The sequence below is a fragment of the Salinibacillus aidingensis genome (assembly GCF_039522525.1).
GTDB lineage: Bacteria > Bacillota > Bacilli > Bacillales > Alkalibacillaceae > Salinibacillus > Salinibacillus aidingensis.
In genome coordinates, this window is record NZ_BAAADO010000003.1 from 1 (window position 1) to 57671 (window position 57671).

52 protein-coding genes, 15 tRNA genes, 2 rRNA genes, 3 pseudogenes and 1 riboswitch (1 of these 73 running past the window's edge) are annotated in these 57671 nt (G+C 39.5%); of the genes and pseudogenes, 55 read left to right on the plus strand and 17 right to left on the minus strand.

The features are described from left to right. The 16 genes from ABD006_RS06650 to ABD006_RS06725 form a co-directional block, all read left to right on the plus strand. Positions 1 to 86: ribosomal RNA gene (locus ABD006_RS06650) — 23S ribosomal RNA — on the plus strand; the annotation flags it as partial. A 270-nt stretch (positions 87 to 356) separates the two neighbouring features. After that, a 5S ribosomal RNA gene (gene rrf, locus ABD006_RS06655) occupies positions 357 to 472 on the plus strand. Positions 473 to 531: 59 nt separating this feature from the next. Next, positions 532 to 606, plus strand: a tRNA-Asn gene (locus ABD006_RS06660). Between the two features lie 2 nt (positions 607 to 608). Beyond that, positions 609 to 700, plus strand: a tRNA-Ser gene (locus ABD006_RS06665). Between the two features lie 12 nt (positions 701 to 712). Beyond that, positions 713 to 787 (plus strand) — tRNA-Glu (locus ABD006_RS06670). Positions 788 to 794: 7 nt separating this feature from the next. Beyond that, positions 795 to 870 (plus strand) — tRNA-Val (locus tag ABD006_RS06675). A gap of 48 nt (positions 871 to 918) precedes the next feature. Next, positions 919 to 995 (plus strand) — tRNA-Met (locus tag ABD006_RS06680). A gap of 2 nt (positions 996 to 997) precedes the next feature. Then, a tRNA-Asp gene (locus tag ABD006_RS06685) sits at positions 998 to 1074 on the plus strand. Between the two features lie 54 nt (positions 1075 to 1128). After that, a tRNA-Phe gene (locus ABD006_RS06690) sits at positions 1129 to 1204 on the plus strand. Positions 1205 to 1282: 78 nt separating this feature from the next. Continuing rightward, positions 1283 to 1369: transfer RNA gene (locus ABD006_RS06695), tRNA-Tyr, on the plus strand. Positions 1370 to 1387: 18 nt separating this feature from the next. Next, positions 1388 to 1461 (plus strand) — tRNA-Trp (locus ABD006_RS06700). A 25-nt stretch (positions 1462 to 1486) separates the two neighbouring features. Then, positions 1487 to 1559 (plus strand) — tRNA-His (locus ABD006_RS06705). A 14-nt stretch (positions 1560 to 1573) separates the two neighbouring features. Beyond that, a tRNA-Gln gene (locus ABD006_RS06710) sits at positions 1574 to 1648 on the plus strand. A gap of 5 nt (positions 1649 to 1653) precedes the next feature. Then, positions 1654 to 1728: transfer RNA gene (locus tag ABD006_RS06715), tRNA-Gly, on the plus strand. A gap of 9 nt (positions 1729 to 1737) precedes the next feature. Further along, positions 1738 to 1811, plus strand: a tRNA-Cys gene (locus ABD006_RS06720). A gap of 8 nt (positions 1812 to 1819) precedes the next feature. Then, a tRNA-Leu gene (locus tag ABD006_RS06725) sits at positions 1820 to 1901 on the plus strand. Between the two features lie 507 nt (positions 1902 to 2408). On the opposite strand, the gene ABD006_RS06730 is transcribed toward ABD006_RS06725, so the two are convergent. The 6 genes and pseudogenes from ABD006_RS06730 to ABD006_RS06755 all read right to left on the minus strand — a co-directional run. After that, positions 2409 to 3230 carry a halocarboxylic acid dehydrogenase DehI family protein gene (locus ABD006_RS06730; RefSeq protein WP_343839057.1) on the minus strand — a complete coding sequence of 274 codons (822 nt, stop codon included), beginning with the start codon at positions 3228 to 3230 and terminating at the stop codon, positions 2409 to 2411. 68 nt (positions 3231 to 3298) lie between these two features. Continuing rightward, a complete protein-coding gene (locus ABD006_RS06735; RefSeq protein ID WP_343839059.1) occupies positions 3299 to 5746 on the minus strand; it encodes a molybdopterin oxidoreductase family protein in 2448 nt (815 codons plus the stop codon). A gap of 17 nt (positions 5747 to 5763) precedes the next feature. Continuing rightward, positions 5764 to 6186, minus strand: a complete 423-nt coding sequence (locus ABD006_RS06740; protein ID WP_343839061.1) for a hypothetical protein — start codon at positions 6184 to 6186, stop codon at positions 5764 to 5766. Positions 6187 to 6795: 609 nt separating this feature from the next. Then, positions 6796 to 7488: a flavodoxin domain-containing protein gene (locus ABD006_RS06745; protein ID WP_343839063.1), complete on the minus strand. Its 693-nt coding sequence runs from the start codon at positions 7486 to 7488 to the stop codon at positions 6796 to 6798. Continuing rightward, positions 7428 to 8059, minus strand: a pseudogene (locus tag ABD006_RS06750) (DMT family transporter); the annotation flags it as partial. The pseudogene ABD006_RS06750 and the gene ABD006_RS06745, both read right to left, overlap by 61 nt. A gap of 5 nt (positions 8060 to 8064) precedes the next feature. Then, positions 8065 to 8897, minus strand: a pseudogene (locus ABD006_RS06755) (IS110 family transposase); the annotation flags it as partial. Positions 8898 to 8916: 19 nt separating this feature from the next. On the opposite strand from ABD006_RS06755, the gene ABD006_RS06760 reads away from it, so the two are divergent. Continuing rightward, positions 8917 to 9696: a CehA/McbA family metallohydrolase domain-containing protein gene (locus ABD006_RS06760; protein WP_343839065.1), complete on the plus strand. Its 780-nt coding sequence runs from the start codon at positions 8917 to 8919 to the stop codon at positions 9694 to 9696. Between the two features lie 72 nt (positions 9697 to 9768). On the opposite strand, the gene ABD006_RS06765 is transcribed toward ABD006_RS06760, so the two are convergent. Then, entirely contained in the window at positions 9769 to 10359 is a 591-nt protein-coding gene (locus ABD006_RS06765) for a phospholipase D-like domain-containing protein (RefSeq protein ID WP_343839067.1), read from the minus strand. A gap of 287 nt (positions 10360 to 10646) precedes the next feature. On the opposite strand from ABD006_RS06765, the gene ABD006_RS06770 reads away from it, so the two are divergent. The 3 genes from ABD006_RS06770 (at position 10647) to ABD006_RS06780 (ending at position 13679) form a co-directional block, all read left to right on the plus strand. Next, positions 10647 to 11357 carry a polyphosphate polymerase domain-containing protein gene (locus ABD006_RS06770; RefSeq protein WP_343839069.1) on the plus strand — a complete coding sequence of 237 codons (711 nt, stop codon included), beginning with the start codon at positions 10647 to 10649 and terminating at the stop codon, positions 11355 to 11357. Continuing rightward, positions 11358 to 12050, plus strand: coding sequence for a DUF4956 domain-containing protein (locus ABD006_RS06775; RefSeq protein WP_343839071.1), 693 nt, complete (start codon positions 11358 to 11360; stop codon positions 12048 to 12050). It begins immediately after the preceding gene. Between the two features lie 63 nt (positions 12051 to 12113). Then, positions 12114 to 13679, plus strand: a complete 1566-nt coding sequence (locus ABD006_RS06780) for a CotH kinase family protein (protein WP_343839073.1) — start codon at positions 12114 to 12116, stop codon at positions 13677 to 13679. A gap of 473 nt (positions 13680 to 14152) precedes the next feature. Here the strand turns inward: ABD006_RS06780 and ABD006_RS06785 are convergent, their stop codons facing one another. The 4 genes and pseudogenes from ABD006_RS06785 to ABD006_RS06800 form a co-directional block, all read right to left on the minus strand. After that, positions 14153 to 14527, minus strand: coding sequence for an ATP-binding protein (locus tag ABD006_RS06785; RefSeq protein ID WP_343840242.1), 375 nt, complete (start codon positions 14525 to 14527; stop codon positions 14153 to 14155). Between the two features lie 65 nt (positions 14528 to 14592). Continuing rightward, positions 14593 to 14874: pseudogene (locus ABD006_RS06790) on the minus strand (winged helix-turn-helix domain-containing protein); the annotation flags it as partial. Between the two features lie 334 nt (positions 14875 to 15208). After that, on the minus strand, positions 15209 to 15469 hold the full coding sequence (locus ABD006_RS06795; RefSeq protein ID WP_425542206.1) for a peptidylprolyl isomerase: 261 nt from the start codon (positions 15467 to 15469) through the stop codon (positions 15209 to 15211). Positions 15470 to 15716: 247 nt separating this feature from the next. Beyond that, a complete protein-coding gene (locus ABD006_RS06800) occupies positions 15717 to 16589 on the minus strand; it encodes a S1C family serine protease (RefSeq protein ID WP_425542207.1) in 873 nt (290 codons plus the stop codon). A gap of 248 nt (positions 16590 to 16837) precedes the next feature. On the opposite strand from ABD006_RS06800, the gene ABD006_RS06805 reads away from it, so the two are divergent. The 9 genes from ABD006_RS06805 (at position 16838) to ABD006_RS06845 (ending at position 26062) form a co-directional block, all read left to right on the plus strand. Further along, positions 16838 to 17284 (plus strand): hypothetical protein, encoded by a 447-nt coding sequence (locus ABD006_RS06805; RefSeq protein ID WP_343839077.1) that lies wholly within the window; start codon positions 16838 to 16840, stop codon positions 17282 to 17284. Between the two features lie 104 nt (positions 17285 to 17388). Continuing rightward, entirely contained in the window at positions 17389 to 17571 is a 183-nt protein-coding gene (locus ABD006_RS06810) for a hypothetical protein (RefSeq protein WP_343839079.1), read from the plus strand. A gap of 299 nt (positions 17572 to 17870) precedes the next feature. Beyond that, a tRNA-Leu gene (locus tag ABD006_RS06815) sits at positions 17871 to 17954 on the plus strand. A gap of 410 nt (positions 17955 to 18364) precedes the next feature. After that, positions 18365 to 19732, plus strand: coding sequence for an alkaline phosphatase (locus ABD006_RS06820; protein ID WP_343839081.1), 1368 nt, complete (start codon positions 18365 to 18367; stop codon positions 19730 to 19732). 83 nt (positions 19733 to 19815) lie between these two features. Further along, positions 19816 to 20484 (plus strand): DUF4352 domain-containing protein, encoded by a 669-nt coding sequence (locus tag ABD006_RS06825; RefSeq protein ID WP_343839083.1) that lies wholly within the window; start codon positions 19816 to 19818, stop codon positions 20482 to 20484. 302 nt (positions 20485 to 20786) lie between these two features. Next, positions 20787 to 20888: riboswitch (purine riboswitch) on the plus strand. Between the two features lie 369 nt (positions 20889 to 21257). After that, a complete protein-coding gene (locus ABD006_RS06830; RefSeq protein ID WP_343839085.1) occupies positions 21258 to 22376 on the plus strand; it encodes a BMP family lipoprotein in 1119 nt (372 codons plus the stop codon). Between the two features lie 154 nt (positions 22377 to 22530). After that, complete coding sequence (locus ABD006_RS06835) at positions 22531 to 24072, plus strand: ABC transporter ATP-binding protein (protein WP_343839087.1); 1542 nt, start codon at positions 22531 to 22533, stop codon at positions 24070 to 24072. Then, a complete protein-coding gene (locus tag ABD006_RS06840; RefSeq protein WP_343839089.1) occupies positions 24059 to 25108 on the plus strand; it encodes an ABC transporter permease in 1050 nt (349 codons plus the stop codon). Before ABD006_RS06835 ends, ABD006_RS06840 begins: the two co-directional genes overlap by 14 nt. Beyond that, positions 25109 to 26062, plus strand: coding sequence for an ABC transporter permease (locus ABD006_RS06845; RefSeq protein ID WP_343839091.1), 954 nt, complete (start codon positions 25109 to 25111; stop codon positions 26060 to 26062). A 340-nt stretch (positions 26063 to 26402) separates the two neighbouring features. On the opposite strand, the gene ABD006_RS06850 is transcribed toward ABD006_RS06845, so the two are convergent. Further along, complete coding sequence (locus ABD006_RS06850; RefSeq protein WP_343839093.1) at positions 26403 to 26735, minus strand: helix-turn-helix domain-containing protein; 333 nt, start codon at positions 26733 to 26735, stop codon at positions 26403 to 26405. 269 nt (positions 26736 to 27004) lie between these two features. Here ABD006_RS06850 and tapA point away from each other — a divergent pair, with 269 nt between their 5' ends. From tapA to ABD006_RS06880, 6 genes are all read left to right on the plus strand, one after another. After that, positions 27005 to 27931, plus strand: coding sequence for an amyloid fiber anchoring/assembly protein TapA (gene tapA, locus ABD006_RS06855; RefSeq protein WP_343839095.1), 927 nt, complete (start codon positions 27005 to 27007; stop codon positions 27929 to 27931). A 46-nt stretch (positions 27932 to 27977) separates the two neighbouring features. Then, positions 27978 to 28607 (plus strand): signal peptidase I SipW, encoded by a 630-nt coding sequence (gene sipW / locus ABD006_RS06860; RefSeq protein WP_343839097.1) that lies wholly within the window; start codon positions 27978 to 27980, stop codon positions 28605 to 28607. A gap of 93 nt (positions 28608 to 28700) precedes the next feature. Next, the gene (locus tag ABD006_RS06865; protein ID WP_343839099.1) at positions 28701 to 29348 is read left to right on the plus strand and encodes a TasA family protein; all 648 of its coding nucleotides are present in this window, start codon (positions 28701 to 28703) and stop codon (positions 29346 to 29348) included. Between the two features lie 52 nt (positions 29349 to 29400). Beyond that, on the plus strand, positions 29401 to 30348 hold the full coding sequence (locus tag ABD006_RS06870; RefSeq protein WP_343839101.1) for a TasA family protein: 948 nt from the start codon (positions 29401 to 29403) through the stop codon (positions 30346 to 30348). A gap of 63 nt (positions 30349 to 30411) precedes the next feature. After that, complete coding sequence (locus tag ABD006_RS06875) at positions 30412 to 31245, plus strand: TasA family protein (protein WP_343839103.1); 834 nt, start codon at positions 30412 to 30414, stop codon at positions 31243 to 31245. A gap of 52 nt (positions 31246 to 31297) precedes the next feature. Then, positions 31298 to 31903 (plus strand): LPXTG cell wall anchor domain-containing protein, encoded by a 606-nt coding sequence (locus ABD006_RS06880; RefSeq protein ID WP_343839105.1) that lies wholly within the window; start codon positions 31298 to 31300, stop codon positions 31901 to 31903. A gap of 51 nt (positions 31904 to 31954) precedes the next feature. Here ABD006_RS06880 and ABD006_RS06885 read toward each other — a convergent pair whose 3' ends face one another. Further along, on the minus strand, positions 31955 to 32878 hold the full coding sequence (locus tag ABD006_RS06885; RefSeq protein ID WP_343839107.1) for a threonine ammonia-lyase: 924 nt from the start codon (positions 32876 to 32878) through the stop codon (positions 31955 to 31957). A 172-nt stretch (positions 32879 to 33050) separates the two neighbouring features. Between ABD006_RS06885 and ABD006_RS06890 the strand changes: the two genes are divergently transcribed. From ABD006_RS06890 to ABD006_RS06910, 5 genes are all read left to right on the plus strand, one after another. Continuing rightward, the gene (locus tag ABD006_RS06890) at positions 33051 to 33413 is read left to right on the plus strand and encodes an SRPBCC family protein (RefSeq protein ID WP_343839109.1); all 363 of its coding nucleotides are present in this window, start codon (positions 33051 to 33053) and stop codon (positions 33411 to 33413) included. Positions 33414 to 33641: 228 nt separating this feature from the next. Next, entirely contained in the window at positions 33642 to 34247 is a 606-nt protein-coding gene (locus ABD006_RS06895) for a sensor histidine kinase (RefSeq protein WP_343840244.1), read from the plus strand. Further along, on the plus strand, positions 34244 to 34930 hold the full coding sequence (locus tag ABD006_RS06900) for a response regulator transcription factor (protein WP_343839111.1): 687 nt from the start codon (positions 34244 to 34246) through the stop codon (positions 34928 to 34930). The genes ABD006_RS06895 and ABD006_RS06900 overlap by 4 nt, the downstream gene beginning before the upstream one ends. Before the next feature lie 164 nt (positions 34931 to 35094). After that, entirely contained in the window at positions 35095 to 35676 is a 582-nt protein-coding gene (locus ABD006_RS06905) for a DUF4256 domain-containing protein (protein ID WP_343839113.1), read from the plus strand. A gap of 421 nt (positions 35677 to 36097) precedes the next feature. Continuing rightward, positions 36098 to 36994: a fructose bisphosphate aldolase gene (locus ABD006_RS06910; protein ID WP_343839115.1), complete on the plus strand. Its 897-nt coding sequence runs from the start codon at positions 36098 to 36100 to the stop codon at positions 36992 to 36994. Positions 36995 to 37041: 47 nt separating this feature from the next. Here ABD006_RS06910 and ABD006_RS06915 read toward each other — a convergent pair whose 3' ends face one another. Then, positions 37042 to 37263, minus strand: coding sequence for a hypothetical protein (locus ABD006_RS06915; protein ID WP_343839117.1), 222 nt, complete (start codon positions 37261 to 37263; stop codon positions 37042 to 37044). 272 nt (positions 37264 to 37535) lie between these two features. Between ABD006_RS06915 and ABD006_RS06920 the strand changes: the two genes are divergently transcribed. Together ABD006_RS06920 and ABD006_RS06925 are read left to right on the plus strand one after the other, a co-directional pair. Then, positions 37536 to 38942: a vWA domain-containing protein gene (locus ABD006_RS06920; RefSeq protein ID WP_343839119.1), complete on the plus strand. Its 1407-nt coding sequence runs from the start codon at positions 37536 to 37538 to the stop codon at positions 38940 to 38942. Positions 38943 to 38991: 49 nt separating this feature from the next. Then, positions 38992 to 40182: a DUF4317 domain-containing protein gene (locus tag ABD006_RS06925; RefSeq protein WP_343839121.1), complete on the plus strand. Its 1191-nt coding sequence runs from the start codon at positions 38992 to 38994 to the stop codon at positions 40180 to 40182. A 518-nt stretch (positions 40183 to 40700) separates the two neighbouring features. On the opposite strand, the gene ABD006_RS06930 is transcribed toward ABD006_RS06925, so the two are convergent. After that, complete coding sequence (locus ABD006_RS06930) at positions 40701 to 41876, minus strand: GNAT family N-acetyltransferase (RefSeq protein ID WP_343839123.1); 1176 nt, start codon at positions 41874 to 41876, stop codon at positions 40701 to 40703. A gap of 51 nt (positions 41877 to 41927) precedes the next feature. Beyond that, entirely contained in the window at positions 41928 to 42140 is a 213-nt protein-coding gene (locus ABD006_RS06935; protein WP_343839125.1) for a hypothetical protein, read from the minus strand. A 415-nt stretch (positions 42141 to 42555) separates the two neighbouring features. Here ABD006_RS06935 and ltaS point away from each other — a divergent pair, with 415 nt between their 5' ends. The 8 genes from ltaS to ABD006_RS06975 all read left to right on the plus strand — a co-directional run bounded on the left by ltaS (position 42556) and on the right by ABD006_RS06975 (position 51452). Further along, on the plus strand, positions 42556 to 44646 hold the full coding sequence (gene ltaS / locus ABD006_RS06940; RefSeq protein ID WP_343839127.1) for a lipoteichoic acid synthase: 2091 nt from the start codon (positions 42556 to 42558) through the stop codon (positions 44644 to 44646). A 337-nt stretch (positions 44647 to 44983) separates the two neighbouring features. Beyond that, complete coding sequence (locus tag ABD006_RS06945; protein WP_343839129.1) at positions 44984 to 45502, plus strand: CBO0543 family protein; 519 nt, start codon at positions 44984 to 44986, stop codon at positions 45500 to 45502. Positions 45503 to 45689: 187 nt separating this feature from the next. Further along, entirely contained in the window at positions 45690 to 46067 is a 378-nt protein-coding gene (locus tag ABD006_RS06950; protein ID WP_343839131.1) for a GntR family transcriptional regulator, read from the plus strand. Between the two features lie 2 nt (positions 46068 to 46069). Continuing rightward, a complete protein-coding gene (locus ABD006_RS06955) occupies positions 46070 to 46759 on the plus strand; it encodes an ATP-binding cassette domain-containing protein (protein WP_343839133.1) in 690 nt (229 codons plus the stop codon). After that, a complete protein-coding gene (locus ABD006_RS06960; protein ID WP_343839135.1) occupies positions 46756 to 47589 on the plus strand; it encodes a hypothetical protein in 834 nt (277 codons plus the stop codon). The genes ABD006_RS06955 and ABD006_RS06960 overlap by 4 nt, the downstream gene beginning before the upstream one ends. Positions 47590 to 47602: 13 nt before the next feature. Then, positions 47603 to 48835, plus strand: a complete 1233-nt coding sequence (locus ABD006_RS06965; RefSeq protein WP_343839137.1) for a hypothetical protein — start codon at positions 47603 to 47605, stop codon at positions 48833 to 48835. A 31-nt stretch (positions 48836 to 48866) separates the two neighbouring features. After that, positions 48867 to 49436 carry an RNA polymerase sigma factor gene (locus ABD006_RS06970; RefSeq protein WP_343839139.1) on the plus strand — a complete coding sequence of 190 codons (570 nt, stop codon included), beginning with the start codon at positions 48867 to 48869 and terminating at the stop codon, positions 49434 to 49436. A gap of 84 nt (positions 49437 to 49520) precedes the next feature. Beyond that, a complete protein-coding gene (locus tag ABD006_RS06975) occupies positions 49521 to 51452 on the plus strand; it encodes a fructose-1,6-bisphosphatase (RefSeq protein ID WP_343839141.1) in 1932 nt (643 codons plus the stop codon). A 46-nt stretch (positions 51453 to 51498) separates the two neighbouring features. Here the strand turns inward: ABD006_RS06975 and ABD006_RS06980 are convergent, their stop codons facing one another. Further along, positions 51499 to 51747 (minus strand): hypothetical protein, encoded by a 249-nt coding sequence (locus ABD006_RS06980; protein WP_343839143.1) that lies wholly within the window; start codon positions 51745 to 51747, stop codon positions 51499 to 51501. Between the two features lie 75 nt (positions 51748 to 51822). Between ABD006_RS06980 and ABD006_RS06985 the strand changes: the two genes are divergently transcribed. The 5 genes from ABD006_RS06985 to ABD006_RS07005 all read left to right on the plus strand — a co-directional run. Then, positions 51823 to 53100, plus strand: coding sequence for an L-lactate MFS transporter (locus ABD006_RS06985; RefSeq protein ID WP_343839145.1), 1278 nt, complete (start codon positions 51823 to 51825; stop codon positions 53098 to 53100). A 190-nt stretch (positions 53101 to 53290) separates the two neighbouring features. Further along, positions 53291 to 55642 carry an FdhF/YdeP family oxidoreductase gene (locus ABD006_RS06990; protein ID WP_343839147.1) on the plus strand — a complete coding sequence of 784 codons (2352 nt, stop codon included), beginning with the start codon at positions 53291 to 53293 and terminating at the stop codon, positions 55640 to 55642. Positions 55643 to 55801: 159 nt separating this feature from the next. After that, a complete protein-coding gene (fdhD, locus tag ABD006_RS06995; RefSeq protein WP_343840246.1) occupies positions 55802 to 56608 on the plus strand; it encodes a formate dehydrogenase accessory sulfurtransferase FdhD in 807 nt (268 codons plus the stop codon). Between the two features lie 119 nt (positions 56609 to 56727). Further along, positions 56728 to 57378, plus strand: coding sequence for an SDR family oxidoreductase (locus ABD006_RS07000; protein WP_343839149.1), 651 nt, complete (start codon positions 56728 to 56730; stop codon positions 57376 to 57378). A gap of 179 nt (positions 57379 to 57557) precedes the next feature. After that, positions 57558 to 57671 carry the beginning of a ParA family protein gene (locus ABD006_RS07005; RefSeq protein WP_343839151.1) on the plus strand. Its footprint extends 828 nt past the window's final position, so only the first 114 of its 942 coding nucleotides appear in the window; it begins with the start codon at positions 57558 to 57560; its stop codon lies off the right edge, out of view.

Sequence of the window (57671 nt, forward strand, 5' to 3'; positions counted from 1 at the left end):
CAGAGACGATGAGGTAGATAGGTCCGAGGTGGAAGCGTGGTGACACGTGCAGCTGACGGATACTAATCAATCGAGGACTTAACTTATACGAAAAGCGCAGGCGACTGTTCAGGTCATGCGGGATAAGACGAAGACATAGAGTGGCATGGTTTTGCCCACGGAATGGCTTTGGCTTATATCCGCCTTGACCTAGGAGCCGGAGCTAGACAACATGAAAAGCGCAGGCGGATCTATAGACCAATGTCTACTCACATGATTGACTTTCTTATCTAGTTTTGAGGGTGTTTTTAAAATTACCCCTTGATTTTTTGTGAAAACAAGATATAATATTTGTTGTCACTGAAAATGATAATTTGTCTGGTGACGAGGGCGGAGAGGTCACACCTGTTCCCATTCCGAACACAGTAGTTAAGCTCTCCAGCGCCGATGGTAGTTGGGGTTCTTCCCCTGCGAGAGTAGGACGTCGCCAGGCGGTATAAAAATACCACTCTAGCTCAGTTTGAATGGTATGAAAGTAAAAGTTGATAACATTCCACCGTAGCTCAGAGGTAGAGCAATCGGCTGTTAACCGATCGGTCGCAGGTTCGAATCCTGCCGGTGGAGCCATTGGAGAGCTGTCCGAGTGGTCGAAGGAGCACGATTGGAAATCGTGTAGGCCGCTACCGCGGTCTCGAGGGTTCGAATCCCTCGCTCTCCGCCATTATACATATGTGGCCCGTTGGTCAAGTGGTTAAGACATCGCCCTTTCACGGCGGTATCACGGGTTCGAATCCCGTACGGGTCACCATTATATTGGAGGATTAGCTCAGCTGGGAGAGCACCTGCCTTACAAGCAGGGGGTCGGTGGTTCGAGCCCGCCATCCTCCACCATGAAAATTAAATTAGAAATCGCAAAGGCTAAAACAGCTTTTGTAACATCGCGGGGTGGAGCAGTCTGGTAGCTCGTCGGGCTCATAACCCGAAGGTCGCAAGTTCAAATCTTGCCCCCGCAACCAATGGTCCGGTAGTTCAGCTGGTTAGAATGCCTGCCTGTCACGCAGGAGGTCGCGGGTTCGAGTCCCGTCCGGACCGCCATTAAATACATAGGATATTTGTTTAGGAACTTATATCATAATGAAATTACATAGTGGCTCGGTAGCTCAGTCGGTAGAGCAACGGACTGAAAATCCGTGTGTCGGCGGTTCGATTCCGTCCCGAGCCACCATTTTCAAGTTATATTTTTGACTTGAAACCAGTAAGATATAGTAGTAATATTCTAGCTGGGACTCTAATTAATTTAATTGGAGGGGTAGCGAAGTCTGGCTAAACGCGGCGGACTGTAAATCCGCTCCCTTTGGGTTCACAGGTTCGAATCCTGTCCCCTCCACCATTTATTTAATAGTAACGTAGGGGTATAGTTTAATGGTAAAACGAAGGTCTCCAAAACCTTTGATGTGGGTTCGATTCCTACTACCCCTGCCATTTTCATTTTAAAGGAAAATATATGGCGGTTGTGGCGAAGTGGTTAACGCACCGGATTGTGGCTCCGGCATTCGTGGGTTCGATTCCCACCAATCGCCCTTTTGGTATACATTGGGCCATAGCCAAGCGGTAAGGCAACGGGTTTTGATCTCGTGATGCGCTGGTTCGAATCCAGCTGGCCCAGCCATTCATGCGGAAGTAGTTCAGTGGTAGAACACCACCTTGCCAAGGTGGGGGTCGCGGGTTCGAATCCCGTCTTCCGCTCCATTAAAAGTTGGCGGCATAGCCAAGTGGTAAGGCAGAGGTCTGCAAAACCTTTATCACCGGTTCGAATCCGGTTGCCGCCTCCAGAATACATGCCGGTGTGGCGGAATTGGCAGACGCGCACGACTCAAAATCGTGTTCCTTCTGGAGTGTCGGTTCGACCCCGACCACCGGTATCTTCTAGTATTTCTTAAACACGTTAAGTTATTTTATAAACCCTATAAACGTTGATATTTCAGCGTTTATAGGGTTTTCTATTTTTATCGAATACGATTGGAAACGATAGGTTTGAATTTTAAATTACACAATTTTGCACATTAGATGTTGTTTTTTACACATAATTTTTCACATTATGTATTAAGTTTAAAAAATTATTGATCTTCTAAGTAGTCTTCATTTAACCAATCCCGGGAACTTTGATTACAACAACAAAAATGCAGGTCAACATGTTTACCAAGAGAAAAACTTTAATGATCTTGAACTAGAAAATCATTTCTCCATATTTTACTTACGAATTAAGCTTATGTTCTTCCATAATCGCACCAGATTGTGAAAGAGCATTTTCTATTGTACAGTATATTTGTACTGCGCAGCAGTTGTTCTTCCTTTATAACCAACCGTTTGCTTTAATAAGAAATTAAATTGGATTAAAAAAAGATAAATGGTGCTTTAAACTCTAATTACTAAATAATCATCCTCCTCATAAATTCATTCTCGATTATTAAGCCAGGTAAAAACTGATGAAAAAAAGAAACTACCCCCATGATTCCAGCAATTTGATCTGGGGAATAGATGCTAGCTAAGTAATTTTTGTCTATCCATACTGAACACGGCATCTCCTCCCGAGAAACATTTACAGCTCGATTTAACATAGCTGATTTTAGAATTGTATATTCATCGGAACTTATATATGGCTTTAGGTGAGACCAAGTAACATGTAAAAATTTCGGATAGTTTGCTAGTGCTCGATAATCACTTGCTACATCGAAAGAATTGTGAGTTTTGGCGACATCAGATAAAAGTGTTCTAAGGGAAATCGGAGCCTGTGGAATATGAACTAGATCAATATGGGGCATTTGACTGTATATACCTGGCTGGATGTGTCCTTTAATCTGTTTTTGTGTAGTAATGGGACGGTCTGCTAAACTTTCTATCAACAAACTCGCAATCAATAGCAATTTCGGGTTTACATATTGAAAAGTAGAGATAATATTATGAATATGATTAAGCGTTTGATGATGATGATCTTTACTAAAATCATACTGAGGTACTGTTGTTAGGGCTGGAAATCGTAATTTATTCGCAGCAGTCTCCATGTTGATGGTCAACATGTTAGGTCTAACCTGTTGCCAAGCCATTGTTAAAAATTCGGGATAATTTGCTAATGCACGAAAGATAAAATTAACCATTGGGACTTTAAGAACGTATTTAATATCCTCAAACACTTCTTTCACAATCCCACGTGCATCCGACTCAAACACTTCAGGAAACCCATACTGCATCATTTCTTTACCACCTTTCTTAGAAAAATTTTTCTACCCGTACTGAAAGAGTAGGAAAAGTTCCCCTGTCCCTACTCTTTCTTATAAGGTAATTCTGGTTGGGAGAAATGCGGGAATTTTTGAATATTTCGGTATGGCATATAAGGAGGAATTTTTACATTTGCGCAAGAAAGTGGTACTTCAATTTGATCTCCAATATCTGCACGATAGGGTGGCATCATTTGATTGATTTTAGCCAATTCCTCCAATGACAATCCATTGATTTCTGCAATATCCTCAAAGGTTTGGTTTTCAGAAATCATGATTTTATTACGTACTGGTTTAATTTTGCAGGAGCACTGCTTAAAAGTCGGTTGCTTTGATAACGGGTCTGTAAAATCAATAGTAAGTTCATTGGCAGATTGATTATTTTCCCACGTTCCATAATGGAAAGGAACGAAAATAAGTCCAGGTTGAACCGTGTCAACCACTCGAGCTGGAACTTTAATTGAACCTCTTGGGGAGGAAACTTTGACTAGTTCCCCTGGAATTATGCCTAAATTTTCTGCGTCTACAATATTTATCTCCGCATAGCCTTCGGGAGCTATCATTTGTAAATAAGGAGATCTACCCGTTTTCGTTCTTGTATGCCAATGCCAAACGAGTCTCCCGGTAGTTAGCCAAAATGGATATTCTTCTCTTGGTTGCTCCACCGGCGGTACGTAATGGGTGCCATAAAGAATGGCTCTTCCGTTTGCTTGCATTGATTCAAACTCTTCTTTCGTCCTAGGTCTACCAGTAAATAAATCCTTCCCATAGCTCTGCGCATCATCGGGGAAGGTATGGAATTTAAAATCAGAATATAGCCTTGGAGTACCAAGCGGGTACTTTTCATCAATTGGCCAACGTAGTCCATTATATTTTTTCAGCTTTTCATAAGTGGCAGCACTCATATCACTCGGCCTTCCTTTAGAGACTTTTTTCCATTCCTCGAAGCATTGTTCTGGGGTTTCGTAAGTAATTAGTGGTTTACCATCTTTGTCCTTAAAACCCATTCGTTTTGCAAAATCTAGTAAAATACCAAAATCACTTTTTATACCATTTGGTGGATCGACCGCCTTCGTTAGTAGATTAATTGTTCGATCTGCATTTTCCATCGTTCCTTCTTTTTCTCCCCAAATAGCTGGAGGAAGAACAATATCTGCCACTTCGGTTGTTTCGGTTAAAAAGGGATCCTGAACAACAACAAAGGTATTTTCAAATGCTTTTTTTGCTCTTTGTCGATTTGGTAAAGATGCCATTGGATTTGTATTGATGTTCCAAAACAAGCCAATTTTTCCTTTTTCCATTAGATGAACTATCTCTTCAATACCCTTTTCTGGTCCAACTTCTAAGTCTGACGTGTTCACATTCCAAAGCTCTGCCATTTCCTTAATATGTTTCGGATTACCCGGGTTCCTGTTCCCTGGATAGGTACCAACGCCACCAACAGTCCGGTTCCCAGAAGAACTAGGCTGCCCAGCCATATGTAACGGCCCACTACCTGGCTTGCCGATTAATCCTCTTATTAAATGAATGTTATTAATAGCCACACAAGTACTAGTGGCATCCGCTGTTTGGTAAGCACCTTGAAGTGTGGTACATACCAAAGAGTTTGTTTTCCCTATAACTTGAGCAGCCATCTCAATGATATGCCCTGGTATTCCAGTTACTTTTTCTGCCATGGAAGGTGTCCAGGCTTCGGTAGCCCAATGAATACGTTCAAAACCAACCGTGTGTTTTCCGATAAAATCTTTGTCTACCCAACCGTTTTTTAACAGTAGATGGACGATTCCATTCAATAACGCCAAATTGGTTCCAGGCTTTAACTGCAAAAACAAGTCAGCTTCTTTAGCTGTCAGTGTTTTTCTAACATCAACGACAATGATATACGGCTTTCCTGTACGGCGTTTTCGCTCCATAATTCGTTCGAAAAATACCGTGCCAGTTTCTGCTGGATTATGACCAAAAAGCATGATTGTATCGGTTAAATCAACATCTTCAAACGAAGCAGGAACACCATCTGAACCAAACGATTGAAACAAGCACCACTCGGTCGTTGCGGTACACAATCTTGTATTCGCATCTAATAAATGAGAGCGTAAACCAGCTCTACCAATCTTAGCAATCGTATAGTAGGTTTCTAGTGTACCTTGACCAGTAGAGTAAAACGCTATCCCATCGGAACCAATCGTCCGAAGCGTTTCTTTTGTCCTCGTAACAATAAGGTTCATCGCCTCATCCCAAGAAGCAGGCTGCAAGGTACCATCTTTTCTAATTAATGGCGTTGTTAAACGGTCTTGGCTCTTGTTGGCGTACCATTGGTTCTCCCCTTTCGGATCGAGTCGTCCTCGATTTATATCATGATCTTCATTCCCTTTTATCCCAACGATTTTGTTATCTTTTACTCCGATATAACAGCCACAACCAATGGAACAAATGTTACATGTACTATACACCCATTTATCTACATCTCCTTGGCTGTATAAATTAATATCCACTCTTGATTTCTCCCAATTCAATAGTCAGCACCTACTTCCTTTCGATATAACGGCGGAACAATATATCTAGTATCTTCTTCCCCATAAATACCTTTAATGTAAGGAACCAATCGCTCTAAGTCTTTCTGAATACTTTGATACAAATCTAACCGATGTTGAACAACGTTAGATGGCGTGATTTCCATCCAGATGGAAGCTCTTCCCCATGCCCGGACAAGTGGATCGAGAGCCTCGTCATCTCGGTAAAGAATAGAAAATAATTGTTTTAATTGATAAAGGTTCGGTTGGGGTTGATGTAGGATAAGATGAATCTGATAAAGGACATGATTCGATTCATATAAGAGTGGTCTAATTCGAAATTCTAATGGGTTATTATTGATAGGAAAATTCGCGAGGAGGTATTGGAAAGTTTGATATATTCGATCAATAGTATGGTACATTTTAGCCCCCCTTAATAGATATTTGTTAAAAACACAAATATACAGTATAGGTATATGTGATGAATAGGCTTTTATGATACGATAATGTAAGTTTATATAGTTAGTAACTGTTTTTTTTAGAGAAACTAACTTTCGTGGACATACATAGTAATTCCTTATCCCGTCATTTAAAATATAGATAGTAACGAAAAGATTAGTATTTCTACCAACCATCTAACATGTATTATGTAAGTAGAAATGTGCTTTAGGAGACATTGACCTTTAAGGACTTTTCTTGTGTAAAAGTGTGTAAAGTAATCTCAAAACCTACTTTTTTTACAGTTTCCAGTTATCCCTCAAATATTACAACTTGTAATACCCCATAAACAAAAAACTAACTAAACATTTTCTTTAAATCATAAAAAAAGAAACCAAAACAGTCTTCCATATTCAAATTTGTATTCATTTAGGGGCTTACTCATATACCTGTCCTTTCATTCAGCAAAACATGAAGAATCCTATAAACGATAAGCCGTATTGATAATAACCAACTCATAATCAAAATGAAAGATCCTGGCACTCATTTTATAGAGTGCCAGGATCTTCTATAAAACATTTTTTATAGTTATGTTATTGGTGGAGTTTCAGTGCAGCAGTTGCTACTAACTTTCCATATTCTCTTGCAATTTGCATTTCTGTATCATTTGGCTTATTCATTGGAGCTTCTTGAGATGTTTCCACCGGTATAACTGCAGTTGCTCCATAAGGATTACCGTACTGTGCCCGATCCGCATTAACTGGCCCAGCATTAGAAACAAGCACCATACCATGATGTTGCATAGGTGTTTGTAATGCTCGACAAATGTTTTCAACTCCACCATGTTGAGTTGAAGTTGTAGCAAAAACCCCTCCAACTTTCCCTTGAAGGGCTCCGGTAAACCATAGTTGTCCTAATTTAGAAAAGAAAGTTGCCATTTTTGGATTTGGCTCTCCAAAGATACCTGATGAACCCCAAATAATACCTACAGCATCTTTTAACTCATCCGGTTCAACTTCCTCTACCGATTTATAAATCACTTCACAGCCATCAACTTGCTTAGCACCATCTGCAATGGCATTCCCTAGAACTTCTGTATGACCAAACATACTTCCATGTAAAACAAAGATTTTCACACAAATACCCCTTTCAAAGTTGTTCACTATATTTTTCCCAGTTAATGAGTAAATATGTTGAAATCTCAAACAATATAGAAAGGAAAATATCACTTTGAAATTTTGCTTGAATCTATCTTCTGTGGTCTGTTCACAAAATAGATACCACATAGTATTAATCCACCACCTATTAGTGTTGAAAAATGCAATAACTCACCCAGTAGTATCCATCCAAAAACAACCCCAAATAAAGGAGCAAGAAATAAATAGGCACTTACTTTTCCAGGGTCTTCTTTCTGTAAAGAAAGAACCAAATTGCAAATTGTACAATGGAAGCCATGATTGCTAACCATAGGATTATTAAAATCGATACCGACGTAATTTCTATTTCAACTTTTTCAAATAGAGCACTTCCTACCAATAATAAGAGACCACCAGATAACATTTGATAGGCAGTCAATACCCATGTATCGAATGTTGAGCCCCGCTTTTTTAACAACAATGTTGCAATAGACCATGAGACCGCACTTAAGAAACCCAAAAGGGTACCAGATTGTTGCATATCTAAACTTGCCCCTAGTGTAATAAACACACCTAAAAATCCAATTAAGACTCCTAACCACTGAATCCAGCGATATTTTGTTCCCACAAAAATTGTTCCGAAAATAACAACAAGCAAAGGGTTGGTAAAAGTTAAAATGGACGATTCACCAGGAGTTATGGTACGCAGACTTAAAAAGATAGACACTTACCTGAACTAGCATCAACTAGATGCAATCCTGCATGTCGTAATAAAGAATTACCATGTGCAAAACCACTTAAGTCTCCTGCTTCTCCTAAAATGCGGCAAGTGTAATTTTACTAATTCCTTTCATGGCCAGCATTTCTCTGGCAAAAGTAATTTCATCAAGAGCTTTCGTAACTTCCATTTCAACTCGCTCCAGTTGAGCTGTTGCCAGCTCAAACTCTGCAAGCAATTGTTCCAAATGTAACTTATAAGCATCAAGTGCCAGATGAGTACCAACTGATTGTTTAAATAATTCAATGAGTGCTTGAGCTTTTTTAAGCCCAGCGTGACATTTCATTTTTGTTTTCCAGGCTTCAACAATATCCTCAGCCTTCATAGATCGAATTTCTATAGGTGTAGGGAATAGGCGAAGTGTAGCGATGGCTCCTTTTCCTTTTACATCTTTGAATACTTGACGAAGCTCAGGGAAACCACATCAACCCAGCGATTAAGCGATTAATTTGGTTAACGGAACTTACAAGACGTTTAACAACCATGTCACGGTTAGACATTAATACTCGCAGCTTTTCGAAAGATTCTGAGGTAGGACGTATAAAGGAATAGTATCCATTCTTCACCATATCAGCAATAACCAGAGCATCTTTTTTATCACTTTTAGATTGGGTATTATCACGGTTTTCTTTATACTTTTTAACTTAGGTGAGGGTTCACAGTTACTACTTCAATATCGTGATCATACAGCCACTTAGAAAGGTTGACCCAATACCTCGTTATTTTCAAAAGAAAGAGGTTCACCGACAATAATTCCTCGGAAGTTAACAGCACGAGCAACGCCTACGATATCCATTGGGATGGAGGGGGCTCCTGGTCACCAGGCTTCATCTATCAATAAAGATGGGACATTATATACTAATGGGACCCGCGGTTATTATGGCAACGCTCCAACAATGGGTGGATTTGATCAGATGACTGCTACTGTAGGAGGGTTGTGGGATTCTATGTTAGGTGAAGGAAGACATTGGTGGATAACCTCAACGTCCGACTCGCATGTTAACTGGAGAGATGGCGGAACAGATTTTTGGCCTGGTGAGTATTCCAAAACCTATGTAAAGGCTGAAAAAAATTACGAGGATATCATGGAGAGTATTCGTGCAGGTAAGATATTTGTTACGACAGGTGATCTCATTTCTGAACTAGATATAAACGTTCAGACCGGAGGGAGTTCGGTTACGTTTGGTGAAACGCTAACTATCTCAATCAAAGAATCCGATGATGTAACAGTTACGATTCGTCTAAAAGATCCAAGCGTAGATAATGCCAATGGCGATAACCCAGCAGTAAAGCGCGTCGATTTAATTATAGGTGACATAATCGGAAAAGCAGAGGATCGTACAGCATATTCATACCCTACTACCAAAGTGCTAGCACGTTTTACAGCAAAGGATTGGAAACAAAAGGGCGATTATATCGAAATTTCTTATACATTAAAAAACCTTGATAAAAACAGCTATATTCGATTACGAGGCACGAATACAGATCAATTAGAACCTGCTGTAGATCCTAAGGGAGAAGATCCATGGACAGATTTCTGGTTCTATTCAAACCCAGTGTTTATCAAGTTATCTAATTAAAAAGAAGCGGCAACTAACGTTTATATCTTAGCTGCCGCTTTCTTTACTTAAAATGTGCCTGCGTTTATCACTTTAAATAATACTAATCATGCCATTTTTCATAATCCTACTTCCCCATAGCTCGTCATATATGTCAGTCCATTGTCTTGAAATCTCCTCATTAATGAGTGTAAGAAGTTGTTCTTGGTTTTCATAGGCTGACTCTTCGGTGAAATTATAAGAGCCCGTAACGACTTGTTCGTTGTCGATAATGACCATTTTTAAGTGCATTTTTTGGGCGGTATTGACTTTTGCCTCAATACCGTTTTTGGTAAATGCATCTAGAATAGCGGCATTGTTATCTGTTTTTGCTTTGTCTTCATCTGTGAAAAGTCTGACGGTGACTCCTCGATCTTTTGCTTCAAGAATAGCTTCCGCGATATCTGTATCTTCGAAATTGTACATAGCAATGTCCAATGTCTCTTCTGCTTTATTTATAGTGTCAAGAAGAAGCGTTTTTGGATTATTTTCCATACCACTGAAAGCAAAATCAATTCCAATATCATCTTCATCAACAATAAATGAAGTAGAATTACTAGTTAAAAAATGGTTAATAAGTAGTAAATTAAGAAGAAGGGAGACAATACTCCAAAAATATAATAATGTTCTTGAATTGAATGACAATTAAAGACCTCCTAAATAGATTATTATCAGTCTAATTATAATAATTTAGTAAGTCGAGAAGATGTCTATTTTATCATTATCTAACCTCAACATAATCCATTAGACAAGTTAAAGGGCATCGTGCAAACAAAAATAGGTTGATGTGATTTTTTTATTATGATTTATCCATACTCTTGTAAAATTAGTTATAAGAAATTATAAAGTTTTTGTAAATAAGTTCTCGTTTTGACATATACCCGACACATTACTCTAGTAAAGTTCATAGCAGGTGAAAGGAGGGTTAGTAAGTGAAGAAATTAAAATTTCGTCATGAATTAAAATATTATGTTAATTATCATCAGTACTATTTAATCCGTCAGCGGTTACGTTTTTTTCTCAAACAGGATCAGCATGCAAACGAGAAAGGCGAATATCATATTCGGAGTGTTTATTTTGATGATATTGAGAATAAGGCCTTGCAGGAAAAACAAGCAGGTATTCAAGACCGACATAAATATAGAATACGAGTGTATAACAAAAGCGATTCTATTATCCATTTCGAGAAGAAAATTAAACGAAATACACTTATTGCCAAAGAAAAAGAAGCCATTTCAAGACAAACTCTAAATCGATTATTAGCTAATGATTATACCGTACTTGAACAGGAGGAATCTCCACTGTTACGAGAAATTCATTATGAAATGAAAAATAGAATGTTGCGACCGAAAGTAATCGTAGACTATGTAAGAGAGGCGTATATCGCTAGAACAGGAAATGTCCGGATTACGTTTGATAAAGACTTACGGACAGGATTGTATAAAATAGATCCCTTTGATTTAGAACTATATCCTATTAAGACTATAGATGAACCCGTATATATCCTTGAAGTAAAGTATGATGAATATATTCCAAATTATATTCGGGATGCATTACAGTTAAGCGGTTTACAACGACAAGCGGCTTCAAAATATACAATATGTAGAAAATTCACAAAATCAAATTCTTGGGAGGATCAATAAATGCAAGATACTAATACAAATACTTTTTCAGACCTTTTAAATACGGAAGTGCTTTCAAATTTCACTTCCGATATTTCCCTTCTGCAAACTGGGATAACAATGTCAATCTCTTTTTTATTAGGACTTTTTATTTATACACTGTACAAGCGTATTTTTAGCGGGGTACTTTATTCAAAGAATTTTAACATTTCCCTTATTGGACTTTCAATGATTACATCACTAGTTATTATGGCAATAGGCTCGAATCTTATCTTATCACTAGGTATGGTAGGTGCGTTGTCAATCGTTCGTTTTAGAACACCAATTAAAGACCCAACGGATTTAATCTTTTTATTCTGGGCACTAGCTGCTGGTATTATAACAGGTGCTGGATTCTATTCACTAGCAATCTTAGGTTCTGTAATTATCGGAATTGTGATGTTTATTTTTATGAAAAAATCTAGTTTTGAAACACCATATTTATTTGTTGTTAATTTTAAAGGGGAAGAAACAGAAAAAGTAATTTATAAAAAATTAAAACAAGTAGTAAACCGTTTTGAAGTGAAGCAAAAAAATGTGTCAGCTGAAGATGTTGAAGTCACATTCGAGGTTCGTTTAAAAGGTAAGGAACCAAGTTTTGTAAATGGTGTATCAGCGATTGAAGGCGTTGAAAATGCTGTACTAATCAGTTACAACGGGGATTACGTTCAATAAAAGCTTTTGGGGGGACTTCTCACAGTGAGGGTGGATGCTCCCTTTTATTCAAAAAAGTAGGTGATGGATTTGCAATTTCATAGTAAAAGACTACGAAGCGTGATATTGGGTGTCATGCTCTCAGTATTTATGTTTTCTTTTAACGAACATATTACAAATGCCGAAGAGAATACTACGTACACAGATGACTCTATTTTCAAAAAGGATGAAATCAGCACGGTAAATATTGAGATAGACAAAGCCGATTTTCAGGATATGTTGGATAATCCGACTGCAGAAGAATATAAGGAGGCTACGATTACTTATAATGGTAAAACGATTAGGTATGCAGGGGTACGATTTAAAGGCAACTCCTCGTTAAGTTCAGTGGCAGGATCTGAATCAGAACGCTACAGTTTTAAATTGAAATTCGATGAATATATTGATCAGAATTTAGAAGGCTATACGAAAATCAATTTAAACAATAACTGGTCTGACCCATCCTATATGAGGGAGTTTCTTACCTATGAGTTAATGGACCAAATGGGAATTGCAACGCCAAAGTACTCGTATGTTAGAGTTATGGTAAATGGCGAGCTGTATGGACTCTATTTAGCCGTTGAAAATATTGAAGCTCCTTATTTAGAGCGGAATTTCAGTTCAATTTCCGGGAACCTATTTAAAGCAGACATGGGAGCCACTCTAAGCTGGGAAGAAGGCATGTCTATTGCGAATACAGGCTTAGAACAAAAAATAGGTTTTGAGACTAATTCTAACCTTCTCAGTTTTATTGAAGCTCTAGACAATCAAGAAAATGTCGAGGAGTATTTCGATGTAGACTCGTATCTCCGTTATTTAGCTGCTACTACTGTTTTGGCAAGTATGGACAGTTACCAGGGGCGGATGAACCATAATTATTATCTCTATGAACAAAATGGAAAATTTACATTTCTTACATGGGATCAAAATTTGTCTATTGGTGGAATGATGGGAAATGCGGATGCACAAAAAGAAATGCTTATTGATGAACCTACTTCGGGAGCGGTAGAAAACTATCCTCTTGTTGATTATGTACTTTCAAATGGGGAATACAAAGAAACGTATCATACGTATGTGCAAGAAGCAGTTGACTTACTCGATGGGTTGGAAGAAAGAGTAGAAGAATTGAAGACATTAATTGGAGATGCAGTAAAGAATGACCCGACTGCATTTTACACATATGAAGAATTCCTCGCAAACACTGGCGATGAAACAGTTGATAATAAACCTGGAATTGTTGGGTTTATGCAAGCCCGGATAGAGCACGTGCAAAAACAGTTAAATGGAGAAATCCCAAGCTATGAAAATGGAGAAGGAATAGGAGGCGGTATGGGTAGAGGTGGAATGCCTGAAGGAGGATTGCCAGGCGGTATGTCTGAGGGTGCACCTGAGGGTATGCCAGTAGCAGGAATGCAAGAAGGTGGAGGTGAAGAAAGACGGGGAGCCATGTTTGGCGGTGGAGATCGAGGAGGAATGCCCGGGTTTGGGGGAGGAAATCAAGCTAGTAATCCTCAAGGTCAACTGAAGGACCTAATCACTGTCATTGTTTTAATTGTTCTCCTGTTAGGTACCTTGATTTTTATTAATCGTTTCAAAAGGTATCGCGCATAAGAACTCAGAACGTCTAGGTCGCTTAGTTGTAGAGGACAATGACCTATTAACTTACTCTTATAAATAGATATAACATTAAAGATAAACTAAACAACCTTACTTCGATAATATCTGAAGTAAGGTTGTTTTATATAAAATAAATCTATCGTTTATAAATTTGGCCTTTTGTAGTAGATTGGGGTGAGAAAAATTCAAGCTACTGTTTCTTCTACAATTGAAGTGTTGAGTAATCAAGATAGGAATGACTACACCATAAAAAAAATCACTATTTTATTACAGCTCTCCTACTGTATCTAAATCACTCAATATGTCGGGAGACGTTTTGTATCAAAATGTGCAGATAAAAATATAGCTATTAACCAAAATGATTAGTACATAATAAACGATGGAAAGGTATGGCACTTCTAAAACCTTTATCCATTGTTTAATATCTATATAATATTTATCTATTTTACATCAGGCATGTAGGATAATTATTCACCGATTATTTCTGATTTTGGCAAAATAATTCGGAATGTTGTTCCTTTTGATGAGCTACTTAATAGTATTAGATCACCACCGAGTGCTTGGGCAATCATTTTACTAAAAGGTAAACCTAAACCCAGTCCACTAACTTTATATTTTTTGTTTTCTCCGCGGTAAAAACGTTCAAAAATGAAAGTTTGCTCCTTTTTCTGAATACCTATACCGGTATTGCTAATATCAATCATAACGTCTTCTTTATCTGCTGTTATCTTTGCTTCAATCTTGCGTGAATCATCCGTCGCTTGTTTCGCGTTATTCAGTAAATTAGTAATAATTTGCTGCAGGCGAATTGGGTCTACACTAACTTCTATTCGTTCATCCAGGTAGAATAACGAGAGTTAGTAAGTAACGAGTTGTCCAGTAACGCTGTATTGGTATCTTTTTTTTGTTAGTTTTCATAAACACTGAACTGATACCCCAATCCCCGAAGAGTTCTGATTTCGCCTTCTGATTCTGGCCAATCTCTTAATGTTTTTCTTATTCGTTTTATCGATAAATCCACAGCCCTATCACTGCCGTCATAATCCCATCCCCATACACGTTCAATCAACTGATCTCTAGTAAACGTCTGATTCGGATGTTCTGATAAAAATAAAAGTAAGGATAAGTCTCTAGGGAATAATGCAATTTCTTCACTATTGATCTTCACGCGATGTGCTTGCAGGTCCATTTTCTGCAAGACCTTCATGTGCTAAAGATTCACTTGGTATGGATGTCACTTCGTGGAATATGGGTTATACTCATTGGAAAAAATTATTGTACAGATTGAATATGTCGAGAAAATGTCGATGAATATTTAGGTGGAATAAAGTGATAGTTTGTATATAGTTTTATACTTATTACCATGCGTAGTGGCCAAATACAAAAAAGACCTACTCCGTTAATAATTTTCATAACTGATATAGGTCTTTTTTTCTTTATTATTTAAGGTGAGTAAGGTATTGAGTACTTATTATTAAACTCCAACAAGTACTCAATTTCGTATTCAGCTGTTTTTCTTCTAACTAAACATAATATTCTTCCTGCACTTTTGAACCAAAGAGAATTGATTCTATTTCGTCTTTAGCATCCTCATAATTTGCTTCCTTAGCAACCACTTTATCAACAAATTTTATAACATGAAATCCATCTTCTGTTCTTACTGGACCTATGATCTCTGCAGCCTCCGATGTGAATGCTGCATCTTCAAATTCCTGGTTCATTTCTCCTCTACCAAAGTAACCAAGGTCACCCCTATTGAATTTGTTGATTAATCGGTCGAATATTCTTGGACAAGTTCACTAAAATCTGTGCCCGTTTCAAGTGTATCAATCACTTCATAAGCAGTTGCTTCATCTTCATTTGAAATGTGACTCTAACCTTTACTTCTTCTTGTTGGGCAGAAGTAGCTTTATTTTCTTAAAATAGGTTGCATTTCTTCTTCCGTAATCGTAATCCGGTTAACTACCATTAACACTTGCGACATATTCTCCCTTTGTTTTTATTTAGATTGCTTTTTAATTAATTATTAATTTATTGTGTACTTGTTAAAATAACATCGACCGTTTGCAATGTACCATTACGATAAAATTTAATTGTTGCTTTATCCCCACTTTCTAATTGGGTATATAAATATCTACGAAGATCTTCTTCTCCTTCTATTGGTTGATCATTAATTGAAGTAATAATGTCTTTCTGCTGTAATCCTGCAAGCCCCGCCGCAGAATTTTGGTCCACAGAAATAACAATGGCACCTTCAGTTATGCCTTCAGGAAGATTTTGTGCATAAAAAGGATTAATTTCGTTAAGATTAGCTAATCCTACTCCTAAATAAGGTCGTACAACTTGTCCATGTTCCATGATTTCGTCAATAATAGTAACAACTTCATTACTTGGAATTGCAAACCCTAATCCTTCTACACCACTATCGGATATTTTCAGACTGTTAATTCCTATTAATTTCCCAGATGAATTAATGAGCGCACCACCGCTATTCCCTGGGTTGATTGCAGCATCAGTTTGAATAACCTCTAGGTTCCAGTCTCCAACAGAAGTTGACACTGTAATTGTCCTATCAACTGCACTGACGATTCCTTGTGTTACTGTTCTTGATAGCTCTAGGCCAAGTGGGTTACCAATTGCAATTACTTCCTGGCCAGTTCTTAATGCATCTGAATCCCCAAATTCTAGAGGATTAATATCATAGTTCCCAGCAATTTTTAATACAGCAATATCAGTTAATGAATCCGTTCCTACTAATTTAGCTGTAACGACATCCCCATTGTATAGAGATACTTCTATTTCAGATGCTCCTTCAATAACATGATTGTTCGTTACAATATACGCTGCGTCATTCGTTACGTTATAGATAACACCAGATCCAGTTCCACTTAAAAACCATTGAATTTCCTAATCCAATGTATTTTTTCAATAGACTTGTTAAATTTAGTGGTGTTACTAAAGACAGTTATCGGATTATTCACGCATGAACGATTGGGCTGGCAAAGTTCCCGAATTTCTATTTCATTTTTCTCGGGTTTTCTCTTACAAAATACACCAGGTGCCTTCTTATATCATACATTCATGCGTATGAATGCCCACACAGTGTTATAATAATAAATGACTCTCATAAATTCTTGTTATTGGAGGAACACATGCTTACATTTGAAGAAAAGCTAAAAATTATTGAATCCTTACCAGAGTTACGACGAAAAGATGTGTCACTTGGTCGTGTTAATTTCCATTATAAGGAAAGCGTCCAGGATAAAACGACAGTTGTGTATCATCTCCATCCGAATGGGAACGGATTTGTTTACGCGGGACTGATCGAAAATAACAAATACTTAACTGACCATAAAGGCATGGTTAATATACGGGATTTCACTGAACAACAGATTCGCAGCATTATTAAGGAGTCAATTGAATCGCTATCTGAGTCTACGTTTGAAGAGACTTGGGTGAATCATGAGAAACAAGAGCTGAGACTTGTATATGATTTTGACCTGTGGAACATATATGCAGATGAGATGTTGGACGGAACATTTCCTACATATAATGGAGCGGCCAATTATTTAGAGCAAGAAGGGTTTTCGCGCAAGTAATGGCATAGTTTATTAGATAGCCCTCTTCGCAATATGAAAAAGTCAAACAAAACCGTGAAAAAAGGGTCAGCCCCCAAAGTGCTAAAATTTTAAAATGTAAAGTGATGGGGACTGTCTCTTTTCCTACTATGCTGATTAAAGAAAAAGTTGAGTCCGTGGGCAAATTGAGAGCTTTTGTGCCACTAATGGACATCTCTCCTGATTTTACAGGTACAGTTGTTGCCATGGAGGACCATCGATTTTATCAGGCATTAACTGGCCGTAATACCCCCACTTCAAGACTTTGAGCGTACCCCAACAAGACTAAGTGGGGGATAAACGGCAAGTAAATTCCTGATAAGTTCAACTAGATGGAAAACCCCCCCCACTGATGGAAGTTTCACTTTATGAGCATGGGGCCTTTGAATTCATTTCTCTTCTAGGTGACAGTATCTCATAGTGACACATCGTTACCAAATATTATTCCACAATTAAAATTCAGAATTATTATTCTCAGTTTTTTAAGTCTCCACCCTTGTACTATTTAGTGAAAAAGGTGTATAATTCATATCGTAATAAAGTTTTCCGTTAATACATTTCATACACTGCGGATGTGGCGGAACCGGCAGACGCGCTAGATTCAGGGTCTAGTGGTGGAAACACCGTGGGGGTTCGAATCCCTTCATCCGCATCGCTAATTGGAAAAATGAGCCCATAAACCTTTATATTTTAAAGGATTTATGGGCTTTTTTGTTTGGAAAATGATAAACTAGGTCTTCTTCGGCCAAACGGAACTTTCAATTATGCCCGCAAAAGTTTTTAGACTAGACAACTTAGTAGAAAATTCCTACACCATAAAAACGCTATCCGAACACAAATATATTTCCTATCTAAACCTCGATTAATTAATAACAAAGGTTTGATGACAGCAAATAACTCTTCCTTGACTGTTATCGCATAACCCTGGCTGCTTCTTCCTGCCTAAGTATTCTGTACCTTTTATTTTTACGGTAATTTTATATCCTGTTTATAGAAGATTAATAGAGTCCTGGTAGGATTCTAATTGAAAGAGAATTTCATCGTTAAAAGGGAGGAATTGTTTTGTTTAAGAAGCCTGGGAAAAAACTATTACCCATTGCCATGGTGTCTGCACTTGCTGTTGGAACATTGGTAAGTGGAACTCCAAGTATTGATGCAAAGGTGAGTCCAAATCAAGGAAAGATTAAAAACGTTATTTTTATGATTGGAGATGGAATGGGGCCTGCTTACAACACTGCTTACCGATCTCTTAAAGATGATCCATCTACACCTTATATGGAGAATACAGCTTTTGATGAGTATCTGGTTGGTATGCAGGAAACTTATCCATGGGATGAAGAGGAGAACATCACAGATTCAGCAGCTGCAGCTACTTCCATGGCAGCTGGAATCAAAACGTATAATGGTGCCATTTCTGTGGATGTAAATAAGAATGAAGTTGAAACGGTATTGGAACAAGCCAAGGAAGATGGCAAAGCAACAGGACTTGTTGCGACTTCTCAAGTTAACCATGCAACACCAGCATCATTTGGAGCACATGATGAATCTCGCCATAATTACAATGAAATTGCCGATGACTATATTGATGAAAAAGTAAATGGAGAACCCAAAATTGATGTTATCCTTGGTGGGGGAACTTCCTATTTTGAACGTACGAATCGTGATCTTACTGAGGAATTTCAGAAAGAAGGATTCAGTTATGTTACGACAAAAGAAGAATTGATGAATAATGCCAATGAACAGGTGCTGGGTTTATTTGCCCCAGTAGGATTGGATAAAGCTATTGATCGCCCGGAAGAACAACCAACTCTTGCTCAAATGACTGATGCGGCTTTAGATCGATTAAGTAAGGATAAGGATGGCTTTTTCCTAATGGTAGAGGGAAGCCAAATTGACTGGGCTGGACATGACAATGATATCGTATCTGCAATGAGTGAAATGGAGGATTTTGAGCAGTCCTTTAAAAAGGCCATTGATTTTGCAAAAGAGGATGGTCAAACTCTTGTTATCACTACGGCCGATCACTCAACAGGCGGATTTGCCATGGGGATTAACGGTGAATACAAATGGGATCCAGCTCCATTAAAAGCTGCTAAGCGCACTCCTGATTTCATGGCCTCTGAAATTGCCGGTGGTGCAGCGGCTGAGGAAGTATTAGAACAATACATTGATCTGGAATTAACAGATGAAGAAATTCAATCTGTTGCAGATGCAGCAGAGACCAATGATGTAACAACCATTGACAATGCTATTGAAAAAATCTTTGATATTCGCTCCGGTACTGGCTGGACAACAGGTGGACATGATGGTGTAGACGTGAATGTATATGCATACGGCCCACAGGCAGATAAATTCGTAGGTCTCCACGACAACCATGAAGTTGGTCAAATGGTAAAGGATGTCTTAAACAATAAAAGGAATAAAAAATAGCAGAAAACTGTCTGCCCTTGTAAAGAATAATCCTGCCGCTTTTTGGCGGTAGGATTCATCTCTTTTATGCAGGAGGAAATTCTATGAAAAAGGCATTATTAATTGTAATGACAGCATTTACTCTTTCAGGATGCATGAATTCCAATGAAGAATCTTCTGATGAACAGGTACAGCAAAAGTCACAATCGGGAAATGTTCATGCAGAATCTAATGATAAAAAGGAAACATATTCGAATAATCCGCAGGCCCCAGATACTCGCTCTTTAAAGGAAGTTGGCGAGGAATTCAGGGATGAAGACGGAAAAGTTATTCTAAAAGCAATTTCAGATTATCATGAAACGCACATGATTGGACCCATAGAGCTTACCATTTCTAATGTGAAAGTTATGGACTACATCCCCGCCTATCATTTAATTGATTTCTTTCATGGTTATACACATAACGAAACGAATTTTACGTATGTTAAATTCCATGTCACACTGAATAATACATCTGAAGAAAGCGTGAATTTTGCTCCGATTTCTGTTTTAGAAACAAATGAAGGAGAGATCAAAGACTTCGAGGACGATTTTTACCTTCAGAATTTAAATGGAACGCTTTCCGCAAATGAAAGAAAGTCAGGAGAATTAGCCTTTATACTTGACAAAACGGCTCCTGATAAATTGACTGAAATCACGGTAACAACGAGTGACGTGTTTGATAAAAACAATGAGTCCATTCAGAAAGGAAGCAAAATTGAGATTGCATTTTAAGGTCATAGATGGAACGATACATTAATTTGAATGATAGGTAAGAAAGTAAAAATATCGGCAGTTAGTAAAAGCAGTCCTCGCATTTTTAACAAACCATCTATGTGCTTCGACTAAGAAATACGAATAATAATAATATTCTGTTAATAATGATTCGGTAAACTTTCCAATGACTTCAAACGGAAAACTTTTATGAGATGAATGAAAAGATAATAGTGATAGGTTTTTACAGAGCTTTACTACATCCTGAATGTTAATTATACTGAAAAAATATTTGCAATCTTAGAAATGAATGATATACTAAAACCGAACTTAATAAGATTTTTCATATAATCGCGGGGATATGGCCTGCAAGTTTCTACCAGTTTACCGTAAATAAACTGACTATGGAAAGCGAGTCCGGATAACATCTATTTTATACTATCTAAGTGTAGAAGATAGTAAGATGAAAGCATCGATTGTCGCCGGAATGGGCAGCAAGTCGTGTTTTTAAATAGATGATTATCTTATTTCGGTCTAATAGGCTCGAAATACATGCTTTTACATAGTAGGCATGTGTTTCGGGCCTTTTTTTACGATTATATGAAAAATAGAGAATTCATCCAATGGAGTGGGAGGTGTTTTACCAGTTTAAGTTATAACAAACGCAAACGGTAATATTTCATTCGTTTCATGTTTAAAAGGAATAAACGCAATGCGAAATCGTTACAGGACATGCAGTAAGTAGATCTTTTCACTATCTGCATTCTAATTAATAGAAATCGGAGGGGAAATCAATGAGAAATCGTATCTATTTGCTTTTGGTTTTATTTTTATCAGCAGGCTTACTTCTGGTGGCATGTGGCGGAACAGAGAATCCGGGAGAAGAGAAGGCAGGAACCGAGGAAAATGGAGATGCTGCGTCTGGAAATGGTGAGGCTTCTTCAGATTATAAAGTTGCTATGGTTACAGATGAAGGTGGAGTAGACGATAAATCTTTTAATCAATCAGCCTGGGAAGGTATCCAGGCTTGGGGAGAAGAGAATGGATTCTCAAAAGGTGAAAACTATGATTATGCCCAGTCCAATGAGCAAGCAGAATATATGCCTAACATCACTCGATTTGTTCGTGACCAGTATAATCTAGTATTTGGTGTTGGATTTAAATTAAAAGAAGACATTCAAACAGCGGCAGAGCAATTTCCAGATGCGAATTTTGCCATCATTGATGAAGAGGTCGATGCACCAAATGCTGCCAGTGTCAGGTTTAAAGAGCATCAAGGTTCATTCTTAGCTGGCGTAGCTGCTGCCATGAAGACGAAAACAAATAAAGTAGGATTTGTTGGTGGAATTGAATCCCCATTAATAAAGAAATTTCAATCCGGCTTTATCGCAGGTGTAAAATCAGTGAATCCTGATATTAAAGTGGATGTGCAGTATGCTGAATCTTTCACCGACCCTGCAAAAGGGAAATTAATCGCCACCAACATGTATGACAGTGGCGTAGATGTCATTTATCATTCATCTGGCGGGACAGGGAATGGTGTATTTAACCAAGCCAAAGATATTAAGAAAAATGATCCTGAACGTGAAATCTGGGTCATTGGTGTAGACCGTGATCAGCACGATGAAGGTCAAATTGGAGAGCATAATGTAACATTAACTTCCATGATTAAACGTGTCGACGTAGCGGTTCAGGATGTTATCAACAGAGGAATGAAGGGTGAATTCCCTGGAGGAGAATTATTGGAATACGGCTTAGATGAAAATGGGATAGCTGTTGCTGTAACAAATAAAGAAGCTATGACAGAAGAAATCATTACGGCAATTGAAGATTGGAAAGAACAAATTCTTAACGGTGAAGTGAAAGTGCCACAAACGATCGAGGAATTAGAGACATACCTTAATTCATTATAAATGGAAGCGGGGAAGGTATATGAATCCTTCCCACTTAATGGATCGTCTATCTGAAATCTTCAACGAAAGAGGGGTGAATGAAAGCCTTCTTTCGTTGATTTTCATTTTAAAAGCCTGGTAACTTGAACGAGAGCTTCATAAGGAGTGAACAAACTTGGAATATGCGATTGAAATGTTAAATATAAGGAAAGAGTTTCCCGGCATTGTTGCAAATGATAACATTACAATCCAATTAAAGAAAGGCGAAATCCATGCTTTATTGGGTGAGAATGGTGCAGGAAAATCAACACTGATGAATGTATTATTTGGTTTATATCAACCTGAAAAAGGCGAAATTCGTGTCAAAGATAAAAATGTAAAAATAACGAATCCAAACATTGCAAATGAGTTAGGAATTGGGATGGTGCATCAGCACTTTATGCTGGTGGAACCATTTACTGTTACGCAAAACATCGTGTTAGGGAAGGAGCCGACCAATAAATTTGGCAGGATTGATATTGCAAAGGCAAGAGATGAGATTCAGGAACTATCTGATCGATATGGATTAAAAGTAAATCCTGATTCAAAGATTCGTGATATTTCTGTAGGGATGCAGCAGCGTGTCGAAATCCTGAAAACACTCTATCGGGGTGCTGAAGTTTTAATTTTCGACGAACCAACGGCTGTCCTGACCCCTCAGGAGATTCGTGAATTGATGGAAATCATGCGTTCCCTTGTTAAAGAGGGGAAATCTATCATTCTAATCACACACAAATTAAAGGAAATTATGGACGTTTGTGATCGGTGTACGGTTATTCGTAAAGGCAAGGGGATTGGCACGGTAAATGTTTCAGAAACCAATGCTACTGAACTTGCATCGTGGATGGTTGGTCGTGAGGTTCATTTTAAAACAGAGAAAAAAGAAGCTAAGCCAGGAGATCATGTTCTTCAGATTGAGAATTTAGTTGTAAGAGATACCAGAAAAGTGGACATCATTAAAGGCTTGAATTTAGACGTTCGTGCTGGCGAAATCGTTGGTATAGCTGGTGTTGATGGCAACGGTCAATCGGAACTCATTGAGGCCATAACTGGGTTGACAAAAATCAGGTCGGGGTCTATTAAGATAAATGACAGAGAAATTTCCAATCTTTCTCCCAGGAAAATAACAGAAAGTGGTGTCGGGCACATTCCTCAGGACCGCCATAAATATGGCCTTGTTTTAGACTACTCAATCGGCGAAAACATTGTATTGCAAACATACTATAAAAAGCCTTACTCCAGAGCAAAAGTATTAAATTATAAAGAAATCTTCAGTAAAGCTCAACGTTTAATAAAAGAATATGATGTCCGTACGCCAAGTGCATATACGAAAGCGCGGGCTCTGTCCGGTGGCAATCAGCAGAAGGCGATCATTGGACGAGAAATTAATCGTTCACCTGATTTACTTATTGCTGCTCAGCCAACGCGAGGTCTTGATGTTGGAGCCGTGGAATTTATTCATCAAAAGTTAATTGAAGAACGTGATAAAGGAAAAGCCATTCTCCTGGTATCCTTTGAACTTGATGAAATCATGAATGTCAGTGACAGGATAGCTGTGATGTTTGATGGAAGGATTGTCGCTAATTTAAAACCTGATGAAACAAACGAACAGGAGCTTGGCCTGTTAATGGCCGGCAGTCAGGGGAAGGCAGGTGAGAGTAATCATGACATCCAATAGAAAAATGTTTGGAATTATTGTACCTATCATTTCGGTACTTCTTGGACTGATTGCTGGTGCAGTGATTATGATTAGCTCTGGCCATAATCCGATTAAGGGCTATGCTGCCTTATGGAACGGTGCTTTTGGTGATGCTTATACCCTGGGAGAGACGATCAGGAGAACGGCCCCATTAATTTTAACAGGACTTGCGGTTGCATTTGCCTTTAAAACGGGTCTTTTTAATATTGGTGCAGAAGGACAAGTTATTGTTGGCTGGCTCGCTTCCGTATGGGTTGGATTGGCTATTGATGCCCCGATGATTATCCATCTTCCCCTGGCTGTACTTGCAGGAGCAATTGCTGGCGGCCTATGGGGATTTTTGCCTGGTTTACTGAAAGCAAAACTTGGGGTTCATGAAGTCATTGTAACAATTATGATGAACTACATTGCCTTGCACGTGACAAATGAGATTATAAGAAGCGTCTTAACTGACCAAAAAACAACGACTGAAGCCATACCGGAAACGGCGTCATTAGCATCATCCTGGTTACAAAGTATTACATTCTACTCCAGAGTTCACTATGGAATCTTAATTGCTCTGCTCGCTGTATTCATTATGTGGTTTCTTATCGAACGAACCACCTATGGATATGAATTTAAGGCAGTAGGTTTCAATCAGCATGCCTCTCACTATTCAGGGATGAACGTTAGTAAAAATATCATTTGGTCAATGGTGATAGCAGGTGGATTTGCGGGTCTTGCCGGTGCAATGGAAGGACTTGGTACGTATGGGTCCATTTCTGTCATGTCAGGATTCACCAACCTTGGATTTGATGGTATTGCCGTGGCGCTGCTTGGATCAAATCATGCCTTTGGTATTGTCTTAGCTGCCTTATTATTTGGAGCATTAAAAGAAGGTGCCGGGGAAATGCCGACCACAGCAGGGGTACCTACTGAGCTCGTTGATATCATCATTGCCCTCATTATCTTTTTCGTTGCTTCCAGTTACATTATTCGCTGGGCAATACTTCGCTTTAAAAAGGAGGAGAAATAGATGCTTGATACTTTACAGTCCATTATTCCTACTGTTCTGTTCTATTCCGCACCTCTTATTTTAACAGCTTTAGGCGGAGTATTCAGTGAAAGATCCGGGGTTGTAAATATTGGGTTGGAAGGCCTCATGGTGATGGGTGCTTTTATAGGTATTGTTTTTAACCTTACCTTTTCAGATGTTTTAGGTTCATGGACCCCTTGGATATCTATAGTTGTGGCAGCAGTCATTGGAGCCATCTTTTCCATTATTCATGCAGTAGCTTCTGTATCCTTTAACGCTAATCAGGTTGTTAGTGGTGTTGCAATTAATATGCTTGCTTTAGGGATCGGGGTTTATTTAACAAAAGTTCTGTATGATAAAGGACAGACAGATATGGTTGATGAACCCTTCTATACGACAAATATTCCCGTGTTATCTGATATTCCAATCATCGGTCCTTTATTCTTTGAGGGAAACTATATGACTTCTTATATTGCAATATTATTAGCTTTTGTTTCATGGTATGTATTGTACAGAACTCCATTTGGTTTACGTCTGAGAGCGGTTGGGGAGCATCCATTGGCAGCCGACACGAATGGAATTAAAGTTGCCAGAATGCGTTATATAGCTGTTATACTTTCAGGAGCATTCGGTGGATTAGGAGGATCCGTATTTGCTCTTACCATTGTATCTAATTTTTCCCATTCAACCATTGCTGGACAGGGGTTTATTTCTTTAGCGGCTGTAATTTTTGGGAAATGGCATCCCCTTGGAGCGATGGGGGCTGCCTTGTTTTTCGGGCTGGCTCAAAGCCTGAGTGTTATCAGTGCGGGAGTCCCTCTGCTGGAGAATATCCCACAGGTGTTCCTGTTAATCGCACCTTATGTTTTAACTATTCTAGCTTTAGCAGGCTTTATTGGCCGTGCCGAGGCTCCACAGGCAAACGGAGAACCTTATATTAAAGGAAGCAGATAAAGAATAAATAAAGGTACCTGATACTTCAAATTGACACATGTCTATTGGAGTACCGGGTACCTTTTTTACTAATAGAAAAGCGGAGGCGACCGATTAGGCCCGACGGCATAAGCAGAATATCCGGGAGTGGCCGCTTTTTGGCCATGGAGGGTATTCTGCTTATGACCGCTTGGGCCTGGGAGCCGCAGCTGGACAGAGAAAAGCGGAGGCGACTGTTCAGGTCATGCGGGATAAGACGAAGACATGGAGTGGCATGGTTTTGGCCACGAAATGGCTTTGGCTTATATCCGCCTTGACCTAGGAGCCGCAGCTGGACAAACGGGCGCTTTTGCCTTTGTTCCTATGGACGGTTCTCAATCCATTTTCTGTACTTCACAAATTTCTGAAACTCTGCAAAATCTCTTTTGGTCACTCCTGAGTCTATAGCGGTTTTTAAAAGATCAATCCACTCTTCATCGAGCTCAGCCAGTTCCTCAGATTCTATGCCTAATAAAAATTCCACAGATGTGTCCAGAGGCTGAGCGATTTTAGCCAGAATCTGTAAAGAAGGATTCTGCTGGAGGTTCCTTTCAATATTGCTTATGTAGGATTTGGATACTCCTGAGTGTTTCGCAAGCTCAGTCATTGAGTACCCCTTTGACTCTCTCAGACTTCTAATTCGCTCTCCAATCATATTTTTCTCCTTTTTAGGTATATTTTTAGTTTATCAGGTTTATAATGTTGGTGAGTTCATTATATAAAACAAAACATTCTTTATAAAATTACAAAATAATACGAAAAAAGGAGTTAAAAAGAGGAAAATAGGCCTTTAGTGTTCTTAATAAAGAAATTTAGCAGGTTTTAATGTTTTTATAAACGAACACCATATACTATACTCTACTCATGGTTCGTTACAAAGAACAAAGCGAACATAAATGATCGTGCTGAAGGGAGGAAATAGGTGTGAGATCGAGGTTGAAGAATATTCATAATCGGCAGCAGAGAAAGTTTATGAAAAAACAAAAGAAACTCGCATCTTCCTTTAAATTCTTAGGATTCTGGAGCGCAATGATTATTATTGCAACGATGCTAACGACAGGAACCGGAGCACTTGTAAATGATACTGAAAAGACACAAGGATCGATTCACGTAGCCTGGGATGACAACGGTGCGTGGGATAAGAGTTCTCTCGAATTTATCGGAGAAACTGGCAGCTGTAAGGCCCTACAGGCAACCGTAAGTAATGGAAAAGATTCAGAACCAATGGACGGTCCGGTAGATTTTGAAGTCTATTATGTTGAAAAAGGCCCCATTAAAAAAGGGGGGAAAATTATTGGTGAGAACATTTTCACTGGTAAAATTCCTGCCTTGGGAACTGGAGAAAAAACAGTGATTGAGGCTAACCCAAGTGAAGGTGACGGTAAATACATGTTTAAGGCATTTCAAAGGCCTGGACATCCAGGTAAAGGTGAACTGTGGAGTGATGAAATTGAACTAAACAATTGTGAACAGCAGGAACAAGATGATTCAGAAAACCAGTCAGGGCAAAACGATTCTGAAGAGAGTAATTCAAATCCCGAAAACAACGGAAATAATGGCAGTAATGGAAACCAGAACAAAAGTGACAATGGGAAAAAGAATGGCAAGCAAAATCCCCGTAATGAAGACAACGTAGAGAAGGGAAAGGATCAGCCAGAGGACGGCAAAACGGAGGATACAGATAAAACTGCTGTTAAAAAAGCAGATAAGAGTAAAGAGAACAGCCAAGAAGACACAAATGGCGAAACAAGTGACAGTGCAGAAGGTGATCATCCTGATAAAAGCAGTCAGACAGAGGATACAGCTGGAACATCACAAAAAGCAGGCAAAAGCACTGAAACAGAAAACTGAAACCTAACTTCTCTTTTTATATAACAAACACAAAGGAGGTTGAATCATGGAGACGCCAAAAAGAACGGAAACAAATTCTAAACGCAAGGTCAATTTTCCGACAAAATCAGTATTCAAGGTTATTAAAAACACACTTTATCTATTGGTCTGTGCGACTCTTCTATTAATGACGATTATCGTCCTTTCATCGAGAGCATCAGGTGGGGAACCGCAAATATTCGGATATCAATTTAAAACCGTTTTATCCGGTTCCATGGAGCCTACTTTTGAAACCGGATCCATTATTGTTGTGAAAGAAGTTGAAAATCCTGCGAGTTTACAAAAAGACGACATCATAACCTTCCAGGCCAACGAAAATGCATTAGTCACCCATAGAATCATAGAGAAGTTTACACAAGGAGATAACACGTTTTACCGCACACAGGGAGATAACAATGATGGACCTGACACGCAGCCGGTACTAAGTGACAATGTGGTCGCGAAATATAGCGGAGTCACAATTCCACTGATTGGCTATTTCTTGAACTTTGCAAGCTCACCAATGGGGACAGCAATTCTATTAATTGGACCTGGATTAATGTTACTGGGTTATGCCGTTTACTCATTCAGACTGGCACTTAGAGAATTAGACCGGCAAAACAAAGAAGCTGCAGCATCAACTGATACCGAGGCTTAATTTGTAAAGCGTGAATAATATTGGGTGTTCCCCCTGACAAGGGTTCACATACATACCCGTTATGGGTGAAATCTATTAAAGGAGGAATTTTTCATGAGTATGAAAAAGAAGATGGGCACAAGCATCTTAGCAGGTGCACTAGGTTTATCGTTGATTGGAGGAGGGACATGGGCAGCGTTTAACGACGTAGAGACTACTCAGAATTCATTGGCTAACGGTGTTCTTGATCTGGAATTTGGTGAAAAAAATACGGTTGATTTTGAATTGAGAAATCTTAAGCCAGGAGATCATTTTACGAAAACATTGCATTTGGTTCATGGGGATATGGCTACACTGGACATTAATCAAATTTTGGTTACAACGAAATCACTTGGTACATGGGAGGATAAAAATGTACTAGGGCTGGAAGATGGATCAAATACTGAGAAAGATTTCTTAAGCCAGTTTGAAGTAAGGATTGAAAAGGATGGCAGCCATGTATGGACGACAACTCTTGATAATCTAGTAGATGCGGGACCTAGGGATATTACTCTGACTGATAACGAAACTGTCGGTATGGCAATTGGAGATTCTGTTAAATATGACTTTACAGTAACATTTAAAGACGACCCAACACGCTTGGATGATAGCCGTTACTTTGAACAAAACAAATACCAGGGTGAAGAAGCCAGCTTTGAAATGGTGTTTGAAGCTACGCAAATGCCAGGTGAAGAAAGATTTAACGGCGACGATGCTGAATAAGGCTAATGCTTCAATGTCTATTAATCTAATTTTATAAAATGGAGGAGATTATATGAGTATCAAAAAGAAAATGACAATGGGCGCATTATCCGCCACAATGGGTCTTTCCCTCATTGCTGGAGGAACATTTGCGGCCGTTAATGATGTTGAACGTCAAGAAGCGGCTCTTGGTGCTGGGGAACTTGACTTAGAATTAAGACCAGATGGCGAAACACAGATGAATTTTAAATTAGGGAATTTAAAGCCAGGAGACTATTCTAAAGTAAGAGTTGACTTGCAAAACCATGGAACACTTGCAATTAAGGATGTACTGCTGGGAATGGATAATCTAAACTTTGACGATTGGGGTTACTCAATGGATGGAGAAACCTCTTACAGAGATACGAGTGAAGCTCCTGAAGGGACCGATTCTGATGTATTTGGGCCGAACACAGCCATGGAATATTTAGATCAGTTTGCCATTACTGCTGCTGTTGTTGGATACGAAGAAGGTGGTACTTATGATAAGAATATTGTTGCTGAGAACATCTCTTTAGCAGATTTTTATAAAGCAACAAGCTTAGAATACACTGGTTCTGATAAACAGGACGCTATTGATACAGTTGCTAGCTCTGTAAATGGATTAAGCTATGTAAAAGATGGGGATGCAGAAGGGGTTAACGGCATGAATGTTTCCACCATTGATCAGAATGAATGGTATGGTGTGACCGTAAATCCAAATGATCATGATGTTTTGGAACTAACCATTGAATATATTAGCAGTGAAGAAAAAGGACATAACGAAGATAGCGACTTATATATTCAAAACAAATTCAACGGTGACAGCGCGGACTTTGACTTAGTCTTCGAAGCACGTCAATGGGGCGGTCAAGAAGTGACTGAAGATGACATTGGTGATGGTGTAGAAGGCAGTGGAGAAGATGGATACGTTGAGACAAACGAGCGAGCGAACAACGGTGATGCATATGGAAATGAGGGAGAAGCAGGAGAACCTAGATAAGCATTAGCTCAAGGTGGGGAATTTTCTCCCCACCTCCTTTAAAAACGAATAGAGGTGAAACCAATGAGGATAAAAAGAAAACTGGCAACAGGCGCACTTAGTGCATGCGTAGGTATTTCTTTAATTGGAACAGGCACATGGGCGGCAGTAAACGATGTGGAAAAACAAACAGCTGAGTTTGCTGCTGGGAAACTTGACTTTGAAATCCAGCCTATAAATTTAGGAGAACACCGGATTCCGTATACATTTGAAGTCTCGAATTTAAAACCTGGGGATTCAATGTATAGAGCATTTACGATTGATAATGTTGGCTCATTAGCAATTAAGGAAGTTTTACTCGATACAATCGCATCCAATTTTAAAAATGGAAACAATGAGTTTGTTGAGCAATTGGGGTCTGATAATGATGTGGATGAATTTTTAGATCAATATCAGGTGAATGTTTTATGGGTAACAAGCAGGAGTTTAATAGATTTAGATCCTGATGTTATCCAGGAATTTTACGATGACCACTTCAGTATTATCAATTCTGAAGACGAAATCACCCTTAAAGATTTAAAATATAACGATTTTCCATCAGATGTAGTAACAGGCTCTGACGGTCGTATAAGTATTGCCCCAAATAATGAAGGCGGACTATTTATTGACAGGGATAAATTTGACGGGCTCCCAGTAACACCAGACGACAAAGAAGCGGTCCTTATTGGAATCACCATGAAAGACGATAAAAATCGAAAATCAGAAGGACCGGCCAAAGGTGAATTTCTCCAAAACCAGTTCATGGGTGACTCCGTTGATATCACATTCTCATTTGAAGGAACCCAATGGGAAGGCATTGAAGTTTCGGAGGAGGGCTACATTAAAGAGAACGAAAAGGCCCACTCCGGAGACTATTAATCTTTTAATTTAGTCTGAGGGTTCATTCCCTGATAAAAGGTGAGGTAATACCATGAAAAAATTACTGGTTCTCCTATTGAGCTGTATCATAATTTTTGCGTTTCCTACATATTTGGAAGCGACAATAAATGGGGAGAAGGATCAGAGTATAGATATTGCAACAAGTCCCCATAATGTCTTTTTTAATCTGCAAAACCTGAAACCCGGAGATTTTTCCACGAAAGAAATGACCATTTATAACAAGGGCGAAGGAGACTTTAACTATCTGTTCACAAACCGTTTCCTCAATGGATCTGAGAAATTATACAATGAATTTCTTTTAACCGTTCGTGATAAAAATGAGGTTTTGTTTGATGGGAAACTGAAAAATTTTGAAGAACTGGCGTCACGGGAGCTGAAAAGTGGTGACTCCGAGGTTTTAACATTTAAAGTTGAAATGCCATATGAACTAGGGAATGAATTTCAAGGATTATCCGCGGAATTTCAATTTAAAGTATTTGTGGAGGGTACCCTTGGTGGAGCCATCCCTGTAGAGCATAGACTTCCGGAAACCAGCACAAACATGTTTAATTACATGATTTTAGGGATCGTACTGATACTTGGCGGCGGATCTCTATACTATTTTCAAAAAAGAAAAAGAAATATAGATGAAGAGTAAGCCTTGATTAGACGGATGGAAATCAAGGCTTGTTTTATTGATAAATGAACCTCAAACATCTACATTTCCACCTGAAAGCACGCACACTACATTATTATCGTTAATTCCTAATTTTCCATTCATTGCAGCTGCTACGGTCACTGCACTTGAAGGTTCAATCAGCTGTTTCATTCGTTCCAGCACAAACTTCTGAGCCTGTTTGATCTCTTCATCTGAAACCAGGACAAGGTCATCCAGAAATTTTTGAAGAACAGGAAATGTCATATGTCCAGGCTGACTGGTTCTGAGTCCATCAGCAATCGTGGTGGTCGCAGGTATCGCTGTGATCTTTTTATTTTTCAAAGAAAGAAATGTATCGTTAGCTGTATCAGGTTCAACCCCGATGACCTTCACTTTTGGCTTCGTTTGTTTAATAGCTGTCAAAATCCCTGATATTAAACCGCCACCACCAATAGGAACAACAACAGCATCAACATCCTCCAGTTGCTCCATGATTTCTAAACCGATGGTGCCCTGCCCAGCCATTATCAAGGGATCATCATAGGGTGGAATAAACATCCCGTTATGTTCGTCTGCCAGCTCTTTTGCTCTTGGTAGCCGTTCTGCTGACGTGGTTCCACACTCCTCAATTTTTCCTCCGTAGGCTTTGATTGCGTTTTTCTTGCTTTCGGCTGAATCAACAGGTGTCACAATAGTAGCCTGTATACCTAATTGCCGGGCTATATAGGCCACCGCCTGACCGTGGTTCCCGCTTGAGGCTGCAGTTACATATGTAGTTCCTTCCCGTGCGGCCTTCCTTACTTTATTGGAAGCTCCGCGAATTTTAAACGACCCGGTTTTCTGCAAGTGTTCTGCTTTAAAATACATCTCATTCCCGCATATTTCACTAAGCTGAGAAGAATGGAGAATAGGGGTTTCATGAATGTAATCAGCGATGTTTTCACGAGCCTGTAAAATATCATGCACGATAATCATGTCAGCTCACCTTCCTTTTACATCTATTATGAATGAAGACATAAGCGTCTGGAATCCTTCTGCAAAAAGTTTTATTGTTTACTAATAGTAACATACACCCATGATTTTGGTCTGTCTTATGTGTAAGGATTATGCTTAATTGCCACTCTGTTTCTATTCGTGGTGCCATAATATGCAGGGACTTGTTCGAATGGAGAGGTTGGATGATGGTCCCATGAAAGAGGGGAGCGAGTGGAAGGAAACAAGAAAGATGTTTGGAAAAGAGGCCTATGAACATTTTGAAGTTGTCGAGCTTAAGGAGGCGGAAAAAATTGTCCTTCGCTGTGACGGAACGAAAGGAACAACAGGCAAAGGAGAATTTATTTTTACATACCGAATCACTTCATCAGAAGAACGATCAGAAATCACCCTTAATGGTGAGATAAAGGGGCTCACTGGCTTGACAAAACTGTTTGGAAAGATGATGGCGGGCTCCTTCAAGAAAGCCTGTGCCAAGGATCTCGATGCGCTAATAACATATTTGGAGAGGGGATAAACCATTACCATAATTATGAATTTGCATGGTGGGACAGTTCATTTATTAAAAAATTTGATAGATGAAACATTCAATTCATAAAGCGATTGTTCACTGAGAACAGTCGCTTTATTTATTAATAATGCTTAATTGGATCAGGATTTCATAGCAGAAAGCTCTAATGTATGCTTTGAGCTTTTAAAAAATCCTTCGTTAAGAAACAATCCCTCCAGGTGGTTTATTTAAGTGATGATTACAGAGCTTAAAACAAGGAGGAAATCATCTTGGAAACCATCAATAGCAGCCAGCGATATGGATACTCTTATCGATAGTCTTTTTCAGTATTCCAAATTGGATATCGAACAAATACCGTTAGAAATGGAGAAGGTAGATTTATATTCTTATTTTGCTGATTTTATCGATGAATTGGCATTTGATTTAGAAAAAGAAGGGGGGACGGCAACCCTGCATGCGAATGAAAATAATTCCTACCTGGTGGAAGCAGATCGGGAGCAGCTTAGACGAGTTGTCACTAATATCGTTCAAAACAGCTTAAAATATATCAATAAGGATCGTAAAAAAATCAGGGTCCATTTAGAATCTGAGAACCAGTCTCAGCAGGTCAGGGTTGAAATAAAGGATAATGGAAGTGGAATCGCTGAGGAAGATATCCCTCACCTTTTCGAAAGCTTTTACCGAACAGATGCATCAAGAAATTCTTCAACAGGAGGCAGTGGACTTGGGCTGGCTATCGTTAAAAGAATCATTGAAGAGCATGGTGGCCACGTTTGGGCTGAAAGTGAACCTGGAGAAGGAACGAGCGTTTATTTTACTTTGAAGAAGGTGTCATCATGAAAAGGATTTTGATTGTTGAGGATGAAATGGATATTGCTGAACTGGAAAGAGATTATCTGGAAGTGAATGGCTATCTCTGTGACATTACCTCAACTGGTGAACAAGGAGTAAGGATGACAGAAGAGAAGGATTATGACCTTATCATTCTGGACTTAATGCTGCCGGGTGTGGATGGCTTTGATATATGCAGGCAACTGCGGGAAAGACTCGATATCCCGATATTAATGGTGACAGCGCGAAAAGAGGACATTGATAAAATTCGCGGGTTTGATCGTGGTGTCGATGATTATATCCAGAAGCCTTTTAACCCGAGTGAGCTTGTTGCAAGGGTAAAAGCTCACCTATCCAGGTATGATCGACTTGTAAATAGAAATCCTGAACCAGATGAGATCCGTATGAGAGGACTGCATATGGACCTTAGTGCACGAAGGATTTATGTCAATGGAGAGGAAAAAGAGTTGCGGGCAAAGGAATTTGATTTATTAGTTTTACTGGCGTCAAATCCTGATCGTGTGTTTACTAAAGAAGAATTATTTGAGCGAATCTGGGGCATTGACTCGTTGGGAGATATAACCACCGTCACGGTCCATATAAGGAAAATACGGGAAAAGATAGAGGAATCTCCCGCCAGCCCTACGTATATTGAAACGATATGGGGGGTAGGCTATCGATTTAAAAAATAAAAAGGGGAATGACATAAGCGAAGTTCACAGGAGCTTCGTTTTTCTTGTAGAAGGATTAAGTTAAAATGGTGATACTTGTTATGATTTTATAGAACGGTTTGTAAAGAATCTATCTGGTTGAGATTTTTTGATATCAGGTACTGAATTTAAAGGAGGAATCGCACATGACACAGAAAAATGACGGGAACAATCAAAAGGAGCTGTCTTTGGAACAGCGGGAGGAATTACTCCGAGTATTACAGGCACGCTTTGAGAAGAATATGCACCGGCATAAGGAACTTGATTGGGCTCAAATCCAGGAAAGGCTGGAAGGGAATCCCGATAAACTGTGGTCACTTAATGAAATGGAAAGAACGGAAGGTGAACCGGATGTAATTGGGTATTATGAAAAGACGGAGAAGTATATATTTTGCGATTGTTCAACGGAAAGTCCTAAAGGCCGGAGAAGTGTTTGTTATGATCGTGAGGCATTGGAGTCCCGGAAAAAAAATAAACCGGAAAATTCCGCAATGGATATGGCTGCTGAGATGGGCATTGAACTTTTAACAAAAGAACAGTATCGTACGTTGCAGGATCTGGAGGATTTTGATAAGAAAACTTCGAGCTGGGTACGAACACCATCTGATATCAGAGAACTCGGCGGTGCACTTTTTTGTGACTTCCGTTATGGACATGTTTTCGTGTATCACAATGGTGCTTCGTCGTACTATAGCTCGAGAGGATTTCGCGGGTTGCTGAGGGTTTGAATTTACAGGGCTGTTTAAAAAATCAAATGACGGGAAAATAACTTATAAAGATTTTAGAAAACATAAGAGTTTGCAGCTGACAACCCTGAATTGGACAAGCGGGTAACCTACTGGAACAGAGAGAAAAAAAGAATACGCTCAGGCTTTTCGATATAGTAGAAATTTTTAAGTCCATTGCTCATTTATTTTGCGGAATGGAACATACTAATAAAAAATGCTGCCTTGTGAAGAGACAAAAATGGCATGCAGACGGGAAAATACCCGGGGGTACCGCATCCATCGGTTACGATATGAGGACTATATGTTTAGTGAATTATCGGAATACTCTTTTATATATCAAAAGTTCCTTATCGCGCCGAAAAAATGTTATAATTCTGATGTATGTTACTTAGTAATGTAATGATTGATAGGAGTGAAATAAATGCAGGAAAAACATTTAGACAGAATGAAAAACGGAAAAGGCTTTATTGCTGCACTTGACCAAAGTGGTGGAAGTACACCAAAAGCACTTGCTGGGTATGGAGTGACAGAAGATCAATATTCAACTGAGGACGAAATGTTTGATCTTGTACATGAGATGAGAACTCGAATTATTACAGCACCAGCCTTTGATCCTGAGAAGATTCTTGGCGCTATTCTATTTGAGCAGACCATGGATCGCGAAATCGAAGGAAAATATACTGGCGATTACTTAGCAAATGTAAAAGGTATTGTACCATTCCTTAAAGTGGATAAAGGTCTTGCTGAAGAATCTAATGGTGTTCAGAAAATGAAACCTATTCATGACCTGGACGAAACGCTGAAGAGAGCCAATGAGCGTGGAATGTTCGGAACTAAAATGCGTTCTGTAATCAAAGAAGCAAACGAAGAAGGCATTAAAGAAGTTGTCGATCAGCAATTTGAAGTTGGTCAGAAGATTATTGATGCCGGACTTGTTCCAATTATTGAGCCTGAGGTAGACATTAACAGTGCCGATAAAGCACAATCCGAGGAAATCTTAAAACAGGAAATCAAAAAGCATCTTGACCAGTTAAATGAAAATGAACTTGTTATGCTGAAGCTTTCCATTCCAACAAATCCAAATCACTATAAAGAGCTCATCGATCATCCACAGGTTGTCCGTGTTGTTGCTCTATCTGGCGGATATTCCCGTGATGAAGCAAACGAAAAGCTTAAGGATAACGAAGGGCTAATCGCAAGCTTCTCCAGAGCTCTTAGTGCAGAATTAAGAGTTAATCAGTCTGACGAAGAGTTCAACACTACATTAAAAGAAGCTGTTGATTCCATTTATGACGCTTCTGTAAATAAAAATAACTAATAAAAGCCTTTCAGAGTAAAAGGTCAAAAATCCTCACAAATGAACTGTCATTTGTGAGGATTTTTTTCGACAACATTCGACCGATTTCGGGTGGTGGCAGGCACCCCGTAAAAGATCTGCCACCCGATAATCCCATTGACCGCAGCCATGAGTCCGAATAATAGATAGTCCCCGTATGGTTCGGGCAGAACTAGATCCAATCCTAACCACATACCAGCTGTAGAAGCCCCAATCAACGCACCGATCAGCCCTTTATACAATCTCTTCATGTCTATGCACACACCACCTTATGAATATAAATAAAGTCCCTTATATAGACATCTTATGATGAGAATACCCCGATATAACAAGAATCTTGTCTAAAGGTTGTCCCAGTACTTCCTTGGGACTGTCCCTCATCGCACTAAAGCACTAAAGCATCTTGTAGTGCATTCTGCCTACACACTCTCCATCGATTTAGTTATTTGGTAATATTGACCATTTAATGAAATAGCATCAATGTTAATTGTAAAAGATTGCCGTTATAAGGGGTGTGTAGGGATTGAAAAAGTTTGCTTTGCTATTATTCTGTTTCATTATTGCTTTATCTGCCTGCAGTAAAGATGATGCATCACAGAACAAGTCAGATGCAAAGACAGGAGCTGAGAATCAGCAGAGTCAGGAGAACGATTTACTCGACATCTCCGGTCTTTCCGCTGTGGATCCTTCCAGGGAGGGCATGAAGAATCAGACTGGTGGAATTTTAATGGAGGAGCTGTCTGTACAGCAGGAACTGGACATGAATGTAGAAGAATTTATGTCTGAAAAGAAACAGGAGCTGACAGGTCAGTTAGAAACAATAGCCGCTGAGACAGAGGACCCGGAGAAGCTGGAACATGCCTTGATACAATTACTCGGTACACCAAATTATGCTTCAGCCATAGAGACAGCCGAAGCTTATAAGCCCGAATTTCCAGCGCCCGATTTACCCGGTGCAAAGCGGGCAAATGAAGAAGAGGAAGGGAAAATCGCTGAAAATGGAAAAGCTATCCTTTTATTGGATGCCAGCTCCAGCATGCTGTTAAAGGTCGATGGAAAAGTGAAAATGAATATTGCCAAAGATGCCGTTCAGGAGTTTGCAGATGTAATCGGTCAGGAACAGGATGTATCCCTGATTGTTTATGGACATAAAGGCTCAGAAGCTGACGCCGATAAACAAAAATCCTGTAAGGGGATTGAGGAAATTTATCAGATGGGTCCCTATGACAAAGAGGAATTTGGAGCATCGCTGAATAAATTTGAAAGTAAGGGATGGACACCATTAGCTGGTGCGATTGATAAAGCCGCCGAAATGAGTAAAGGGATGAAAGGTGAAATAACAGTCTATATTGTAAGCGATGGGGTCGAGACCTGTGATGGAGATCCGGTTGCATCCGCCGAGTCATTTGTTGAAGATAATGATCATCGTAAGGTAAATATTATCGGTTTTAATGTAGATCAAGATGCAGAAGAGCAACTGAAAACTGTCTCAGATGCTGGAAATGGTGAGTATTACTCTGCGGATCATGCAGACGATTTAAAGGAAACCATTGAATATGAATGGCTGCCTTCCCGGGTTGACTTAGCATGGGCTCATACGAAAGCGCCAGGCCCATGGGAAATTTTAGACAAATATGATGAGTATGATGTGGATCATGATAAAATCAGAGCACTGGTAAAAAAGGAAAATGAGAGATATGATGAGGCTGTGTCGATTTTACAGGAGGAAGAATTGGTTTCCGATGAAGTCGTCGATCAATTAAGGGATTTAATATCAGAACATTATAGCCTTCGATTTGATGAACTTCAGGAGTTAAGGTCAGAAAAGTTGGATGAAGTCGATGCAATCGCCGATGATATCAGGGAACGCGTAGATCAATGGAAAGAAGAAATGAGCAGAAAAAAAGATGAACAAGGCGACCTGTGGTAATTCGACAAAATTCGGGTGGTGACAGGCACCACATCAAGGAGGAACATCATTGAACAAGAAAGACATCGCCAATATTCGTAAACAATTTAAAGTAAATAATGACCTACTGACGATTAGTGAAATTTTTAATGTGTATATTATGAAAGAGTCCAGCGAGGTTTATCATTATCAAAGCATGCCTTTTGAAATGCTGGAAGAGGAACAGAAGGAACTATTTATGAATAACTTTAAAAAGGTCCTAACCGGTCAGCTCGACCAGAAACTATTTGAACTTAAATTCCAGCGTGATGCGGAAAACAGCAGTCAGCTCATTCTTCATCAGGGAATGCTTAGTCAAACCTCTGAAGACTGGACGAATCAAATGCTTCAAATCGTAGAAAAAATGCTAAAGGATAAGCAGTATGAAATGGATATTGTTGTAACCTTTATCCGCGGCGAATACATGAAGCCAATGAAAAAACGCAATGACGAGGCGGAAGAAAGTGAACGGGACACGGTTTATTCCCATCCTTTTATTCTTTGCAGTGTGAACCAAACGCAGGATCCGAAAAAAGAACTGCTGTTTGACTATGTGGAGAAGGAATTTAAGTATAATATTGCAGTTGATCCCGTTATCGATCTGAAAGCTCCCATCTCTGGATTTTTGTTTCCCACCATTACAGACAATGCGTCAGATGTTAATTACATCCTTTATTCAGCCGGGAAAGACGCTGATATGAATGAACATTTTATTGAGGAAGTCATAAATGCAGAAGAAGTAATCACAGCAGAGGAAGAGAAATTTGTTTTTGAGGAAGTTGTCAAGAACGTAGCCGGGGAACAAATGAATACGTCCACCCTGTCCAATGTTTACGAAGAGGTTCACCGTGTGCTGGAAGAAAATGAGGAAGAGGATACCCCGAAATTAGATTACAAAGATGTTGAAAAGGTTTTAAAGAGCAGCGGAGTCGAGAATATAAATGAGGAAAGGCTGGAAACAGCCTTTAAGAGCGTTGTTGATGATGAAAAGTATGAGCTGAAGGCAAGTAACATCATTCCGAAATATGACTCAAAATCAATCAAAATCAAAACAAAGGTAGCGGATATTTCCATAAGTCCGCAAGACCTTAGTTATGTTCGCCAGGTTGACGTAAATGGAAAGCTTTACTTAATGATTGAAGTTGAAGAAAATACTGTGATAGATGGCTTTGAAATGATCCCGGAGGCTTTATTCAAAAAGGCACCGGAAGATACAGAGTAAGCAGCACGCCCTCATAAGTGAATTCAAACCGAGAATTGATGTCCACACTTGCGCCTTTGTTTTCTTGTCCAGGACTATTTGTGATTAAGAAATCATTAGAAGCTACGTTCGCCTGCAGCGCACAGCGACTAGTGAGATTAACTAGTGAGATTTCCTTCACATAAACCACATTAATCATCAGAGAATAACGCTGCTTTTAATGGACAGACTAAGACTGATATTGTTGGGACACATGTCCAACTTCTATTGGACCTAAGATTAGACCGTCAGTCCCATAAGATCATCAATGGAGGGGCAAAACATGGTTAAAGATTCACATGCACCGAAGAAGCAAAGAAACGATAAGGATCGAATACCTGCTGAACAAAGAAGAGGAAAAGGGAAATCAAATTCCAGAGGTGGACGTAATTAATCAGTGCTTTTTTCTGCATGCAATAGTACAACAAAATAAGGGATGCTGAATGGGCATCCCTTAGCTAAATTCATTCCATTTTCCTTCAGTAACTGAGGATATCGTGTTAAAAGAAATCAGCGAGATAAGTCTGCCGCTTTGGAATAATCATTTCCAATTGCTCAATTGCTTTTTCATCTCCATCCAATAAACCTGCAAGATAATATTCCATGGGGCGTTTAAAGCCCAACAGCATACTGCTTAAAATTTGTATTGAGCAATAAATGGCAGGCTGCTGTATCTGGGAGTGGCTAAATGTCACACTGGTGGTATCTTTGGATAAGTTCAGGATATAAGTCCCTGTATTTTCCGGGAAAAATTCATCATCAACCATAATCCCCAGAGAAAGCAAAACGTTTTTGGAGGTACGATCAAAAGGATAACTTTTTAAAAAGGCTTGGACATCAACAATTCGTGCCATAAAATATGGGTTGATAGTTTGATCAAACCGTGGCTCATCAATGAAAAGGGGAAGGAGGTCATTTTCAGGAACAACCATTTTCACCTTTTTGGCCATGGAGTCATGATTGCCAATAAAATGTAGTAATTGTCTCAGTCCTGCCACATGGCTATATACCATTTCCCCGATATTCATGATCTCATCTTTTACCACATACATCACATAACCTACAGGGGTTTTTTGATTATTATAGGCCACAGCGATGTTATATTCATCCTTTAAGACACGCTGTTTCCACCATTTCTCGTCTCGATTGAGCATCCCGTTAAAGTTTTCTGCGTATTCGTTATATAACTGATTAAGTAAGGGAATATCCTGTTTGATACGCCTTACAAAACCGTTTATTTCCCAGTTCTTTTTAAATTTCTCAGTAAGAATCGTATACGTTTTTTCATTAAAAGCATATTCCCAGCCGTATTTTCGGTAAAAAGGAAAGGAGAAAGGGTGAAGAAACGAGATTGTCTGGCCATTTGCCTTCATATGGTTTAAAGCGTGGAAAAGTAATTGCTTTACCATTCCCTGTCTGCGATATTCCGGCCACGTGGCAACCCCGCCAATTCCTCCCATCTTAAAGTTCTTTCCATTGATATAGCAGTTTAATGGAAGGAGGTGCAATTTAGCCGCCAAACCTTCACGATCCTTCCATCCCCATATGATGTGCCGCTTAGCTTCTTCCTTCTTTTTACTTAATTGTTCCTCACTTAAATTGTATTGAAAGGCAAATTGGGAAAGTTCAAAAATCTCTTCAAAATCTTCAACTGACAATTTATGTATCTTACTCAAGATAGAACCTCCTTCTATAGGTATTGCTCAAACGCTTACTTAGGGGTTATTTTACCATACACTGACATAAATGATATGAAGAACGGGAATTTCAGGTGTGTATGGGCGCAATTGATCTAAAAATACTTCATCACAAAATCTTCTATGGCCACCCCTCTGATAACAGGCATCGTGCTGCATACAAAAATAATCAAGCGCATTAACGGGGGGACCCGGACCTCTGCAGCCCGGGCCACAATAACGATATCCCGGCAGGCACGGCATCGCTTTCACCTCATCAATTCAATGACATATCATTCAGAATTATCCATAGTATATGTAAGAGGAAATACCAGTGTAATAGGCAAAACATAAATGATGAATGAAAAGGGATTTCAAATGGAGGATGTACTTTAAGACAAGCCAGGAGTCATGAATTTTTTATGAAAAATATCTCATTTTTAGCTAAACAGGTTTACAAAAATTTACTTTTTATATATAATATATATTCGTTGTATAATGGAATATATGTTAATCTTGAACATAGATTCTTATGATGAACTGTCGATGGCAAAAATAGGATAAATTGCTGTTAAAATCTATCAGTCTAAAAAACGAAAAAAAGTTGACTTCACGACGAAGGATATATAAAATCATGTTTTATGAAGCTATTAAATTATAAGCCTATGAGGTGAAAAAAATGAAGAAGATATTGTCCTCTAAAATGGGATTCTTCTCAATTGCTGTATTTATTTTCTGGATAAAAACGTATGTTATATATAAAACTGAATTTACTCTTGGTGTAAGTGGATCTATGCAGGAGTTCCTGCTATTCTTTAACCCACTTAGCTCAGGATTGATCTTTATTGGTCTTGCCTTATTTTCAAAAGGACATAAAATAGGAAGAAGAATCATTATCGTTGAAGCGATTATGAGCTTCATTTTGTATTCAAATGTTGTTTATTATCGATTTAACAGTGACTTTATTACACTCGCTACATTAATGCAGACAGATAACTTTGGAAGTCTTGGCGGCAGTATTTTAAACTTGATGGCCCCTTATGATATTCTCTATCTGTTTGACATAGTCCTTTTAATTTTCCTTTATAAGAAATTTAAACCAAACTGGACATTTGAACGTTTGCAATTGCGTAAACCATTGCTTGTATTAGCTACAGGTCTTGTAGTGTTTAGTGTGAACCTGAGTTTAGCCGAAGATGACCGTCCACAGCTGTTGGAGCGGACTTTTGACCGGAATTATCTGGTGAAGTATTTGGGGATGTATAACTTTATCCTCTATGATGCTGCCCAGAATATAGAAAACTCAACCCAGAGAGTTTTGGCAGATAGTGATGATATTACAGAAGTTCAAAACTATACCAAAGCAAAATATGCCCAGCCTAATGAAAAACTGTTTGGTGCGGCTAAAGGGAAAAATATTATAAAGATTCACTTGGAGTCCTTCCAGTCTTTTCTTATTGACTATAAGTTGCATGGAGAAGAGGTTACACCTTTCTTAAACTCATTGGTGCACGATGAGAGTAAGAGTTTCACGTATTTCGATAATTTCTTCCATCAGACCGGACAGGGAAAGACCGCTGATGCGGAATTAATTACGGATACCTCTTTATATGGACTGTCAAATGGGTCTGCATTCTCAACAAAAGCAGACAATACGTTCCAGGCACTTCCGGCTATTCTGGATCAGCGTCAAGGCTACACAAGCGCTGTCTTCCATGGGGATGGAAAGTCATTCTGGAATCGGGATAATATGTATAAAAGTCTGGGTGTCAATGAATTTTACTATGATAGCTATTACGACATGAGTAAGGAAAATGTCATTAACTACGGTCTGAAAGATAAACCATTCTTTGAACAGTCCATGCCATACTTAAAAAACATGGAAAAACCATTTTATGCGCATATGATGACCTTAACCCATCATCACCCTTATTTGATTGATGAAGAGGATGCGACCATTGCACCGGCAGAAACAGGTGATCCATCTGTTGACCGCTATTTCCAGACTGCCCGCTATTTGGATGAAGCTTTAAAACAGTTCTTTGAAGATCTAAAAGAAGCTGGATTATACGAGGATTCCGTGATTATGATTTATGGAGACCATTATGGTATTTCTGAAAATCATAATCGGGCTATGAAGGAAATTACCGGAGAAAAAATTACATCATTTAAGAGCGCACAATTACAGCGGGTTCCGTTTATCATCAAAGTTCCTGGTGTTGAAGGACAGGGAATTAATCATGAGTACACGGCAATGACTGATGTGATGCCTACATTGTTACATCTATTAGGTATAGACGCACAGGATTACATTCTGTTTGGTACCGATATGTTCTCTAAGGATCATAAGGAAATGGTTCCATTCCGTAATGGAGACTTCATTACTGACAAATACAGTTATGTAGATGGAGCTTTTTATAATAATAAAACGGGAGAGAAAATTTCAGATCCTACTGAATCAATGTTAAATATGAAAGAAACGGCACACCATGAGCTGGAGCTTTCAGATAAAGTGTTAAATGGAGATCTGCTTCGATTCTACTCTCCAAATGAACAGTGGGAGCCTGTAAATACCGGAGACTATTTCTATCCAACGTTAAAAGAAAATGAAAAGATTAATGATACTGATGGTGTGAAAGATTTAGAAGATGATACTAAAGCTTCAAATGAAAATAGGGTAGATGTCAGTGAGAATGAAGGCAGCAAAGAAGAAGGTTATGAAGAGGAAGACCAAAATCAAAACGAAACAAAAGCAGAAGAGCAACAATAAAGATCATGATCGCATATTAGCTAAAACACATCCACATCTTTGTGGGTGTGTTTTTTTATCACGTATTAACTGGCCGTAATACCCCCACTTCAAGTTTTGAGGGTAACCCAACAAGACTATGTGGGGGATAAACGGCCAGTAAAAACCTGATAAGTTCAACTAACCATCAGTGGGGGATGGAAAGACCCCCCACTGATGGAAGTTTCACTTTATAAAATCATATCAAAAGGATGAGCGTGTTCGATTCCGGAAAGGATAAGACAAAAACACAGGTGAGAACATGCTTTTGCTCAAAGCTGGAATGTTGCTAACTATTTTTATAATGGGATTAGGGTGTGTGTACTTTATAAAATTAGACTGGAAGAAATACGGTCTTCTATATATATTTGCTGCAGTTTCTGCAAATGTTTTATGCTATCTTTTCACGTGGTCAGGACTGTATTCATTTCCGAATAATCTATTGCATGGTGATTTACTTATGCCGATTGGTCTGGTTTCAACAGCATTTCCCTTAGCTGTACTATTAGGAGTGAGATTCAGTCCTGAAAAGTGGATATGGAAAATCCCTTTCTATTGGGGAATCGTTCATATTGGGATGGTTGCGGAGGCTGTCTTAATGATTACACCGATCTTTAAATTTGGACCAGAATGGGATTTATGGGACTCCTATTCATTACGATGGGGGTACTACCTGTTGTTTGAATTGTTAGGAAGTAAAATGATCCCCCCTCATTTAAGAAAACCGATGTCTCATGAATCCTTCCGATACGGCGGATGGGCCTGGATTGTATTTCATATTGTAGTCATTGTCACCATTTTCTTAATGGGAGTTTATACGGGGATAACTTTATTTTAATTTGGAGTCTGCATCGGATGGGTCCTGTGGTATATAACAGGACCTGAAAGATAAATGGTTAAAAAAGTTAAGCACAGGATTGACAACCAGGTGTATTATGCATATAATACACCTTAGATGTATGAACCAATTAATACACACACTAAAAATGAGGTAGTTACTTCATGGTCGTATAGGAGTTGTTTCGATGAGTGTGAATTTTAACAATCGGGATCCCGTTTATTTGCAAATCATACGGTACTTCAAAGAGAAAATTGCCATTGGTGAACTGGAGCCTGGAGAGGAAATACCATCAAGAAGGGAACTTGCAAACAGGTTGAAGGTGAACCCTAATACGGCGCAACGGGCGTACAAGGAAATGGAGGAGCAGGGTTTGATTTATACAGAACGAAATCTTCCGAGTAAAATTACGACAGATACAGAAATATTGGGAAGGGTGAGAGATGAATTAATTATAGAAGCTGTAGATACCTTTGTTGGATCCGTTCGTTCCATTAATGTACCTGTGGATGAATTGCTTGAATTAGTCAGAAAAAAGTACCTTGAGAGTGATGGGGAGGCGTAAACATGATTGAAGTGAAAGAGGTTGAGAAGAAATTTGGTCGTAAGAAGATACTTAGGGGCGTGTCATTTACTGCGAAAAAGGGTGAAATCACCTGCTTGATAGGGATTAATGGGGTAGGAAAGACAACGATTTTAAATGCAATTATGGCTCTGACCCCGGTTCAAAAAGGGGAGATTCTATTAGATGGAGAGCCGATTAAGGAAAAGACATTTGAGAAAATTTCCTTTATTCCTGATGCACTTACGATGCTCCCAAACATGACTATAGAGAAAGCCATGGAGTTTATGAATGATTTTTATACTTGCTGGAACATGGAACGTGCGAGGGAACTATTAGGCTTTTTCAGATTACATAAAGATGATCGGATTGCCTCCTTATCAAAAGGAAATACAGCCAAGGTAAACCTGTTGCTTGGTTTGGCCTTAGATGTGGATTATATCTTAATGGATGAGCCATTTTCAGGTATAGATATGTTCAGTCGTGAGGAAATCGCAAATGTGTTTACAAGCCACTTGATTGAAAACAGAGGAGTGATTATCACGACTCATGAAGTAAGCGATATTGAACATTTAATCGATAAGGTTGTGCTGCTGGATGACGGGGTGGTTACCAAAGAATTTGACGCTGAAAAAGCACGCGAAGACGACGGAATGTCTGTAATCGATGTGATGAGAGAGGTGTACCAGGGATGAAAAATTACTTAAAGCTCGTTAATTTTGAATTTAACCGAGTTGTGAAACTATTTACCATTTTGCTGGGCATAACCCTTGTAGTCCAGATGGCTGGGGTGATTGTACAGTCAAGAGAGTATCTCGGTAGGGCTAATGAAAAGATGAATGAAGACCTAATGTCGAAAGCACAGTTTTTAACAGATTATGGCCAAATCAGTTTTGCACACATTGTAAGAAGCGTATGGTTTTTGGGACCCATTGCTTTATGTGCAGCTGGTGTAGCATTTTATATTTTTCTGGTTTGGTACCGTGACTGGGTTGGAAAAAACACGTTTATTTACCGTTTGTTAATGCTTCCAACAACGAGGTTAAATATCTTTTTCGCCAAGATTTCAAATATACTCATCATGACACTGGGACTGGTGGCATTTCAATTAATTTTATTACCTTTTGAAGCATTGGTATTGAAATGGATGGTACCTGATGATTTCCGGAATGATATGGGAGTTAAAGAGACAATTACCAGTATACCGGAATTAACGATTATTATTCCGAACAGCTTTGTTGAATTTGTTTTGTATTATGGAGCAGGACTGCTGGCTGTTGCCATTTTATTTACTGCGATTTTAATGGAAAGAAGCTTTAAATGGAAAGGAATCATTGCGGGTGTGCTTTATAGTGCCATGGCTATTCTTGTTCTCATTTCCCCCGTACTCTTACAAGAATTGGTACTAAATGGGTTCTTTTATCCGATGGAACTGTTTGTCATTGAAATTGTAATGGGGATCATTGTACTGGCAGTTTCCATATGGATGAGTGGATTCCTGCTGAAGAAAAAGGTAACGGTATAAGGGAGTGTACACAATGAAAAAATACTGGAAATTTACAGCTATTATTGCTGTTATTGTGCTTAGTATTGGAACGTTCTATGTGAATTCAGCCATATCGGCAGATCAAAACCCTGAATTTGTGATTAAGAAAGAAAGCGGGGATACGAAAGAGCTGGAGCCATTGGTGCTGGAGGGGTCCTATCAGGGTGCTTCCTCAGGGAATTATGTAAGCAGGGACTTAAAAATCACCAGGCAGGGGACAGAATATAGAAATCCATCTTTTCTTAATCGACTGATTGGATCCCCGATGCCTGTGATAGAAAGTCTGCAGGAGCAATATCGGGGCTTCATGCGGGGGAAGAGTCCATCGGAGAATTTGTTTTTTGAGAACGATCGCTTTCTTGCTTATGCAAATGTGGATTATGAAATCGGGTTTAATTCCCGTGAATCAAAGGATTATACATTTGAAATAGATATTTTAAATAAAAAAGAGGACAGCACAGACTCTTTTACTATGAAAGTGCCAGACGCTAACAAAATGGATCATGTTTTTGTGGATGATGTACAGATCATAAATGGTGAATTAAACATCATCACAGAAAATATGGTCAGAGATAATAATAGTGATAGACTCTATGGTGAAAAACATATCTATACAATTGATATGGCCAATCAGAAGTTCATAAAACATGAACCGATTATCAAAGAACCAAAAGGACAGGACAATACTCATTTCGACATAACGTTCATTGAAGCAGAAGGATCAACGAAAATGCATGAAAAGCTATTATTCCTGACAACGGAAAGAGAGGTCATAAAGGATAGGGAATCGACAAGAATTGGTGACACAAGTCGGGAAGCTATATCCTACAATCTGAAAACCAAAGAAAAAAGAAGACTCTCTGAAGACTTAAATTTAGAAGAGAATGAAATAAGTGCATTTGACGGGTCCGCGATTTACCTGACGAAAGTAAATGGACAAAAGGTTATGGTAACGCCTTTTCATTTAGAGAAGAAACAGCTGGGAGATTCCTATTTATTTCAATTATCCGATAAACCCATGAATGAAGTGCCCCCACTGATTAAGATAAAGGATGGGAAGTTGTATGCGGCTTCCAACCGGATGAATTCAAATACAACTGCAAGTGTTATAGTTGCTGACTTGAAGACAGGTGATTCTCTCTTTAAGGGGGAATTAAGAATAAAAAATTCAGAGGATGAGATAGAAGATTATGATTTATATATTCATGATATCTTTGTAAAATAGGGTGTCCTTTTTAAGAAAAGAGGATGATCATATGGAAACCAGTCAAAACAAAGCGGTTTACCTGGCAAACTTAAATCAACGTATGATGGACCAGGATGTAAATGAGCTTTATGCTGAATGTAAAAAGAAAATATTTTCCATCGCCCTTTCCTATGTAAAAGATCATTATTTGGCAGAGGACCTTTCACATGAAATTTTGGTAAAATGCTACGTTACCCGTGATAAGTTCAAAGGTGATTGTTCCTTTCATACATGGATGTGTCGCATTGCAAAAAATCATTGTATTGATTTTTTACGAAAGAGCTATCGGAGCCGTGATTTGCTTTCTGAAGATATCGATTTTATGTACAAAGGCAACATGTCCTCGCCAGAATCTGAGTTCTTAAGGCTGTGTGACAGGGAAGAACTGAAACATCATCTGAGGAAGCTGCCAGCAACATATCTGGAAGTCATAACACGTTTTTACTATAAAGAACAATCCTTGAAAGAAATTGGACATCATCTGAATCTGAAGCCATCGACCGTCAAAACAAGGTTATTTCGGGCAAGGAAAATGTTAAGAGATCAATATCATATCCATATCAATCAGGAGATCAAATGAATCAGAATTTGGTCTCCTTTTTTTGATATAATTGTGGAAACGTATACTTTAGGTAATAGACAAAGGGAAAAGGGGACAATTACTTTGGATAACCAATTTTTAGATTTATTGGCACAAAGATATGACAGTGAAGATAAAGTCGTTACAGAAATTATTAATCTTGAGGCTATTCTTCATTTACCAAAAGGGACGGAGCATTTTGTCAGTGATTTACACGGGGAGTATCAAGCCTTTCAGCATGTACTTAGAAATGGTTCAGGGAAAGTGAAGGAGAAAATCAGAGACCTGTTCAGTGATCGTTTGTCAGAAGATGAAATGAATGAAATGGCGGCTTTGGTCTATTATCCTGAAGAGAAATTACAGCTGCTCAAAAATCGCTTTGATCATCATCAGGAATTAAATGAATGGTATTCACGAACCATTGAGCAATTGATTGAATTGATTGCCTATGCATCCTCGAAATATACACGGTCAAAGTTACGCAAGGCCCTTCCCCGGCAATTTGTTTATATTATAGAAGAGCTTTTATACAAGTCAGATGAATTTACAAATAAGAAATCCTATTACACAAAAATTATTCAGCAGATTCTTTCCCTTGGCCAGGCTGATAAGCTTATTGTCGGTCTTGCTTATACGACTCAGCGACTGGTGGTTGATCATCTGCATGTTGTGGGTGACATTTATGACCGGGGACCGGATCCTGACAAAATTATGGATACACTTATGAACTATCATTCGGTCGACATTCAGTGGGGCAATCATGATGTGCTGTGGCTTGGAGCATATGCCGGTTCAGAGGTTTGCCTGGCGAACATTATTCGCATCTGTGCCCGTTATGACAATCTGGATATTATTGAAGATGTATATGGAATCAATCTTAGGCCTCTTCTCAATCTTGCAGAAAAATACTATGAGGACAATCCGGCTTTTCGACCGAAGCGACCATCCGATAAAAGAATAACGGAATCGGAGCAGCTGCAAATTACGAAAATCCATCAGGCTATCGCGATGATTCAGTTCAAGCTGGAAATACCAATCATTAAGAGACGGCCTTATTTTAATATGGCTGATCGTCTTCTGCTCGAAAAGATGGATTATGAAAATCATGAAATTACTATCCAGGGGAAAACGTATCCTTTGGAAAATACGTGCTTTGCCACTGTGAACCCGCAACAGCCCGATCAGCTATTAGACGAAGAAAAGCAGGTGCTGGAGAGGCTGTTATTCTCTGTTCAGCATTCGGAAAAGCTGGCCAGACATATGAACTTTCTTATGAAAAAAGGAAGCCTATACTTGAAATATAATGGGAACCTCTTAATTCATGGCTGTATTCCTATCGATAAAAATGGAAATATGGAGCATATGCAAATTGAAAATCAAACCTATTCAGGGCGGGATTTGCTTGATAGATTTGAAGACTATTTAAGAGAGGCGTTTGCTCATCCTGAAATAAGTGATGATCTTGCCACCGATATGGTCTGGTACTTATGGACAGGAGAATATTCCTCCCTCTTTGGAAAAAGAGCGATGACCACTTTTGAGCGGTACTTTATTAAGGATAAAGAAACCCACAAAGAGGAGAAGAACCCGTATTATTATTTACGCGAGGATGAAACCATCTGTCGTAACATTTTACAGGAATTTGGCCTAGATCCAGACCAGGGTCACATTATCAATGGCCATACACCTGTCAAAGAGATTGATGGAGAAAATCCAATCAAAGCGAACGGAAAGATGATTGTCATTGATGGAGGCTTTTCGAAACCCTATCAATCAACTACAGGTATTGCAGGTTATACGCTGCTGTATAATTCCTATGGGATGCAGCTTGTTGCCCACAAGCATTTCCATTCAAAAGAGGATGTGCTGCAAAATGGAACAGACGTCTTATCTGTAAGAAGATTGGTAGACAAGGAACTGGAACGGAAGAAGGTTCTGGAAACAAATATAGGAGAAAAGTTGTTAAAGGAAATATCTGTTTTGAAGAGTCTCCTGGAATATCGCTATATGAAATAAGGTTTTAATCTGAAAATGGAAAATGCAACCTTACAAATGCTTCTGTTTAACGTTTGTAAGGTTTTTTATCACGCATTAACTGGCCGTAATACCCCCACTTCAAGTCTTGAGGATAACCCAACAAGACTAAGTGGGGGATAAACGGCCAGTAAATTCCTGATAAGTTATGTACACCGCCTTTGGTTTTCACAAAATATTCATAAAAAAGGACATACAATAATAGGGTATCGACAAAAGGTCTTATTTGATGCTCCCCTGAAAAATCGTGACATACTTCTCCTGGATTGGAGGACATAAAGCGGGATGGCCATCAGACAAGATGCAGCCTTTATTTTTAAGTTTTTAAGAAAAATTGTTAGGAGGGTACCCTATGAAAAAAGTGAAGAATCGCTGGCTCATTGCGGCATCCGCTGTAGGCATCCATATTTCTATCGGTTCTGCGTATGCATGGAGTGTATTCACCAATCCAATGGCCGATTCGTATGGATGGGAAACAACGGAAATTTCCATGGCCTTTAGTATTGCTATCTTTATTCTTGGGCTGGCAGCAGCATTTATGGGAAGGTTTGTAGAAAAACAGGGTCCAAGAAAATCAGGTATGCTAGCAGCGCTGTTCTTTGGTGTTGGTGTTGCGGGTTCAGGGCTGGCAACATCCATTGAGTCTTTGTATCTATTGTACCTGTTCTATGGAGTGATCGGTGGAGTTGGTTTGGGAATTGGTTATATTGCACCGGTATCCACTCTTGTGAAATGGTTTCCGGATAGGCGTGGATTGGCAACAGGTTTAGCAATCATGGGATTTGGCTTTGCATCCTTAATTAGCGGACCAGCTGCCGCAGCGTTAATTGAGTCCGTTGGGATTTCTGCGACCTTCTATATTCTTGGTGTGATTTATTTTGTGGTGATGACTGCATCTTCCCAATACTTAGCACCGCCTCCTAAGGAATGGGTTCCCAAAGGTTTTAAGGCTGACCAGCAGGAGGGTAAAGGGAAGCAAATTAAACCGGATCTCGCTCAATTAACAGCAAATGAAGCAGTAAAAACCCGCCGTTTCTATATCCTCTGGTTCATGTTATTTATTAATGTCACTTGTGGAATCGCTATCATTTCTGTTGCTTCCCCAATGGCACAGGAAATTGCGGGCATGACACCAATAGCTGCGGCTGCAATGGTCGGGCTTACGGGTCTGTTTAATGGATTAGGAAGAATCGGCTGGGCATCCTTATCCGATTATCTGGGCAGGCCCAATGTGTATACAGCCTTCTTCGTAATCCAGATCATTGCTTTCTTCACTCTGCCAGTCGCTTATAGTGCGCTTTTATTCCAGGTATTAGTGTTTGCTATACTCACTTGTTATGGAGGAGGATTTTCTACTGTACCGGCATTTATTGGGGATATTTTTGGAACGAAACAGCTTGGCGCCATCCATGGCTATATTTTAACAGCATGGGCACTCGCCGGAGTTGTGGGACCTATTCTTCTATCAGCTGTCTATGATTTAACCAACAGCTATAATTCTACCTTGTACATTTTTGGCGTGCTGTTTGTGGCAGCATTTGGGCTGTCTCTATGGATACGGTCCGATATTAAAAAGCTGCAGAACGAACAGCAAGAGCCAAATCCAAATATGGCGGGTGCAGAGCTGTAATTATTCTGTGAATCGGAAACGGAAATGTCGTAGTGTCTATCATTAAGATGCATTACGGCGTTTTCGCGTTTTCGGAATTTGAATGGAGAGCCACTGATGTAATCAAACAACCGCTTCATGTTTGAGGTTTTAAATTTCGTACAGGATTCATATAAATAGAATCAAAACTAATCGTAACGGAGGGATTTCTGTGGGAAACACAAAGCACTCCGGTCCTGTTAAGCTGCCGAAAAAACCTGATCCGGACTTATGGGTGAGTAAGGTACCTTTTGGTTTGGGGAAAATAAAGCCCCATCATATTCGGGATATGATGAAGGTTGCCTGGGAAAATAAAGATCATTTACCATATGCAACACGAATTTTACGTAAGGGCGTCTGTGATGGATGTGCTTTAGGGGTGCTCGGTTTACAAGATCAGACTCTTAAAGGTCCGCATCTATGCACAACCAGATTAAACGTACTCCGCCTGAATACTATGCCGGCCATGAAAGAGGATGTGGTTCATGCCGACATTGATGAGTTAAGAAAAATGAGCAGTACAGAATTAAGGAAGTTAGGACGCATTCCCTATCCGCTTATTCGCAAGCCTGGAGAAAAAAGGTTCAGACGTTTGTCCTGGGATGAAGCCCTGGATACCGTGGCGGAAAAAATGAAACAGCTGGATCCCAAACGTTATGGCTTTTATTTAACATCAAGAGGAATTACGAATGAAACGTATTATACAGCGGGCAAAGTCGCTCGTTTCCTAGGAACGAATCATATAGACAATGCGTCCCGTATCTGTCACTCTCCTTCCAAGACAGCCTTATCCCGTTCACTGGGAATCGGGGCATCAAGCTGTAATTATAAAGACTGGATTGGAACCGACGTCCTCGTTTTCTGGGGATCTGTGGCCGCCAATAACCAGCCGGTATCCACCAAGTATATGTATGCAGCAAAGCGCAAGGGAACGAAAATTATCATCATCAATCCTTATTATGAGCCGTCCATGGATCAATATTGGGTACCATCGATTCCGGATTCTGCATTATTTGGAACAAAACTTGCCGATGATGTCTATCAGGTCAACATTGGCGGAGACATTGCCTTTATGCATGGCATCATGAAGCACTGGTTTGAAATGGAGGAACAGGAACCAGGATCGGCCATCGACTATGAGTTTGTTGAGCAGCATGTTAATGGCTTTGAAGAATTAAAGCAAAAAGTTACCGATTATGATTGGGGTATTTTAGAAAAATCATCCGGGTTATCGAAGGAGAGAATGAGGGAACTTGCTGAAATTCTGGCCAAATCCAAGTCAGGTGTTTTTGTCTGGTCCATGGGTCTGACCCAGCATCGTTTCGGTACGGATAATGTGTCACAGGTGGCCAATCTGGCTATGCTTCGAGGCTTTATTGGCAGGGAGAACTGCGGAGTTATGCCTATTCGGGGACATTCTGGTGTTCAAGGCTCCGGGGAAATGGGTGCAGCCCCATTTGTGTTACCTGGAGGACCGATGAATGAAGAAAACCGAAAGCGTGTGGAAAAAGTCTGGGGCTTTCCAATTCCTGACTGGCAGGGCGATATTGTCGGGGTTTCCCTTGAAAATGCTCTTCTTCCCGAGGAGCACGAGCGGAAACTGCAGCTTTATTATATGTCAGGTGGAAACTTCCTGGAGACGATGCCAAACCCTGATTTTGTGAAACAGTGCCTGGAAAATATTGATGTCCGGGTGCATCAGGATATTATTTTTAATACATCCACCTTTGTTGATGCTAAAGAAGCGGTGATTGTGCTGCCTGCCATGACGAGATATGAGCAGCCTGGTGGTGGAACCTCAACATCGACGGAAAGAATGGTCTATTTATCACCGGAAATTAAAGGTCCAAGAATAGAAGAGGCACGGGCGGAATGGGAGATTTACGTGGATCTTGCCAAACGAGTAAAGCCTGATCACCAGCACTTAATAAATTTTGAAACGGCCCAGCAGATTCGAAATGAGATTGCCGAGGCAGCCCCTAATTACGATGGCATCCAGCATTTAAGTGAGGAAGGGGATGTCTTTCAATGGGGCGGTGCCTGGTTATGTGAAGGGGGAGAATGCCCGACTCCGGATGGAAAAGGAAATCTTATTGCTGTGGAGGTTCCGGAGCTCCGGAAGCCGGAAGGACATTTCAATGTAACCACCCGGCGCGGAAAGCAATTTAACTCGATGATTTACAGTGAATCCGACCCGTTTAATAATGCAAGCCGTGATGATGTTCTTATGAATGAAGAGGATGCGAAAAAACATGAAATTCAGGAAGGCGATACCATCATTGTTTACAATCAGCATGGTACATTCAACGGCCGGGCAAAATTTGAACCGATTAAACAGGGGAATATAGAAGTTCATTGGCCGGAAGGGAATGCTTTAATCCCTAAAGGTGTTTATGAAGAATTTGCCGGAATTCCGGAATATAATACATCAGTGATCGTAGAAAAAGCAGAAACCTATTATGCGCATAAGGATACTAAGTATGTAGAAAAACGAATCGAGGAGCTGGAGATGGATCCACATTAACAGGAGTCATGATAGAAACATATGATGGATAGAATAAAAGTGGGAGGCAGCTGCGGATTAGAAAATAACCTGTAGCATCCCTCCCTATTTTACCTCTATTACGTACGGATCAATGGACTGGATTGGGATCTGATTTAAAAAGGGTGAATGTCTATGTCTATGTCAGATGGAACCATAAACCATTGGAATATTATCGAATATGACGGGGAAGCATTATCTGAGAAGGACGAAATGATCGCAACAGAATTGCCAGTTACCGTTGTTGTGAATGGGGTGGAATTTGCAACGATGGTCTGTTCCCCTGAGGATTTACATGATCTGGTCGTCGGTTTTCTTGCTTCAGAAGGTCTTATTCTCTTTTATGAGGACATAAAATCCATCGATATGGATGAGGATGCCGGGTTTATTTATGTTGATTTGCATAAACCCTTACCTGAGGATACTGAGAGTCATTCAAAGCGTTTTATCGGTTCCTGCTGCGGGAAGAGTCGTCAGTTTTATTTTAAAAATGATGTAAAAACAGCGAAAACGGTCCTAAGCCGAATGATGATTACGGTGGATCAGAGCTTATCGCTGATGAAGGAGCTTCAGGAACATTCAGAGTATTTTCATCTGACAGGCGGCGTCCATAATGCTGCCCTCTGTACATTGGATGAAATGCTCACGATCCGTACAGATATTGGACGTCATAATGCTCTGGATAAAATTTATGGTCATGTAATCAAAAACAAAATCAGACTGTCGGATAAACTGATTGTTTTCAGTGGCCGTATTTCATCAGAGGTGTTATTAAAAATATCCAAAATAGGGGTGGGGATTTTAATTTCAAAATCTGCCCCGACGGACTTGGCTCTTCGTCTGGCCAATGATCTTCAGATTACGACGATAGGATTTGTCAGGGGGAATAAACTGAACGTCTATACCCATCCGGAACGATTGCTGGAGGTCAGCGGTACAGAGGCTTGAATCTCTTGAGATAGGATTCTAGCCTATTTTCGTTTTGTGGCTGACAAGCTCATCATTGGACATGCTGGTTTGATACCGATACGATATACATATGTAAGAATAAGGAAAGGATGGTTACAATGAAGGTTCTTGTTGTAGGAGCAAATGGACAAATTGGAAAGCATCTTGTTTCATTTATTCAGGATAGTGATCATCTGGAAGCAAAAGCTATGATCCGAAATCAGGAGCAGGCTTCCTTTTTTGAAGATCTAGGAGCAGAAACCGCAGTGGTCGATCTGGAACAGGATATTGATACGATTGCCAAAGCTGCTGAGGGAGTGGATGCGGTCGTCTTTACGGCAGGATCAGGTCCGCACACTGGAAAAGATAAAACCATCATGGTTGACCTGGATGGTGCGGTTAAGACGATTGAGGCTGCAAAGACGGCTGGTGTGAAGCGGTTTGTGATGATCAGCTCGTTTGATACCACCAGAGAGGCCATCCAGGAAGCCCCATCCTCATTTGCTCCTTATGTTGCAGCGAAGCATTATGCGGACGAGTGGCTAAAAGGTACAGATCTGGATTATACGATCATTCATCCTGGACTTTTAACGAATGATGAAGGAAAAGGTCAGGTGGAAGCAGCCGTTAAAGTGGAGCGAGGTGAAGTACCGCGCGAGGATGTGGCACGTGTAATTGCAGCCACACTGGAAAATGATTCAACCATTGGCAAAGAGTTTCAGTTGGTAACGGGTACAACTCCTGTTAAGGATGCAGTTGATTCGCTTTAATAGCAAGAGTAAATAAGGAGGGCATGTATAGATGATATACATGCCCTTTGTTTGGTCGAATTGCCTGGGTTGGAAAGGCGATTGATTGTTTATAAATGCTCAATCATCTCCGTAAATATCACAGCTATTTCCTGCATATATATCATTACATACATCTTTGTAAAGAGGTGAAGAACCGTATGCCTGTCATATCTGTGATGAACTACAAGGGAGGTGTAGGGAAAACCACATTATCAGCCAATATTGCTGCTGGTATTGCTAACCGTGGGAAAAGGGTGTTAGTCATTGATTTG

What these genes read in the sequence shown, in the direction of transcription:
- ABD006_RS06935 (WP_343839125.1), bottom strand. Translation starts at nt 42,140, where the DNA reads ATGCCGTGCCTGCCGGGATATCGTTATTGTGGCCCGGGCTGCAGAGGT.
- ABD006_RS06880 (WP_343839105.1), top strand. Translation starts at nt 31,298, where the DNA reads ATGAAAAAATTACTGGTTCTCCTATTGAGCTGTATCATAATTTTTGCG.
- ABD006_RS06760 (WP_343839065.1), top strand. Translation starts at nt 8,917, where the DNA reads ATGGAGGGGGCTCCTGGTCACCAGGCTTCATCTATCAATAAAGATGGG.
- sipW (WP_343839097.1), top strand. Translation starts at nt 27,978, where the DNA reads ATGGAGACGCCAAAAAGAACGGAAACAAATTCTAAACGCAAGGTCAAT.
- ABD006_RS06965 (WP_343839137.1), top strand. Translation starts at nt 47,603, where the DNA reads ATGAAAAAATACTGGAAATTTACAGCTATTATTGCTGTTATTGTGCTT.
- ABD006_RS06915 (WP_343839117.1), bottom strand. Translation starts at nt 37,263, where the DNA reads ATGAAGAGATTGTATAAAGGGCTGATCGGTGCGTTGATTGGGGCTTCT.
- ABD006_RS06875 (WP_343839103.1), top strand. Translation starts at nt 30,412, where the DNA reads ATGAGGATAAAAAGAAAACTGGCAACAGGCGCACTTAGTGCATGCGTA.
- ABD006_RS06950 (WP_343839131.1), top strand. Translation starts at nt 45,690, where the DNA reads ATGAGTGTGAATTTTAACAATCGGGATCCCGTTTATTTGCAAATCATA.
- ABD006_RS06745 (WP_343839063.1), bottom strand. Translation starts at nt 7,488, where the DNA reads ATGTGGTATCTATTTTGTGAACAGACCACAGAAGATAGATTCAAGCAA.
- ABD006_RS06960 (WP_343839135.1), top strand. Translation starts at nt 46,756, where the DNA reads ATGAAAAATTACTTAAAGCTCGTTAATTTTGAATTTAACCGAGTTGTG.
- ABD006_RS06780 (WP_343839073.1), top strand. Translation starts at nt 12,114, where the DNA reads ATGGATTTGCAATTTCATAGTAAAAGACTACGAAGCGTGATATTGGGT.
- ABD006_RS06805 (WP_343839077.1), top strand. Translation starts at nt 16,838, where the DNA reads ATGCTTACATTTGAAGAAAAGCTAAAAATTATTGAATCCTTACCAGAG.
- ABD006_RS06955 (WP_343839133.1), top strand. Translation starts at nt 46,070, where the DNA reads ATGATTGAAGTGAAAGAGGTTGAGAAGAAATTTGGTCGTAAGAAGATA.
- ABD006_RS06730 (WP_343839057.1), bottom strand. Translation starts at nt 3,230, where the DNA reads ATGATGCAGTATGGGTTTCCTGAAGTGTTTGAGTCGGATGCACGTGGG.
- ABD006_RS06845 (WP_343839091.1), top strand. Translation starts at nt 25,109, where the DNA reads ATGCTTGATACTTTACAGTCCATTATTCCTACTGTTCTGTTCTATTCC.
- ABD006_RS06840 (WP_343839089.1), top strand. Translation starts at nt 24,059, where the DNA reads ATGACATCCAATAGAAAAATGTTTGGAATTATTGTACCTATCATTTCG.
- ABD006_RS06890 (WP_343839109.1), top strand. Translation starts at nt 33,051, where the DNA reads ATGCAGGGACTTGTTCGAATGGAGAGGTTGGATGATGGTCCCATGAAA.
- ABD006_RS06810 (WP_343839079.1), top strand. Translation starts at nt 17,389, where the DNA reads ATGGGGACTGTCTCTTTTCCTACTATGCTGATTAAAGAAAAAGTTGAG.
- ABD006_RS06910 (WP_343839115.1), top strand. Translation starts at nt 36,098, where the DNA reads ATGCAGGAAAAACATTTAGACAGAATGAAAAACGGAAAAGGCTTTATT.
- ABD006_RS06775 (WP_343839071.1), top strand. Translation starts at nt 11,358, where the DNA reads ATGCAAGATACTAATACAAATACTTTTTCAGACCTTTTAAATACGGAA.
- ABD006_RS06850 (WP_343839093.1), bottom strand. Translation starts at nt 26,735, where the DNA reads ATGATTGGAGAGCGAATTAGAAGTCTGAGAGAGTCAAAGGGGTACTCA.
- ABD006_RS06980 (WP_343839143.1), bottom strand. Translation starts at nt 51,747, where the DNA reads ATGTCCTCCAATCCAGGAGAAGTATGTCACGATTTTTCAGGGGAGCAT.
- ABD006_RS06895 (WP_343840244.1), top strand. Translation starts at nt 33,642, where the DNA reads ATGATTACAGAGCTTAAAACAAGGAGGAAATCATCTTGGAAACCATCA.
- ABD006_RS06870 (WP_343839101.1), top strand. Translation starts at nt 29,401, where the DNA reads ATGAGTATCAAAAAGAAAATGACAATGGGCGCATTATCCGCCACAATG.
- ABD006_RS06740 (WP_343839061.1), bottom strand. Translation starts at nt 6,186, where the DNA reads ATGTACCATACTATTGATCGAATATATCAAACTTTCCAATACCTCCTC.
- ABD006_RS07000 (WP_343839149.1), top strand. Translation starts at nt 56,728, where the DNA reads ATGAAGGTTCTTGTTGTAGGAGCAAATGGACAAATTGGAAAGCATCTT.
- ABD006_RS06885 (WP_343839107.1), bottom strand. Translation starts at nt 32,878, where the DNA reads ATGATTATCGTGCATGATATTTTACAGGCTCGTGAAAACATCGCTGAT.
- ABD006_RS06865 (WP_343839099.1), top strand. Translation starts at nt 28,701, where the DNA reads ATGAGTATGAAAAAGAAGATGGGCACAAGCATCTTAGCAGGTGCACTA.
- ABD006_RS06900 (WP_343839111.1), top strand. Translation starts at nt 34,244, where the DNA reads ATGAAAAGGATTTTGATTGTTGAGGATGAAATGGATATTGCTGAACTG.
- ABD006_RS06830 (WP_343839085.1), top strand. Translation starts at nt 21,258, where the DNA reads ATGAGAAATCGTATCTATTTGCTTTTGGTTTTATTTTTATCAGCAGGC.
- ABD006_RS06825 (WP_343839083.1), top strand. Translation starts at nt 19,816, where the DNA reads ATGAAAAAGGCATTATTAATTGTAATGACAGCATTTACTCTTTCAGGA.
- ABD006_RS06970 (WP_343839139.1), top strand. Translation starts at nt 48,867, where the DNA reads ATGGAAACCAGTCAAAACAAAGCGGTTTACCTGGCAAACTTAAATCAA.
- ABD006_RS06985 (WP_343839145.1), top strand. Translation starts at nt 51,823, where the DNA reads ATGAAAAAAGTGAAGAATCGCTGGCTCATTGCGGCATCCGCTGTAGGC.
- ltaS (WP_343839127.1), top strand. Translation starts at nt 42,556, where the DNA reads ATGAAGAAGATATTGTCCTCTAAAATGGGATTCTTCTCAATTGCTGTA.
- fdhD (WP_343840246.1), top strand. Translation starts at nt 55,802, where the DNA reads ATGTCAGATGGAACCATAAACCATTGGAATATTATCGAATATGACGGG.
- ABD006_RS06905 (WP_343839113.1), top strand. Translation starts at nt 35,095, where the DNA reads ATGACACAGAAAAATGACGGGAACAATCAAAAGGAGCTGTCTTTGGAA.